This is a genomic window from Muricoccus harenae (assembly GCF_009848505.1).
GTDB classification, from domain to species: domain Bacteria; phylum Pseudomonadota; class Alphaproteobacteria; order Acetobacterales; family Acetobacteraceae; genus Roseomonas; species Roseomonas harenae.
In genome coordinates this window covers 1-57,305 of record NZ_WWDL01000009.1, presented here as the reverse complement: position 1 = coordinate 57,305, position 57,305 = coordinate 1, and the positions used below count along the sequence as shown (strand labels likewise).

The 57,305-nt window shown below is 69.4% G+C and carries 51 protein-coding genes and 2 pseudogenes (1 of these 53 running past the window's edge); 42 read left to right on the top strand and 11 right to left on the bottom strand.

The genetic code is table 11. From position 1 onward, the window contains the following. The 6 genes and pseudogenes from nuoL to GSE44_RS08720 all read left to right on the top strand — a co-directional run. Positions 1-1,541, top strand: the 3' portion of a protein-coding gene (nuoL, locus tag GSE44_RS08745; RefSeq protein WP_159348419.1) for an NADH-quinone oxidoreductase subunit L. Its footprint begins 376 nt before the window's first position; only the last 1,541 of its 1,917 coding nucleotides appear in the window; its start codon lies off the left edge, out of view; the stop codon is at positions 1,539-1,541. Further along, complete coding sequence (locus GSE44_RS08740; protein ID WP_159348418.1) at positions 1,538-3,049, top strand: NADH-quinone oxidoreductase subunit M; 1,512 nt, start codon at positions 1,538-1,540, stop codon at positions 3,047-3,049. Before nuoL ends, GSE44_RS08740 begins: the two co-directional genes overlap by 4 nt. A 16-nt stretch (positions 3,050-3,065) precedes the next feature. Next, positions 3,066-4,487: an NADH-quinone oxidoreductase subunit NuoN gene (nuoN, locus tag GSE44_RS08735; protein ID WP_159348496.1), complete on the top strand. Its 1,422-nt coding sequence runs from the start codon at positions 3,066-3,068 to the stop codon at positions 4,485-4,487. Continuing rightward, positions 4,484-5,209, top strand: coding sequence for a biotin--[acetyl-CoA-carboxylase] ligase (locus tag GSE44_RS08730; RefSeq protein ID WP_159348417.1), 726 nt, complete (start codon positions 4,484-4,486; stop codon positions 5,207-5,209). The genes nuoN and GSE44_RS08730 overlap by 4 nt, the downstream gene beginning before the upstream one ends. Before the next feature lie 20 nt (positions 5,210-5,229). Then, a pseudogene (locus GSE44_RS08725) lies at positions 5,230-6,004 on the top strand (type III pantothenate kinase); the annotation flags it as partial. A 43-nt stretch (positions 6,005-6,047) separates the two neighbouring features. Then, positions 6,048-7,700, top strand: coding sequence for a ribonuclease J (locus GSE44_RS08720; protein ID WP_159348416.1), 1,653 nt, complete (start codon positions 6,048-6,050; stop codon positions 7,698-7,700). A 6-nt stretch (positions 7,701-7,706) separates the two neighbouring features. Here the strand turns inward: GSE44_RS08720 and GSE44_RS08715 are convergent, their stop codons facing one another. Then, positions 7,707-7,970, bottom strand: a complete 264-nt coding sequence (locus tag GSE44_RS08715; RefSeq protein ID WP_159348415.1) for a hypothetical protein — start codon at positions 7,968-7,970, stop codon at positions 7,707-7,709. An 84-nt stretch (positions 7,971-8,054) separates the two neighbouring features. Between GSE44_RS08715 and GSE44_RS08710 the strand changes: the two genes are divergently transcribed. From GSE44_RS08710 to GSE44_RS08685, 6 genes are all read left to right on the top strand, one after another. After that, positions 8,055-8,315: a DUF1467 family protein gene (locus tag GSE44_RS08710; RefSeq protein ID WP_159348414.1), complete on the top strand. Its 261-nt coding sequence runs from the start codon at positions 8,055-8,057 to the stop codon at positions 8,313-8,315. A 358-nt stretch (positions 8,316-8,673) separates the two neighbouring features. Further along, positions 8,674-9,990, top strand: a complete 1,317-nt coding sequence (gene proS / locus GSE44_RS08705) for a proline--tRNA ligase (RefSeq protein ID WP_159348413.1) — start codon at positions 8,674-8,676, stop codon at positions 9,988-9,990. Further along, positions 9,990-11,243: a lipoprotein-releasing ABC transporter permease subunit gene (locus GSE44_RS08700; protein ID WP_159348412.1), complete on the top strand. Its 1,254-nt coding sequence runs from the start codon at positions 9,990-9,992 to the stop codon at positions 11,241-11,243. Before proS ends, GSE44_RS08700 begins: the two co-directional genes overlap by 1 nt. Continuing rightward, positions 11,236-11,931 (top strand): ABC transporter ATP-binding protein, encoded by a 696-nt coding sequence (locus GSE44_RS08695; protein ID WP_159348411.1) that lies wholly within the window; start codon positions 11,236-11,238, stop codon positions 11,929-11,931. Before GSE44_RS08700 ends, GSE44_RS08695 begins: the two co-directional genes overlap by 8 nt. 89 nt (positions 11,932-12,020) lie before the next feature. Then, complete coding sequence (gene dnaE, locus GSE44_RS08690) at positions 12,021-15,467, top strand: DNA polymerase III subunit alpha (protein WP_159348410.1); 3,447 nt, start codon at positions 12,021-12,023, stop codon at positions 15,465-15,467. Positions 15,468-15,555: 88 nt separating this feature from the next. After that, complete coding sequence (locus GSE44_RS08685; RefSeq protein WP_159348409.1) at positions 15,556-16,125, top strand: hypothetical protein; 570 nt, start codon at positions 15,556-15,558, stop codon at positions 16,123-16,125. A 38-nt stretch (positions 16,126-16,163) separates the two neighbouring features. Here the strand turns inward: GSE44_RS08685 and GSE44_RS08680 are convergent, their stop codons facing one another. Next, positions 16,164-16,991 carry an NADPH-dependent oxidoreductase gene (locus GSE44_RS08680; protein ID WP_159348408.1) on the bottom strand — a complete coding sequence of 276 codons (828 nt, stop codon included), beginning with the start codon at positions 16,989-16,991 and terminating at the stop codon, positions 16,164-16,166. 154 nt (positions 16,992-17,145) lie between these two features. On the opposite strand from GSE44_RS08680, the gene GSE44_RS08675 reads away from it, so the two are divergent. The 19 genes and pseudogenes from GSE44_RS08675 (at position 17,146) to GSE44_RS08585 (ending at position 36,856) form a co-directional block, all read left to right on the top strand. Beyond that, positions 17,146-17,697 (top strand): hypothetical protein, encoded by a 552-nt coding sequence (locus GSE44_RS08675; RefSeq protein ID WP_159348407.1) that lies wholly within the window; start codon positions 17,146-17,148, stop codon positions 17,695-17,697. 202 nt (positions 17,698-17,899) lie between these two features. Continuing rightward, positions 17,900-18,676: pseudogene (gene rpsB, locus GSE44_RS08670) on the top strand (30S ribosomal protein S2); the annotation flags it as partial. Positions 18,677-18,981: 305 nt separating this feature from the next. Continuing rightward, the gene (gene tsf, locus GSE44_RS08665; protein WP_159348405.1) at positions 18,982-19,896 is read left to right on the top strand and encodes a translation elongation factor Ts; all 915 of its coding nucleotides are present in this window, start codon (positions 18,982-18,984) and stop codon (positions 19,894-19,896) included. Between the two features lie 200 nt (positions 19,897-20,096). Further along, positions 20,097-20,816 carry a UMP kinase gene (pyrH, locus tag GSE44_RS08660; RefSeq protein ID WP_159348404.1) on the top strand — a complete coding sequence of 240 codons (720 nt, stop codon included), beginning with the start codon at positions 20,097-20,099 and terminating at the stop codon, positions 20,814-20,816. Positions 20,817-20,826: 10 nt separating this feature from the next. Next, positions 20,827-21,399, top strand: a complete 573-nt coding sequence (frr, locus tag GSE44_RS08655) for a ribosome recycling factor (RefSeq protein WP_159348403.1) — start codon at positions 20,827-20,829, stop codon at positions 21,397-21,399. Between the two features lie 13 nt (positions 21,400-21,412). Continuing rightward, the gene (uppS, locus tag GSE44_RS08650; protein WP_159348402.1) at positions 21,413-22,162 is read left to right on the top strand and encodes a polyprenyl diphosphate synthase; all 750 of its coding nucleotides are present in this window, start codon (positions 21,413-21,415) and stop codon (positions 22,160-22,162) included. 4 nt (positions 22,163-22,166) lie between these two features. Further along, complete coding sequence (locus tag GSE44_RS08645) at positions 22,167-23,036, top strand: phosphatidate cytidylyltransferase (RefSeq protein WP_235924647.1); 870 nt, start codon at positions 22,167-22,169, stop codon at positions 23,034-23,036. A gap of 15 nt (positions 23,037-23,051) precedes the next feature. Further along, positions 23,052-24,221: a 1-deoxy-D-xylulose-5-phosphate reductoisomerase gene (dxr, locus tag GSE44_RS08640; protein ID WP_159348400.1), complete on the top strand. Its 1,170-nt coding sequence runs from the start codon at positions 23,052-23,054 to the stop codon at positions 24,219-24,221. Positions 24,222-24,302: 81 nt separating this feature from the next. Continuing rightward, complete coding sequence (rseP, locus tag GSE44_RS08635; RefSeq protein WP_159348399.1) at positions 24,303-25,430, top strand: RIP metalloprotease RseP; 1,128 nt, start codon at positions 24,303-24,305, stop codon at positions 25,428-25,430. 123 nt (positions 25,431-25,553) lie between these two features. Then, positions 25,554-27,884, top strand: a complete 2,331-nt coding sequence (gene bamA, locus GSE44_RS08630; RefSeq protein WP_159348495.1) for an outer membrane protein assembly factor BamA — start codon at positions 25,554-25,556, stop codon at positions 27,882-27,884. Between the two features lie 26 nt (positions 27,885-27,910). Further along, positions 27,911-28,726 (top strand): OmpH/Skp family outer membrane protein, encoded by an 816-nt coding sequence (locus GSE44_RS08625; protein WP_235924646.1) that lies wholly within the window; start codon positions 27,911-27,913, stop codon positions 28,724-28,726. A 4-nt stretch (positions 28,727-28,730) separates the two neighbouring features. After that, positions 28,731-29,783 (top strand): UDP-3-O-(3-hydroxymyristoyl)glucosamine N-acyltransferase, encoded by a 1,053-nt coding sequence (gene lpxD, locus GSE44_RS08620; RefSeq protein WP_235924645.1) that lies wholly within the window; start codon positions 28,731-28,733, stop codon positions 29,781-29,783. Positions 29,784-29,785: 2 nt separating this feature from the next. After that, on the top strand, positions 29,786-30,286 hold the full coding sequence (gene fabZ / locus GSE44_RS08615; protein ID WP_159348396.1) for a 3-hydroxyacyl-ACP dehydratase FabZ: 501 nt from the start codon (positions 29,786-29,788) through the stop codon (positions 30,284-30,286). Positions 30,287-30,288: 2 nt separating this feature from the next. Next, positions 30,289-31,107 carry an acyl-ACP--UDP-N-acetylglucosamine O-acyltransferase gene (gene lpxA, locus GSE44_RS08610; protein WP_159348395.1) on the top strand — a complete coding sequence of 273 codons (819 nt, stop codon included), beginning with the start codon at positions 30,289-30,291 and terminating at the stop codon, positions 31,105-31,107. A gap of 17 nt (positions 31,108-31,124) precedes the next feature. Beyond that, positions 31,125-31,985, top strand: a complete 861-nt coding sequence (locus GSE44_RS08605; RefSeq protein WP_159348394.1) for an LpxI family protein — start codon at positions 31,125-31,127, stop codon at positions 31,983-31,985. Continuing rightward, entirely contained in the window at positions 31,982-32,383 is a 402-nt protein-coding gene (gloA, locus tag GSE44_RS08600; RefSeq protein ID WP_159348393.1) for a lactoylglutathione lyase, read from the top strand. The genes GSE44_RS08605 and gloA overlap by 4 nt, the downstream gene beginning before the upstream one ends. Position 32,384: 1 nt before the next feature. Next, on the top strand, positions 32,385-33,782 hold the full coding sequence (locus GSE44_RS08595; RefSeq protein WP_159348392.1) for a YcjX family protein: 1,398 nt from the start codon (positions 32,385-32,387) through the stop codon (positions 33,780-33,782). Then, complete coding sequence (locus GSE44_RS08590; RefSeq protein WP_159348391.1) at positions 33,718-34,701, top strand: DUF697 domain-containing protein; 984 nt, start codon at positions 33,718-33,720, stop codon at positions 34,699-34,701. Before GSE44_RS08595 ends, GSE44_RS08590 begins: the two co-directional genes overlap by 65 nt. A gap of 85 nt (positions 34,702-34,786) precedes the next feature. Beyond that, positions 34,787-36,856 (top strand): methyl-accepting chemotaxis protein, encoded by a 2,070-nt coding sequence (locus GSE44_RS08585; protein WP_159348390.1) that lies wholly within the window; start codon positions 34,787-34,789, stop codon positions 36,854-36,856. Between the two features lie 18 nt (positions 36,857-36,874). Here the strand turns inward: GSE44_RS08585 and gltX are convergent, their stop codons facing one another. Beyond that, a complete protein-coding gene (gltX, locus tag GSE44_RS08580; RefSeq protein WP_159348389.1) occupies positions 36,875-38,281 on the bottom strand; it encodes a glutamate--tRNA ligase in 1,407 nt (468 codons plus the stop codon). Positions 38,282-38,385: 104 nt separating this feature from the next. Between gltX and GSE44_RS08575 the strand changes: the two genes are divergently transcribed. Next, positions 38,386-39,909: a ComEC/Rec2 family competence protein gene (locus GSE44_RS08575; protein WP_159348388.1), complete on the top strand. Its 1,524-nt coding sequence runs from the start codon at positions 38,386-38,388 to the stop codon at positions 39,907-39,909. A gap of 75 nt (positions 39,910-39,984) precedes the next feature. Beyond that, positions 39,985-40,575, top strand: a complete 591-nt coding sequence (locus GSE44_RS08570) for a hypothetical protein (RefSeq protein ID WP_159348387.1) — start codon at positions 39,985-39,987, stop codon at positions 40,573-40,575. A 56-nt stretch (positions 40,576-40,631) separates the two neighbouring features. Here GSE44_RS08570 and lexA read toward each other — a convergent pair whose 3' ends face one another. The 8 genes from lexA to GSE44_RS08530 form a co-directional block, all read right to left on the bottom strand. Further along, positions 40,632-41,360: a transcriptional repressor LexA gene (lexA, locus tag GSE44_RS08565; protein ID WP_159348386.1), complete on the bottom strand. Its 729-nt coding sequence runs from the start codon at positions 41,358-41,360 to the stop codon at positions 40,632-40,634. Between the two features lie 106 nt (positions 41,361-41,466). Then, positions 41,467-42,672, bottom strand: coding sequence for a molybdopterin molybdotransferase MoeA (locus tag GSE44_RS08560; RefSeq protein ID WP_159348385.1), 1,206 nt, complete (start codon positions 42,670-42,672; stop codon positions 41,467-41,469). Next, positions 42,672-43,148, bottom strand: a complete 477-nt coding sequence (moaC, locus tag GSE44_RS08555) for a cyclic pyranopterin monophosphate synthase MoaC (protein WP_159348384.1) — start codon at positions 43,146-43,148, stop codon at positions 42,672-42,674. Before moaC ends, GSE44_RS08560 begins: the two co-directional genes overlap by 1 nt. After that, positions 43,145-43,972: an indole-3-glycerol phosphate synthase TrpC gene (trpC, locus tag GSE44_RS08550; protein ID WP_159348383.1), complete on the bottom strand. Its 828-nt coding sequence runs from the start codon at positions 43,970-43,972 to the stop codon at positions 43,145-43,147. The genes moaC and trpC overlap by 4 nt, the downstream gene beginning before the upstream one ends. Before the next feature lie 193 nt (positions 43,973-44,165). Further along, positions 44,166-45,173, bottom strand: coding sequence for an anthranilate phosphoribosyltransferase (trpD, locus tag GSE44_RS08545; protein ID WP_159348382.1), 1,008 nt, complete (start codon positions 45,171-45,173; stop codon positions 44,166-44,168). 2 nt (positions 45,174-45,175) lie between these two features. Then, positions 45,176-45,802 (bottom strand): anthranilate synthase component II, encoded by a 627-nt coding sequence (locus GSE44_RS08540; RefSeq protein ID WP_159348381.1) that lies wholly within the window; start codon positions 45,800-45,802, stop codon positions 45,176-45,178. Between the two features lie 72 nt (positions 45,803-45,874). Then, positions 45,875-47,395, bottom strand: a complete 1,521-nt coding sequence (gene trpE / locus GSE44_RS08535) for an anthranilate synthase component I (protein ID WP_159348380.1) — start codon at positions 47,393-47,395, stop codon at positions 45,875-45,877. Beyond that, positions 47,392-49,290, bottom strand: a complete 1,899-nt coding sequence (locus GSE44_RS08530; protein WP_159348379.1) for a peptidylprolyl isomerase — start codon at positions 49,288-49,290, stop codon at positions 47,392-47,394. The genes trpE and GSE44_RS08530 overlap by 4 nt, the downstream gene beginning before the upstream one ends. A 119-nt stretch (positions 49,291-49,409) precedes the next feature. Between GSE44_RS08530 and tpiA the strand changes: the two genes are divergently transcribed. The 9 genes from tpiA (at position 49,410) to GSE44_RS08485 (ending at position 57,053) form a co-directional block, all read left to right on the top strand. Continuing rightward, positions 49,410-50,171: a triose-phosphate isomerase gene (tpiA, locus tag GSE44_RS08525; protein ID WP_159348378.1), complete on the top strand. Its 762-nt coding sequence runs from the start codon at positions 49,410-49,412 to the stop codon at positions 50,169-50,171. Between the two features lie 158 nt (positions 50,172-50,329). Next, a complete protein-coding gene (gene secG / locus GSE44_RS08520) occupies positions 50,330-50,659 on the top strand; it encodes a preprotein translocase subunit SecG (protein ID WP_159348377.1) in 330 nt (109 codons plus the stop codon). 115 nt (positions 50,660-50,774) lie between these two features. Then, positions 50,775-52,406, top strand: coding sequence for a CTP synthase (locus GSE44_RS08515; protein ID WP_159348376.1), 1,632 nt, complete (start codon positions 50,775-50,777; stop codon positions 52,404-52,406). A gap of 10 nt (positions 52,407-52,416) precedes the next feature. Continuing rightward, positions 52,417-53,247: a 3-deoxy-8-phosphooctulonate synthase gene (gene kdsA / locus GSE44_RS08510; protein WP_159348375.1), complete on the top strand. Its 831-nt coding sequence runs from the start codon at positions 52,417-52,419 to the stop codon at positions 53,245-53,247. A gap of 184 nt (positions 53,248-53,431) precedes the next feature. Then, positions 53,432-54,034, top strand: a complete 603-nt coding sequence (gene wrbA, locus GSE44_RS08505; protein WP_159348374.1) for an NAD(P)H:quinone oxidoreductase — start codon at positions 53,432-53,434, stop codon at positions 54,032-54,034. A 131-nt stretch (positions 54,035-54,165) separates the two neighbouring features. Then, the gene (locus GSE44_RS08500; RefSeq protein WP_159348373.1) at positions 54,166-54,711 is read left to right on the top strand and encodes a hypothetical protein; all 546 of its coding nucleotides are present in this window, start codon (positions 54,166-54,168) and stop codon (positions 54,709-54,711) included. Between the two features lie 9 nt (positions 54,712-54,720). Beyond that, positions 54,721-55,185 carry a hypothetical protein gene (locus GSE44_RS08495; protein WP_235924644.1) on the top strand — a complete coding sequence of 155 codons (465 nt, stop codon included), beginning with the start codon at positions 54,721-54,723 and terminating at the stop codon, positions 55,183-55,185. A 97-nt stretch (positions 55,186-55,282) separates the two neighbouring features. Then, positions 55,283-56,566 (top strand): phosphopyruvate hydratase, encoded by a 1,284-nt coding sequence (eno, locus tag GSE44_RS08490; protein ID WP_159348371.1) that lies wholly within the window; start codon positions 55,283-55,285, stop codon positions 56,564-56,566. A gap of 67 nt (positions 56,567-56,633) precedes the next feature. Further along, entirely contained in the window at positions 56,634-57,053 is a 420-nt protein-coding gene (locus tag GSE44_RS08485) for an FtsB family cell division protein (protein ID WP_328799061.1), read from the top strand. Positions 57,054-57,305 lie beyond the last annotated feature (252 nt).

The following is a 57,305-nucleotide window of genomic DNA, read 5'->3' as shown; positions in this document are numbered from 1 at the left end:
TGCTTGTGACGGCGGACAACCTGGTCCAGCTGTTCTTCGGCTGGGAAGGCGTTGGCCTCGCGAGCTACCTGCTGATCGGCTACTGGTACGACCGCGAGAGCGCCAACCGGGCGGCGATGAAGGCCTTCATCGTGAACCGCGTCGGCGACGTGTTCTTCATGCTCGGCATGGCGCTCACCTTCTGGACCTTCGGCGCCCTGAATTTTGGCGACATCTTCCCCCGGGTGGAGGAGATGCGCGGGGCCACCTTCGCCGGCCTCCCGGCGCTTGAGGTGATCTCGGTGCTGCTGTTCCTCGGCGCCTGCGGCAAGTCGGCGCAGCTCGGCCTGCATACTTGGCTGCCGGACGCGATGGAGGGGCCGACGCCCGTCTCCGCGCTGATCCATGCCGCCACCATGGTGACGGCCGGCGTGTTCCTGCTGGCGCGCATGTCGCCCATCTTCGAATACGCCCCGGTAGCCCTGACCATCGTGACCATCGTCGGCGCCGCAACGGCCTTCTTCGCTGCGACGATCGGCTGCGTGCAGAACGACATCAAGCGCATCATCGCCTATTCGACCTGCTCGCAACTCGGCTACATGTTCTTCGCCATCGGGGTGGGCGCCTATCAGGCGGCGATCTTCCACCTCTTTACCCATGCCTTCTTCAAGGCGCTGCTCTTCCTCTCGGCGGGCTCCGTGATCCACGCCATGTCGGATGAGCAGGACATCCGGAAGATGGGCGGCATCTGGGCGAAGATCCCGGTCACCTATGCCGTGATGTGGATCGGCAGCCTGGCCCTGGCTGGTATCCCCTTCTTCGCCGGCTACTATTCCAAGGACATGATCCTGGAGAGCGCCTTCGCCGCCCATACGGGCGCCGGGATGTTCGCCTTCGTCATGGGTCTGATCGCCGCCTTCCTCACGGCCTTCTACTCCTGGCGCCTGCTGATCCTCACCTTCCACGGCAAGCCGCGGGCGGATCAACACACCATGGAGCATGTGCATGAGAGCCCGGCGGTGATGCTGATCCCGCTGCTGGTCCTGGCGCTTGGCGCGCTCTTCACCGGCGCGGCCTTCGCCGACCTGTTCGTCGGGCACCACCAGGCAGAGTTCTGGAACGGGTCCATCTTCACAGCCGAGCACAACCATGTGCTGCACAATGCGCATGAGGTGCCGGGCTGGGTGCCGCTGGCGCCGACCGTGATCGCCATTGCCGGCATCGCGCTCGCCTATCTCTTCTACATGTTTGCGCCGGGTCTCCCGGTGCGGCTGGCGGAGACCTTCCCGGGTGTTTACCGCTTCCTGCTGAACAAGTGGTATTTCGACGAGCTGTACAACGCGATCTTCGTCCGGCCCTTCCGCCGCTTGGCGCAGGTGTTCTGGCGGACCGGCGACGCGCGGATCATCGATGGCATGCCCAACGGTATCGCGGCGATTACCGTCGATGCCGCGCGCGGTGTGGCGCGGTTCCAGACCGGGCGGGTCGCGAACTACGCCTTCACCATGATCGCGGGTCTCGTGGTCTTCGTCTCCGTCATCTTCCTGGGCTTCACCCGATGAACGCGGCCGGCTTCCCGCTGCTCTCCCTCCTCACCTTCCTGCCGCTGGCGGGGGTACTGGCCATCCTGTGCGTCCGGGGGGATGAGGCGACCGTCGCCTCCAACGCCCGCTGGACTGCGCTCTGGACCAGCCTGATCGTCTTCGTGCTGTCGCTGGTGCTGTGGTTCCGCTTCGATCCACAGGTCGCCGATGCCCAGTTCGTCGAGCAGGTCGCCTGGCTGCCGGAGTTCGGCGTCAACTACCACATGGGCGTGGACGGCATTTCGATGCTGTTCGTCCTGCTCTCGACCCTGCTGACTCCGATTTGCATCCTCGCCTCCTGGGAGGCGGTGCAGACCCGCGTGCGGGAGTACATGATCGCCTTCCTCGTCCTCGAGACGATGATGGTCGGCATGTTCTGCGCGCTCGATCTCATCATCTTCTACGTCTTCTTCGAAGGCGTGCTGATTCCGATGTTCCTGATCATCGGGGTGTGGGGCGGGCAGCGGCGCGTCTATGCCGCCTTCAAGTTCTTCCTCTACACGCTGCTCGGCTCCGTGCTGATGCTTCTGGCGATCCTCGCGCTCTGGTACCGCGCCGGCAGCACGGACATCGCGACGCTGATGGAGAACCCGGTGCCGCCGGCCTGGCAGTACTGGATGTTCCTGGCTTTCTTCGCCTCCTTCGCCGTGAAGGTGCCGATGTGGCCGGTCCATACCTGGCTGCCGGATGCCCATGTCGAGGCGCCGACGGCCGGCTCGGTCATCCTGGCGGGCGTTCTGCTGAAGATGGGGGGCTACGGCTTCCTCCGCTTCTCAATCCCGCTCTTCCCGGAAGCCTCGCAGTTCTTCGCGCCGCTGATGTTCGCCCTCAGCGTCATCGCGGTGATCTACACCAGCCTCGTCGCCTTCGCGCAGGAGGACATGAAGAAGCTCATCGCCTATTCGTCGGTGGCCCATATGGGCGTCGTCACGATCGGGCTCTTCACCTTCAACCAGCAGGGTATTTCGGGCGCCATCTTCACGATGCTCGCGCATGGCGTGGTCTCCGGCGCGCTCTTCCTCTGCGTCGGCGTGCTGTATGACCGGGTGCATTCGCGTGAGATCGCCCGCTACGGCGGCGTGGCGAAGGTCATGCCCGCCTATGCGCTGGTCTTCATGCTCTTCACCATGGCGAGCGTGGCCCTCCCGGGAACGGCGAACTTCCCGGGCGAGTTCCTGGTGATCACGGGCGCTTGGCGCTCCAGCCCCTGGGTGGCCCTTGGTGCCGCCGCGGGCATGATCCTGGGCGCCGCCTATATGCTCTGGCTGTATCGCCGGGTGATCTTCTCCAAGATAACGAAGGGGGAGGTGCGGGGGCTGCTCGATCTCTCACCGCGGGAGATCGCGATCTTTGCACCGCTGATCCTGCTGACTCTGTGGATGGGGCTCTACCCCTCATCCTTCACCAATGTCTGGGAAGTCTCCGTCGCCGCCCTCGTGGAGCGGCACGAGGCAGCCCTGGCCGTGCCGCGCGTGGCGGGGCTGTGAGTCGATGAGCGAGACGATGAACTGGACCCTCGCCCTTCCTGAGATCCTGCTAGCTTGTGCCGGGCTGGTGCTGCTGATGGTCGGCGTCATCCCGAAGCGGGACATGACGTTTCCCGTCACCATGGGCACGCTGGGCGCGCTGCTGCTGGCGGCGGTGCTGACCATGGCGACGCCTGACGGCGCCGCCTTCGCCGGGCAGTTCGTTTCCGACAGCTTCGCGCGCTTCGCGAAGGTTCTGATCCTGCTCGGCGCCGCCACCGGGCTGATGCTGGCGCTGGACTGGAACGAAAAGCAGGGCATTGCCCGATTCGAATTCCCGGTCCTCGTGCTGTTCAGCACGATCGGCATGATGGCGATGGTCTCGGCCTCCGACCTCATAACCCTCTACATGGGGCTCGAGCTGCTCTCGCTGTCGCTCTACGTCCTCGGCTCCTTCGATCGGGACAACGCGCGTTCCGCCGAGGCCGGGCTGAAGTACTTCGTGCTCGGCGCCCTGGCCTCCGGCCTCTATCTCTATGGCGCCAGCCTTACCTATGGCTTCGCCGGCTCCACCAGCTTCGCGGCCATCGGCAGCGCGGTTTCGGGCCAGGAGGGTGTGTCCCTCGGCGTGGTGGTCGGGATGACCTTCGTGGTCGCCGCGCTGGCCTTCAAAATCTCGGCGGTGCCGTTCCACATGTGGACGCCCGACGTCTATGAGGGCGCGCCGACGCCCGTGACAGCCTTCTTCGCCTCGGCGCCCAAGGTAGCAGCCGTGTCGCTGCTGGTGCGGGTGCTGGCGGATCCCTTCGCCGATCTCGCCTCGCAGTGGCAGGGGGTGATCTGGCTCGCCTCGCTCGGCTCCATGCTCCTGGGTTCGCTGGCGGCCATCCGGCAGCAGAACATCAAGCGGCTGATGGCCTATTCCTCCATCGGCCATGTCGGCTACGCCCTGATGGGCCTCGCGGTCGCGACCGACACCGGGTTGCGCGGCGTGATGCTCTACATGGCCATCTACCTCGTGATGAATGCCGGCGTCTTCGCGGTGCTGGTCGCCATGCGGCGCCAGGGCCGTTCGCTGGAGCGGGTGGATGACCTGGCCGGGCTCGGGCGTACCGATCCGGCCATGGCGATCGCCATGGTGGTCTTCATGTTCTCCATGGCCGGCATTCCGCCGCTCGCGGGCTTCTTCTCGAAGCTCTACGTCTTCCTGGCTGCGGTGCAGGAAGGCTACTGGGTGCTGGCGACAGTGGGCGTGCTCACCAGCGTGATCGGCGCCTACTACTACCTGCGCATCATCAAGGTGATGTATTTCGACGCACCCGCGGGCACGCTTGATCCGCGCTCGGCCTCGGTGTCGCTGGTGCTGGCGGGGGCCGGGCTGTTCAATGTGCTCTTCTTCCTCTTCCCCGCTCCCATCGTGGCGGCGGCGGCGGCGGCGGTTGCGGCGCTGGCCGGGTGAACTCGGCGCCGGCGGGCTGGCGGCTGCTGGTCCATGATCAGCTTCCCAGTACTGCCGACCTGATCCGGCGATGTGCCGAGGATGGCCAGGCCGAGCGCCTCGCCATCCTCGCGCGCCGCCAGTCGGCAGGGCGCGGCACGCAGGGTCGGACCTGGGAATCACCGGAAGGCAATCTTTATCTTTCCGTTCTGCTTCGCCCGGATGTGGCCGCCCGCGAGGTGCCGCAATGGAGCCTCCTGGCTGCCGTCGCGCTGTATGAGGCGCTGGCGCCCTATGCCGGCCTCGGCCTCACGCTGAAATGGCCGAACGACCTGCTGCTGGGCGGGGCCAAATGCGCCGGCATCCTCACCGAGGCTGCGCTGGACGCGGGTGGGCGCCTGTCCTGGTTGTGCTTCGGATTCGGGGTGAACCTTGCCTACGCGCCACCTGTCCCGGGGCGGGCGACGGCCTCGCTGCCGCCGCCTGCCCTCACGCCGGAGGAGGCAGCCGCTGCCATCATGTCATCGCTCGACCGCTGGTGCGGAGTGTTGAACGCCGAAGGTTTCAGTGCGGTCCGCGAGGCTTGGCTGGCGCTCGGCCACGCTGTCGGCGCGGTGCTGACGGTGAACTCAGGGGGTGTCCTCCACCGGGGCGCATTCGACGGGCTGGACGAGACCGGGGCCCTGCGCCTTCGCACCGCGACCGGCCTGCGCATGGTCACGGCCGGGGTCGTGAGCCCCTGAGGGCCTGAGAAGGACGCGCCATGCTCCTGGCCATCAATGCCGGCAACACCAATGTCGTCTTCGCCGTGCATGACAGGTCGGGATGGCGCGGGCGCTGGCGGATCGCCACCAGCCTGGGCCGGACGAGCGACGAATATGCCGTCTGGCTGCTGGCCCTGCTGTCGCATGCGAGGCTGCAGCCGGCCGATATCAATCGCTGCGCGCTCGGCACAGTGGTGCCCGCCGCGCTCTACACACTCCGCCGCTTCGTGCGGGACTGGTTCGGCCGCGAGCCGCTGGTCGCCCGGACTGGCAGCGTGGGATGGGGCTTCGAGATGTTGGTCGACGGCCCGATGGAGGTCGGTGCCGACCGCCTCCCGAATGCGCTGGCCGCGCATGACCAGTATGCCGCCCCGCTGATTGTCGTCGACTTCGGTACCGCCACCACCTCCGACGTCGTGGGGGAGGGCGGGGCCCATGTCGGCGGCGTCATCGCTCCCGGCATCAACCTGTGGATCGAGGCTTGGCACCGGGCCCGCCGCCCGCCTCCCCAGGATTGGCATCGGCCGGCCCCAGGCGGTCACTGGCCGGGACACGGCGCCTGCCATGCAATCCGCGATCTTCTGGGGCTATGTCGGGATGGTGGAGGGGCTCTTGACCCGGATTCAGGCCAAGTTCGGCGGTCCCCGGAAGGTGATCGCGACCGGCGGCCTTGCCCCCTTGTTCGCGGAGGGGACCACCGTCATTCAACATACCGAACCCGATATCACTCCCAATGGTCGCCGCCTGTTGGCGACCCGCAACCCACCCCCCATCTTCCATAAGACAACGCTTCCAGACTCCTCAAGAACGAGAACGAATGACCTTCGAAACGACCGACGACCTCGCCTTCCTCCCGCTTGGGGGGACGGGGGAGATCGGCATGAACCTCAATGTCTACCGCCTGGACGGCGCGTTGCTGGCTGTGGACTGTGGCATCGGCTTCGGCGGCGCCGAGACGCCAGAGGCGGAGATCCTCGTCCCGGACCCGACCTGGTTGGCTGAGCGGCGCGACCGTCTGGTCGGGCTGGTCATCACCCATGCCCATGAGGACCATCTCGGCGCGGTGGCGGCCCTGTGGCCACAACTCCGTTGCCCTATTTATGCCAGCCCCTTCGCCAGCGCGGTGCTGCGCCGGAAGCTGGGTGAGGCTGGGCTGATGGGCGAGGTGACGTTGCACACCATGCCGCTTTCCGCTCGGGTGAAGATCGGTGACTTCGACCTGCAATTCCTGCGTGTGGCGCATTCGGTGCCCGAATCACAGGCTATGGCCATCCGCACGCGCCATGGCATCGTGCTGCATACCGGTGACTGGAAGCTGGATCCGTCCCCGCTCACGGGCCTGCCCACGGACGAAGCCGCCTTTGCCGCCCTGGGCGAGGAAGGCGTGCTGGCGATGGTCTGCGACAGCACCAATGCCTTGGTGGACGGTCATTCCGGCAGCGAGGCCGATGTGCGCGTGGCGCTGACTTCGCTCATCGGGGGCCTCAAGGGCCGGGTGGCTGTGGCCTGCTTCGCCACCAACATCGCGCGCATCGAATCCATCGCCTATGCCGCGAAGGCGGCGGGGCGGCGCGTGGCGCTGTTCGGCCGCTCCCTCCGCAACGCCGATGCCGCGGCGCGCGAGACTGGCTATTTCAAGGATGTGCCGCCTTTCCTTGATGAGGAGGAGGCCGGCTACCTGCCGGATGACGAGCTGCTGATCGTCTGCACCGGTAGCCAGGGCGAACCGCGCTCGGCGCTGGCGAAGATCGCGGCCGATACCCATCCGCAGATCTCCCTGGGGGAGGGCGACACCGTCATCTTCTCCTCCCGCATGATCCCGGGGAACGAGAAGGCGATCATGGCAGTGGAATCGGCGCTCTACCGCGCCGGCTGCCGGGTGGTGACGCCGGATTCCGAGCATCCGGTGCATGTCTCCGGCCACCCGGCCAAGGACGAGCTGCGCCGCCTCTATGATCTGGTGAAGCCGCGCCATGCCGTTCCCGTGCACGGCGAGTGGCGGCACCTGCAGGAGCATGCGGCATTGGCGCGCAGCTTCGGTGCCATTCCGCATCTGATCGAGGATGGTGACATGCTGCGCCTGGCACCCGGCGCCGTTGAGGTCTGCGAGACGGTGCAGAGCGGCAAGCTGGTCGTGGACGGGCCGCGACTGCTGCCGCTTGAGGGCGGGGTGCTGGGCGCGCGCCGACGGATGCTGTTCAACGGCGTCGTCGTCGGCTCGCTGGCCGTGGACGACAACGGCAAGGTCCGCGGCGTGCCGCAGATCTCCGCCCCGGGTCTGTTCGAGCCGGGGGAGGAGGCGCCGGCTCAGATCGCCGCCGACTTGGCCCGACTGGTGAACGACCTTCCGGCGCCCCTGCGGCGCGAGGACTCGGCCCTGCGTGAGGCGGCGCGGACCGCCCTTCGCAAGGCCATTGGGCGCCGCGTCCGCAAGCGCCCGCTGGTCGAGTTGCACCTGCTGCGGGTGTGAGCCCGCTCAGCGCAGGTTGAATTGGAGCATCACGCCCGGAGGCGGCGGCGCATAGGCGACGGGCGGGCCATAGTGCTGGTAATAGCGCCGCTCATGCCGGCGGGCCTCGCGCCAGCGTTCGCGGTGCCAGCGCTCCTCGCGCCTGGCCTCCCGGCGCTCATGCCGTTCCCAGCGGCGATGTTCCTCCCAGGGGGGACGAGCCTGAGCGGTGTCGGGCAGGATCGGCAGTGCCGTGATGGCGAGGCCGGCAAGTAGCAGGATGCGTCGCAAGGCGGTCTCCTTTCGGGACGTGCATGCGACGGAAACGCCCGGAAGCGCCGTGGGATTACGGCGATGTCAGGGCAGGGGGACCAAATGGGCTTGATTACGGGGACTGTCGTCTACTTCCTGGTGTGGTGGACGGTTCTCTTCGCCGTCCTGCCGCTGGGGGTCGATCCAGATCCGGAGGCCGAGCCGGCCGGAGGATGGCGCGGAGCGCCGCGGCGCGTCCGGATGCTCCGCATCGTGCTGCTGACGACGTTGGTCTCGGTATTGGTTTGGCTGCTCATCGAGTGGCTGGTACGGGCTGATTGGCTTTCCTTTCGGGAAGGATGGCTCGCAAAGCCCAATGATTAGGCATATGCGTGCGTTTTGTGCATTGAGGGCGTAAAACTGCAGCATATCCTGCTTGATCCGCCTAAATTTTCATCTCGGCACGGGGAAAAATTCTTTCGTGCCTGGGTGCGGTGCAGCATCATCGGGACATGGAAGAGGGCTTTTCCTCTTCCGCCGTGTGACTGGCGTTTCCTCCCTAAACTCGGGCCGCTCCTTCGGGACGGCCCTTTTTTTGCCCTGGCCGCTGCCGGGCTACGGGCTGCGGAACCTGGCGCAAGCGATGCTCACCGTTTGAGAGCGGAATCACGCCGCCGGGCGATACCGCCCTCGGGCGATCCGATCTAGGTTGCGCCCCGAACCCGACCCGGAGCCTGCCACCTTGCGCCTCTCCCGCGCCTTTCTGCCTACACTCAAGGAAACGCCCGCCGAGGCGCAGATCGTCTCGCACCGGCTCATGTTGCGCGCCGGACTGATCCGCCAGACCAGCGCCGGCATCTATGCCTGGCTGCCGCTGGGCCTTCGCGTGCTGCGCAAGATCTCGGAGATCGTGCGGCAGGAGCAGGACCTGGCCGGCGCCCAGGAAATCCTGATGCCGACCATCCAGCCCGCCGAGTTGTGGAAAGAAAGCGGCCGCTATGACGATTATGGAAAGGAGATGCTCCGCATCACCGACCGCCATGACCGGGAGATGCTCTACGGCCCGACCAACGAGGAAATGGTCACCGACATCTTCAAGACCTACGCCAAGTCCTACCGGGACCTGCCGCGCAATCTCTACCACATCCAGTGGAAGTTCCGGGACGAGATCCGCCCCCGCTTCGGCGTGATGCGCGGCCGCGAGTTCCTGATGAAGGACGCCTATTCCTTCGACCTCGGCGCTGCTGGTGCGCGGGAGTCTTACCGCCGCATGTTCCGCGCCTACCTGCGCACCTTCGCGCGGATGGGGCTGAAGGCCATTCCGATGCAGGCGGATACCGGGCCGATCGGCGGCGACCTGTCCCACGAGTTCATCATCCTGGCGGAGACGGGGGAGAGCGAGGTCTTCCTCCACAAGGACCTTCTGGACTTCGACGTGCTGGCGCAGGACCCGACCGGCACGGGCGACCCCTCGCCGGTGGTGGACTTCTGGACCAGCCGCTACGCCGCGACCGACGAGAAGCACGACCTGGACACCTGGAACGCCATTCCGGCCGAGCTCCAGGTTAATGCGCGCGGCATCGAGGTCGGGCACATCTTCTATTTCGGCACCAAGTACTCGAAGCCCATGGGGCTGACGGTGGCGGGGCCGGACGGCACCCCGGTGATCCCAGAGATGGGCTCCTATGGCATCGGCGTCTCTCGCCTTCTGGCCGCGATCATAGAGGCCGGACATGACGAGAATGGCATCATCTGGCCGGACGCGGTGGCGCCCTTCGCCTGCGCTATCCTGAACCTGAAACCGGGTGATGCGGCAGCGGATGCGCTTTGCGAGCAGCTCTACGCCGCCCTGCCGGGCGAGGTCGTCTATGACGACCGTGGCGAGCGGGCGGGCGCCAAGTTCGCGGATGCCGATCTCGTCGGCTATCCCTGGCAGGCCATCGTGGGGCCCCGCGGCGCCGCCAAGGGCATTGTGGAACTGAAGCGCCGTGCGACCGGCGAGCGACTGGAACTGCCGCTGGACGAGGCGCTCGCCAAGATCCGCGCGACGCTCGCCTGATGTTCTCGCCCTTCGAGCGCGCCGTCGCCTTCCGGTACCTGCGCGCCCGCAAGGGCGAGCGGTTCGTCTCGGTTATCGCCATCTTCTCGCTGGTGGGCATCGCCCTCGGCGTCGCGACGCTCATCATCGTCATGTCGGTGATGAACGGTTTTCGGCAGGAGCTGCTGGGCCGCATCCTTGGGCTGAACGGGCATCTGGGCGTCTATGCGCAGGACAATTCCGGCCTGCGCGATTTCGACGACATCGCGGGCCGCATCCGCCAGATTCCCGGCATTGTCTCGGCCACGCCGATCGTGGAGGGGCAGGTGCTCTTCACCAGCGAAGCGGGGGGCGCGACCGGCGGCCTGGCTCGCGGCATCCGGCCGGAGGACCTGCGCGCCCGGCCGCTGATCGCAGGCAACATCCGCGCCGGCGACCTTTCGCGCTTCGGCGGCGACGACACCATCGTCGTTGGCACGCGGCTCGCGCGGAAGCTCGGCCTCCGCATCGGCGACCGCATCACCCTCGTCTCGCCCCAGGGCCGCGCGACGGTTGTCGGCACCGTGCCGCGGCTGCGCGCCTATGAGGTGGTGGCGATGTTCGAGGCCGGGATGCAGGAATATGATTCCAGCTACGTCTTCCTGCCCTTCGGCGCCGCGCAGATCTATTTCCAGCACCGTGACAGCGCGACCCAGGTGGAGGTCTTCGTGGAGGACCCCTCCCGCGTGCGCAACGCCACCCGCGCGATCTTCGAGGCGCTGCGTGGCCGGCCTGTCCGCGTGCTGGACTGGCAGGATTCCAACTCCTCATTCTTCAATGCGGTGCAGGTGGAGCGGAACGTGATGTTCCTGATCCTGACGCTGATCATCATCGTCGCGGCCTTCAATATCGTCTCGTCGCTGATCATGCTGGTGAAGGACAAGGGGCGGGACATCGCGGTGCTGCGGACGGTGGGCGCCACGCGCGGGGCGATCCTGCGCATCTTCCTGCTGGCGGGCGCCTCGATCGGGGTTGCGGGCACGCTGATCGGCTTCGCGATGGGCCTCATTTTCTGCCTGAACATCGAGAACATCCGGCAGTTCCTGCAATCCCTGACCGGCACCGAGCTCTTCAACGCCGAGGTCTACTTCCTGACCAAGCTGCCCGCGGTGGTGGAACCGATGGAGGTGGCGCAGGTGGTCGGCATGGGCCTCGCCCTGTCGCTGCTGGCGACCATCTATCCGTCCTGGCGCGCGGCGCGGCTCGATCCGGTGGAGGGGCTGCGCAATGCCTGAGACCCCCCTCTTGACGGCTTCCCTGTCCCTGCGAGGCGTGGAGCGTCGCTACCGTACCGAGGCCGGCGAGCTGCCGGTGCTCCGTGGCGCTGAGCTGGACCTGCATGCCGGCGAAATCGTCGCCCTGGTGGCCCCTTCGGGCACCGGCAAGTCCACGCTGCTGCATGTGGCGGGACTGCTGGAGAAGCCTGATGGCGGACGGGTGCTGGTGGAAGGCCGGGATTCGAGCAGCCTGTCCGATGACGCCCGCACCGCCTTGCGGCGGGAGACCATCGGCTTCGTCTATCAGTTTCATCACCTGCTCCCGGAATTCACGGCGGAGGAGAACATCGTCCTCCCGCAGCTGGCGGCATCCCGTCCGCGCCGTGAAGCAGAGGCCCGCGCGCGTGACCTGCTGGCAGCCTTCGGGTTGAATGATCGCGGCCATCACCGCCCGACGCGGCTTTCGGGCGGCGAGCAGCAGCGCGTGGCCATCGCTCGCGCCCTGGCAAACGCCCCGAAGGTGCTGCTGGCCGACGAGCCCACCGGCAACCTGGATGTCGCCACCGCCGACCGCGTTTTCGCGGAGCTGCTGGAGGCGGTGCGGGGCAGGGGCCTCGCTGCCCTGATCGCCACGCATAATCCCGAGCTGGCGGCGCGGATGGACCGCACCGTCACCCTGCGCGACGGGCTGATCGTTCCCACCTAGCCTCCGCCGGGCCACAGGGCAGGACGTTCCGCTTCCCGGCATGGCGGAATCGCCTGCGCCGGGGAGGGGGAGCGCCTATATTCCCTCCCATGTCCGGCAGCTTCGTCCATCTCCATGTCCACTCCGCCTATTCGCTGGCGGAGGGCGCCGTCAAAGCGGACAAGCTCCCCGGCCTCGCCCGCAAGAACGGGATGCCGGCACTTGCCCTGACCGATACGGCGGTCATGTTCGGCGCGCTGGAGTTCAGCCAGTACGCGACCAAGGAAGGGGTGCAGCCGATCATCGGCTGCCAGCTCTGGCTTGCCCGCGCCAGGGAGCCGGAGCGGCCGGAGGCCGCGCGCCTGCCGCCTGATCCGGTGGTGGCGCTGGCGATGAGCAAGCCGGGGCTGGAGAACATCCAGCGCCTCTCCTCCCTCGGCTGGCTGGGAGAAGACCCCTCCGGCAAGCCGGCCATCAATCTCGACCAGCTCCGCGCCCATGCCGAGGGCGTCTTCCTGCTGACCGGTGGCACGCTCGGCCCGCTTGGCCGCCTGCTGGCGGAAGGACGCCGGCCCCAGGCCGAGGCGCTGCTCGCCGCGCTGCGCGAGGCCTATGGCGACAATCTGGCAGTCGAGCTGACCCGCCATGGCACCGAGCATGACCGTGCGGTGGAGCCGGGTTTCCTCTCCATCGCCGATGCGGCCGGCGTGCCGATCGTGGCCGCCAATGACGTGTATTTCGCCACCGCCGCCGCGCATGAGGCGCATGATGCGCTGCTCTGCATCGCCGAAGGTCGGACACTGGCGGAGCCGGACCGTCGCCGGCTGACGGCCGAGCATTGGTTCAAGCCGCCCGCCGCGATGCGGAAGCTTTTCCACGACCTGCCGGAAGCCTGCGACAACACCCTTGCCATCGCACGCCGCTGCGCCGTCATGGCCGAGACGAAGAAGCCCGAGCTGCCGATCTGCCCGAAGGTGCAGCCCGGCATGACCGAAGCCGAAACCGTGCGGGACATGGCCAAGCGTGGGCTTGAGAAGCGCCTCGACGCGCAGGAAACCCCCGAGGAGAAGCGGCCCGCCTATCGCGAGCGGCTGGAGTTCGAGCTCTCGGTCATCGAGAAGATGGGATTCTCGGGCTACTTCCTGATCGTGGCCGACTTCATCCAATGGGCGAAGGAGCAAGACATTCCCGTCGGACCGGGCCGTGGCTCGGGCGCGGGTTCCGTCGCCGCCTGGGCCCTGTTGATCACCGACCTCGACCCGCTGCGCTTCGGCCTGCTCTTCGAGCGCTTCCTGAATCCTGAGCGCGTCTCGATGCCGGACTTCGACATCGACTTTTGCCAGGACCGCCGCGACGAGGTGATCCAATACGTCCGCCGCGAATATGGCGAGGACCGCGTCGCGCAAATCATCACCTTCGGTCGGCTGCAGGCGAAGGCGGTGGTGCGCGACGTCGGCCGCGTGATGGGCATGCCCTTCGGTCAGGTGAACAAGATCGCCGAGCTGATCCCGTTCAACGCCGCCAAGCCGCCGACGCTGCAGGAGGCGCTGGATGGCGAACCGCGCCTGCGCGAGATGCGCGAGACGGACGAGAACGTGGACCGTCTGATGCAGACGGGCCTTCAGCTGGAAGGCCTGTATCGCAACGCCTCCACCCATGCCGCCGGCGTGGTGATCGGGCGCAAGCCGCTGATCGAGATTGTGCCGCTCTACCGCGACCCACGCAGCGATATGCTGGTGACGCAGTATTCGATGAAATACGTCGAGAGCGCGTCGCTGGTGAAGTTCGACTTCCTCGGCCTCAAGACGCTCACCGTGCTGCAGCGCGCGGTGGACATCCTCAAGGCCCAGGGGATCACCATCGACCTGACCGCCATCCCGCTGGATGACGAGCGGACCTACACCATGCTCGCCAAGGGCGATGCGGCCGGCGTGTTCCAGTTCGAAAGCCAGGGCATGCGGGACGTCCTCCGCATGATGCGTCCGGACCGTTTCGAGGACCTGATCGCCGCCGTCTCGCTCTATCGCCCGGGCCCGATGGCGAACATCCCGGCCTATTGCGCGCGCAAGCACGGCCAGGCCTGGGAGCCGGTGCATCCCGCCATGCGGAGCCTGGTGGAGGAGACCTACGGGATCCTCGTGTACCAGGAGCAGGTGATGAGCATCAGCCAGGAGCTGGCGGGCTATTCGCTGGGCGGCGCCGACCTGCTGCGCCGTGCCATGGGTAAGAAGATCCGCTCGGAGATGCAGGCGCAGCGCGCCATCTTCATCGAAGGCGCCACGGGACGCGGCATCCCGGAGGACAAGGCCGGCGAGATCTTCGACCTGATGGAGCGCTTCGCAGAATACGGCTTCAACAAGTCCCACGCCGCCGCCTATGCGCTGATTTCCTACCAGACAGCCTGGCTGAAGGCGAACCACCCGGTCGCCTTCCTCGCCGCCTCGATGACGCTCGACATGGCGAATACCGACAAGCTCGCCTCCCATCTGACGGAGGCGGCGCGGCTCGGCATCAAGGTGCTGCCGCCGGATGTGAATGCCAGCCGGGCGGAATTCGCGGTGGAGGAGCGCGAGGACGGCAAGCAGGCCATCCGCTTTGCCCTGGCGGCCGTGAAGCGCGTCGGCCTGGCGGCCATGCAGGACCTCGTGCGGGTGCGGAACGAGGGTGGCCGGTTCCGCTCGCTGTCCGACTTCGCCGACCGGGTCGACCCGAAGCAGCTGAACAAAATGCAGGTGGAGAACCTGGCCCGCGCCGGCGCCTTCGAATGCCTCGATCCCAACCGCGCGCGGGTGACGGATGGGGCCGAGCTGATCCTGCGCCGCGCCCAGGCCGCCGCCGAGGATCGCGGCAGCGCGCAGATCGGACTGTTCGGCGCGCCAGGCGCCTCCCCCGACACCCCGCCGCTGCGCCTGCGCGACATGCCGGACTGGCCCCAGCTCGATCGCCTTTCCCAGGAGGCGGAGGCGATCGGCTTCCACCTCTCGGCGCATCCGCTGGACGCCTACAAGGAGGTGCTGCGGAAGCTGAATGTCTGCCCGATCGCGAAGATGACGGAGCGCGCCCAGGGCGGCGCCGCGCGGCTCAAGCTGGCCGGCACCATCATCGGCACGAAGGAGCGCACCACCAAGACCGGCAGCCGCATGGCCTGGGTCCGCATTTCGGATGCCACAGGCAGCACTGAGGTGACCTGCTTCTCGGAAATTCTCGGCAAGTGCCGGGAGATGCTGACCGAGGGCAATGCGGTGATGTTCACCTCGGAGGTCCGCGCCGATGGCGAGGCGGTGCGGCTGACAGCGCTGGATTGCGAACCGCTGGAGCGCGCCGCCCAGTCGGTTGGTCAGGGGTTGCGAATCGAGATCGCCTCGATGGAGGCGCTGGACCCGCTCCGCGCATTGCTGGAGCGGGAAGGGAAGGGGAAGGGGGAGGTGGTGCTCGTTCCCCGCACCGGTCCGGGGCAGGAGGTGGAGCTGGCCCTGCCGGGACGCTGGAACGTCTCGCCAAGGCTTGCCCAGGCGCTGAAGGTCATCCGTGGCGTCGAGACCGTGGAGGCGGCGTAATCTTGCCTCCATCTTCTGTCAGGCCGTCCCCATCTGAATGATCCGGCCAAGGCCGGACCGACCTGACCGACGCAGTATGGAGCGACGAATGAGCCACGAGTTCCTGGACGACCGCCGCCGCGCGATGGAGGAGGCATTCTTCGCAAAGCAGGATGCGGAGCTGATCCGCCGCATGCAGAAAGGCGCGGCGCCGGATACCCAGAAGGAGTCGCTTTCCGCCGCTTCGGGCATCACCGACCCGGCGCTGCTGGAGAAGCTTGTCGGGCTGGGCTTGAACAGCAACAGCTTGGCCGCTCTTTCGCTCGTGCCGCTCGTCGCCGTTGCCTGGGCCGATGGATCGATCGACGAGAAGGAGCGCGCAGCGCTGCTCTCCGCCGCCGCCGATTCGGGGCTGGACCGTAGCGGGACGGCCTACCAGCTCCTGACCGGCTGGCTGGCCAACCGCCCCTCGCCGCAGCTGGTCGAGACCTGGGCGGACTACATCAAGGCCACCTCCGCCGGTCTCGGCGAGGATGCGAGGCGGGCGCTGAAGCTCAGCCTGCTGGGGCGCGCCCGGCGGGTAGCGGAGGCGGCCGGCGGCTTCCTCGGCCTCGCCTCCAAGGTCTCGCCCGCGGAGGAAGCCGTGCTGGCGAGGCTGGAGCAGGCCTTCGCACACTAGAACAACAGGCCCGGGGCGATCCCCCGGGCCTGCCCGGCTCAGCGCAGCCCGAAGCCCATGGCCTTCAGCGCCGCCGTCATGGTGTCGCGGCCGCTCAGCGAAGCGCCGCTCGCCACGCGCTTGAGCATCCGCCCGGACCAGGTGCTGCGCCCCATGCCGTTGCGTTCCGAGAAGTCCGCCAGCGCATCGTCATAGCCGGCGATCGAGCGAGGCTCATCCGCCGGCGCCTCGTAGCGCTCCCGGTGCAGTACCAGGGACTGCGGCAGGCGTGGCTTCACCGCCGCCGTCACAGCCGGATCGGGCCAGCCGATGCAGAGGCCGAAGGCAGCGAAGGCATTTGGCGGCAGGCCCAGTTCATCCGCGACCTCGCGCGGGTGGTTACGCAGCGCGCCAACATAGACTGTGCCCAGTCCGAACGATTCCGCCGCCACAAGCGCGTTTTGCGCGGCGATGGCCGCATCCACCAGCGCGACCATGTAGCTCTCCAGGTAGTCCAGCCCCTCCAGCGGCTGTCCGGCGGCCTTTCCCAGCCGCTCCAGCCGCGACAGGTCCGCGATCCAGCAGAGGAAGAGCGGCGCCTGGCGGATGAAGCCCTGGCTCCCCGCCAGCGTGGCGAGCCGGGACCTCCGCTCGGGATCCTGCACCGCCACCACGCTCCAGGCCTGCATGTTGGAAGAGGTGGGCGCGGATTGCGCGGCCGCCACCAGCGTCTCCAACGTGCCCGGCGGCAGCGGGCGGTCGAGATAGGCGCGAACCGCGCGGTGGCTCAGCAGGCTCTCCACCACGGCGTTGCTGGGGCCGAGCGGGGGCACCGCGGCCGGGCTGCCATAGCGTTCGGCGAGGGCGGAGGAGATTGCTGCGCTCATTAGGGCTCGGGATCCTGTCGTGGCTGGAGGGGCCGGAAGACTGCCATTGCAGCCCCTATACGCCCAGGCGCTGCCGCTGGACGGCGGGCGGCGCCGTCCCATGTAGTTCATGGGCGCCCTTCTGCGGGCGCGCCGAGATATCCGGGAGCAACCCATGAGCAAGGATTTCCTGGACGAGCGTCGCCGGGCACTGGAGGAGGCGTATTTCGCGCGGCACAACGATGAACTGATCCGCAAGCTGCATGCCTCCGACCCGGACCGCCCGGAGAAGGAGAAGCTGGCCGAAGCCTCCGGGCTGCGGGACGAGGTCCTGCTGGACCGCCTGGTCGCCCTGGGGTTCGGAAGCCGGACCGTTGCGGCCCTGTCCCTGGTCCCGCTTGTCATCGTGGCCTGGTCGGACGGCGTGGTGTGCGACAAGGAGAAGGAGGCCATCCTCCGCGCGGCCAGGGACGCCGGGCTGGATGCGGCGGGGCAGGACCTGCTCTCGCGCTGGCTTGCCTCCGCTCCGCCGCCAGGGCTGCTCGCGGCCTGGACCGATTACGTCCATGCCCTGGCGCCAGAGGTCCGGATCGCCTTGCGGCACAAGGTGATGGGCCGCGCCCGGCAGGTCGCCGAGGCGGCGGGTGGCTTCCTCGGGCTGCTCAGCGGCATCTCGCCACAGGAGGAAAAGGCGCTGGCGAAGCTGGACGCCGCCCTCGCCCATTAAGGCGGAGGGGCGGGGCAACCCTTGCCCAGCCCGGCCCTCCATGCCATATCGCCGCCCGTCGGACGCGGGCCCTGCCCGCGCCCGGCAAATCCGCACGCGGTGCGCCCTTCCGAGATAAGCGGCAGGGTCCGGTCCCCGGGATATCCGGGGTTCAGCGCCGCGGAGGCCCAACCGGATCAATCGGAAGGAAGGAACCGCCATCATGGCGATGCCCGACGTTACCCTGCGCGGCCTGCTCGAGGCCGGCGTCCACTTTGGCCACCACACCCGCCGGTGGAACCCGAAGATGGCGCCCTACATCTTTGGCGTGCGCAACCAGGTGCACATCCTGGACCTGCAGCAGACCGTCCCCCTGCTGGACCGTGCGCTGCGCACCGTCCGTGACGTGGTGGCCGGCGGCGGCCGCGTGCTCTTCGTGGGCACCAAGAAGGCGGCGGCCGACTACGTGGCCGAGGCCGCGACCCGCTGCGGCCAGTACTACGTGAACCACCGTTGGCTGGGCGGCATGCTCACCAACTGGAAGACCATCACGGGCTCCATCAAGCGCCTGAAGCAGATGGACGAGCAGCTCGCCGGCAACACCCAGGGTCTCACCAAGAAGGAGATCCTGATGCTCACCCGTGAGCGCGAGAAGCTTGACCGCGCGCTCGGCGGCATCCGCGAGATGGGCGGGCTGCCCGACCTGATCTTCGTGATCGACACGATCAAGGAGAAGCTGGCAATCGAGGAGGCCAACAAGCTCGGCATCCCCGTGATCGCCGTCTGCGATTCCAACGCCGATCCGTCGGGCGTCGCCTTCCCGATCCCGGGCAATGACGACGCGATCCGCGCCATCAACCTCTACTGCGACATGATGGCCGCCGCCGTGTTCGACGGCATCTCCGCCGAGCTGCAGGCCTCCGGCGTCGATGTCGGCGCCCAGGCCGACCTGCCGGTCGATGCGCTGCCGGAGGAGGATGTCCTGCCGGGTGCCGGCGCGATCCCCGAGACGCTCGGCGGCGCCGAGGTTGCGGACGGTCCGGTCCTGGCCGGCGCCCAGTCCAGCCCGACGGCTGGCGTGGATACCGAGAGCCTGGAGCAGATGGTTCAGAACAACCGCGACGACGGCAACAACGCCGGCTGATCGCTGCCGGCCGGCGGCGGGCCTGTCCGCCCCGGCCTCGCAATGACCTGAACGCGCCGGGGTGGCATTGCCGCCCCGGCGTGACGCATACACGCCGCGCCGCGTGACGGCGGGGGGCCGCCCCCGTCGATCCAGGCGCGCCATAGGACGGGAAGACGAAGATGGCCGAGATCACGGCAGCCATGGTCCGCGACCTGCGCGAGAAGACCGGCGCGGGCATGATGGACGTCAAGAAGGCGCTGGTTGAGAGCAACGGCGACGCGGAAGCCGCGATTGACTGGCTGCGCAAGAAGGGCCTGTCCTCCGCCGCCAAGAAGTCCGGCCGCGTGGCCGCCGAGGGGTTGATCGGCGTTGCCAGCAGCGGCACCAAGGCCGCCATGGTCGAGGTGAATGCCGAAACCGACTTCGTGGCCCGCAACGAGCAGTTCCAGGGCTTCGTCGAGACGGTCGCGAAGATTGCCCTCGAAGCCGGCGAGGATGTGGAGGCCCTGAAGGCAGCCGCCTATCCGGGTGCCGGCCACACGGTCGCTGAGGAGCTGACCCGCCTGATCGCCACCATCGGCGAGAACATGACGATCCGCCGCGCGAAGGTGCTGTCGGTCGGCTCGGGCGCCGTCGCCACCTATGTCCACAGCGCGGTGAAGCCGGGCCTGGGCAAGATCGGCGTGCTGGCCGCCCTCGAGGCTGCCGATGGCGGGGACGCCGTCCTCACGCTGGGCCGCCAGATCGGCATGCATGTCGCCGCCGCCCGCCCGGAGGCGCTGGACATCTCCGCCGTGGATACCTCCGCCCTGGAGCGTGAGCGCGCGGTGCTGACCGAGCAGGCCCAGGCCTCCGGCAAGCCGCCCGCGGTCATCGAGAAGATGGTCGAGGGCCGCATCCGCAAGTACTACGAGGAAGTGGTGCTGCTGGAGCAGGTCTGGGTGCACGACGGCGAGAGCCGCGTGAAGGCCGTGGTGCAGAAGGCCGGCGCCACGCTGGTCGGCTTCGCCCGCTTCCAGCTCGGCGAGGGCATCGAGAAGGAGACGTCCGACTTCGCCGCCGAGGTGGCTGCCGCCGCCGGCACCGGCGGTTGAGCCTCCGGCCGGGCGACCCGCTTGCCCGGCCACGCCTCATGGCTCCGTCTCCCGGCCCCCAGCCCATGGGGAGTCTCGGTATCCTCCGCCGGACGCAGCGCGCCCGTCGGCCACTGCCACAAGACCGCCCGCCGGGCCGGCGCCTTGCCGGAACGGTTGGGCGCGATTAACTTCGCCAGCCCCCGGGACCGCCAACGAGAATGACCAGCCTCCGCTACAAGCGTGTCCTGCTGAAGGTTTCGGGCGAGGCCCTGATGGGCAAGGGCTCCTATGGCCTTGACAGCGCCACGGTGAACGCCATCGCCGAAGATATTTCTTCGGTGACGCAGCTCGGCATCCAGGTTGGGCTGGTGATCGGCGGCGGCAACATCTTTCGGGGCGTCTCCGGCGCCGCCGCCGGTATGGACCGAGCCCAGGCTGACGGCATGGGCATGCTGGCCACCGTCATCAACGCCCTCGCCATGCAGAACGCGCTGGAAAAGGCGGGTGTGCCGACCCGCGTGCAATCCGCTATCCCCATGGCCAGCCTCTGCGAGCCCTTCATCCGCCGGCGCGCTGAGCGCCATATGGAGAAGGGGCGGGTTGTGATCTTCGCCGCCGGAACGGGAAATCCCTACTTCACCACCGATACTGCGGCCGCCCTCCGTGCCGCCGAGATGGGCTGCGACGCGTTGCTGAAGGGCACGCAGGTGGATGGCGTGTACACCGCCGACCCGCGCAAGGATCCGCTCGCCGAGCGCTATGAGCAGCTGACCTATCTCGACATGCTGGCGCGCGACCTCGCCGTGATGGATGCAGCCGCCATCTCGCTCGCCCGCGAGAACAAGCTTCCGATCATCGTCTTCAATATCCACGAGCCGGGTGCCTTCACCGCCGTCATGAAGGGCGAGGGGCGATTCACCACGGTTCACGAGAGCTGAGGGATCCGCCATGGCTGCGCCCGCCGACTTCACCGAGCTTCGCAAGGACCTGGTCCGCCGCATGGACGGCGCGCTCGAGACACTGCGCAAGGAGTTCTCCGGCCTCCGCACCGGCCGAGCGAGCCCCGCGCTGCTGGAGCCGATCCGCGTCGAGGCCTATGGCACCAACCAGCCGCTGGGCCAGGTGGCGAACATCTCCATTGCCGGCCCCGGCCTGCTCTCGGTGCAGGTCTGGGACAAGTCGGTCACCAAGGCGGTGGAGGTCGCGATCCGCGATGCCAACCTGGGACTGAACCCGCAGGCCGAGGGGCAGGTCATCCGCGTGCCGCTGCCGCCGCTGACGCAGGAGCGCCGCAACGACCTGGCGAAGCAGGCGGCGAAATACGCCGAGGCCACCAAGGTCTCGATCCGCGGCGTGCGTCGGGACGGGATGGAGCAGATCAAGGGCTGGGAAACCAAGTCCGAGATCTCAAAGGACGATGCCAAGCGCTGGTCGGACGATGTGCAGAAGCTGACGGACGAGTACGTCAAGAAGGTGGATGTCCAGCTCGCCGAGAAGGAAAAGGACATCAAGGCCGTCTGAGCCGCCCGAACCCATGAGCGCCGCGAGCCAGCCCATTCGGAACAGGGGAGAGACGACTCCCCCCGCCCCCACCCATGTCGGGATCATCATGGATGGCAATGGCCGCTGGGCCGCGGCCCGTGGTGTGCCGCGCGCGCTGGGCCACAAGGCCGGGGCGGAGGCGACGCGCCGCGCTATCGAGGCGGCCGGGGAGCTGGGCGTCTCCTGGCTCACCCTCTTCGCCTTCAGCAGCGAAAACTGGCGCCGCCCCGCCGACGAGGTGCGCGACCTGACCGGGCTGATGCGCCACTACCTCCGGCACGAGGTGGGGCAGCTGGTGGAGCAGGGCGTCCGGCTGCGGATCATCGGCGACCGATCGGCCTTCGGCCCGGGCATGCAGGCCGAGATCGAGCAGGCCGAGACGGTCACCGCCGGCAATGCGCGGCTGAACCTGAATGTGGCCCTGTCCTATGGTGGGCGGGCGGAGATCGCGAAGGCCGCTGGGGCGCTGGCCCGCCGCGCCGCCGCCGGCGAAATCGACCCGGCTTCGATCGACGAAGCGGCCCTGGCCGCCCATCTGGATACGGCCGGCATGCCGGACCCGGACCTGATCATCCGCACCTCGGGCGAATCGCGCATCTCGAACTTCCTGCTCTGGCAATGCGCCTATGCTGAACTGGTCTTCCAGCCAGTGCTCTGGCCCGATTACGGTGCGGAGCACCTGCGGGAGGCGGTGGCCGAGTTCCACCGGCGCGATCGCCGCTTCGGCGCCCGGACGGGCTGACCCGGTGAGCGAGGCGAGCCCCGCACCCCAGGCGACCGCGAAGCCGGGCAAGAACTGGCGGGACCTCCGGAAGCGGGCGCTCTCGGCCATCCTGCTGGCGCCCGCCGCGCTGCTCTGCGTCTGGCTCGGCGCCAATGCCTATACTGTGCTGCTGGCCCTGGGGGCCGCCATCCTCACCTGGGAATGGGTCCATCTCTGCGGCCTGAAGACGGCGAAGATGCCGGGGGCGGGGGTGCCGGTCGCGGTCTTCCTCGCTGGCACGCTGGCTGTACTCGAATTGCCGCTGGCCTCCTGGCTCGTGCTGCTCGCCGGCTTCCTGCTGACCTGGGCCTGGGCGGAGCGGCTGCGTGGCCGGGACCGCCCAGGGCAACCGGCGCTGCGCCTGGCGCTGGGCGTGCTCTATATCGGCGTTGCCGGGCTCTGCCTGATCGAGTTGCGGCATGAGAACGAGGCGGGGCGGGCGAACCTGCTCTTCCTGCTGCTGGTCGTCTGGGCCAGCGACATCGGGGCCTATCTGGCCGGCCGGGCCTTCGGCGGACCGCTGCTCTGGGCGCAGGTCTCGCCGGCCAAGACTTGGACGGGCGCGGCCGGCGGGCTGCTCCTGGCCATGGGCATCGGCAGCGTCGTCGCGGTACACCTCGCCCCGGGCAGCCCCTGGCGAGCCGCGGCGGCGGCGGCGGTGCTCGCGGTCGCGACCCAGGCGGGGGATCTTCTGGAATCGGCCATCAAGCGCCATTTCAAGGTCAAGGACACGTCCAGCCTGATTCCGGGGCATGGCGGGCTGCTGGACCGGTTGGACGGGTTGCTCGCGGCTGCGCCCGCCGCGATGATCCTGGCCCTGCTGATCGGCTACGGTGGCGCACTTTGGCGCTGATTCAAGGGCGCTGACATGACCCGGAGCATCACCATCCTCGGGGCCACCGGATCGGTCGGCCGAAGCACGGCCGCCTTGCTCGAGGCGGCGCCGGATGGCGCCTTCGCCGTCGAGGCGCTGGTCGCCGGACGTGACGCGGCGGCCCTGGCCACCATGGCCCGCCGCCTGCGGGCCCGCATCGCCGTGCTGGCAGACCCCGCCGGCCTGCCCGCCCTGCGCGAGGCGCTTGCCGGAAGCGGCATCGAGGCGGCTGCGGGGGGGGCGGCAGTGATCGAGGCCGCGTCCCGCCCGGCGGACTGGACCATGGCCGCCATTGTCGGCGCCGCCGGGCTGAAGCCGATCCTCGCGGCCCTGGCGCGCGGCGGCACCCTGGCCCTGGCGAACAAGGAGGCGCTGGTCTGCGCGGGCGAAATCGTGCTGCGTGCCGCCGAGGCGACGGGCGCGACCATCCTTCCGGTGGACTCCGAACACAACGCGATCTTTCAGGCGCTCGACGCCCGCGACCCCACCATGGTGGAGCGGATCATCCTGACCGCCTCAGGCGGCCCCTTCCGCACCGCCTCCGAGGCCGAGATGCGGGACGCGACCCCCGCCCAGGCGGTGCGCCACCCGGTCTGGTCCATGGGCGCCAAGATCAGCATCGACAGCGCCACCATGTTCAACAAGGGACTGGAACTGATCGAGGCCGCGCGGCTCTTCCCAGTGCCGGCCGAGCGGATCGAGGTGCTGGTCCATCCGCAATCCGCGGTGCACGGGCTGGTGCAATATGCCGACGGCTCGCTGCTCGCCCAGCTCGGGACGCCCGACATGCGCACGCCCATCGCCCATGCCCTGGCCTGGCCGGGTCGCATGCAGGCCGATGTTCCGCGGCTGGACCTGGCCGCCTTGTCCCGGCTCGAATTCTCCGCACCCGACGCGATCCGCTTCCCGGCCTTGCGCCTGGCGCGGGAGGCCTTGCTTGCCGGGGGTGGGGCCCCCACCATCCTGAATGCGGCGAATGAGGTGGCGGTGGAACGCTTCCTGTCCGGGTGTCTCGGCTTCCTCGAGATCGCCCGGGTGGTGGAGGAGACCATGTCCCAGCTCGGCGCTCCGCCGGTGGCGGCGCTGGACTCGGTGCTGGCGCTCGATGCCGAGTCCCGCGCGGCAGCCGCACGGATCGCCGGACGGCTTCGCGAAGCCGTCTGAACAAAGACGAATTAGGTCGGCCCACGCACCGGCGACGCCTGAACCCGGCCCCTTCCGAGCCGCCCAACCAGAGAGACCAAGGTGGATTTCCTTCCCGACCCCTTCCGCACCATCCTGGCCTTCGTGGTCGTGCTGGGCGTGCTCGTCTTCTTCCACGAGCTCGGCCACTACGCCGCGGCCCGCTGGCGCGGCATTCATGTGGAGAAGTTCGCCATCGGATTTGGCCGCCCGCTTGCCGCCTGGACCGACAAGCGCGGTACGGACTGGCAGGTTGGCTGGCTGCCCCTCGGCGGCTATGTGAAGCTCTATGGCCAGGAAGGCGCGGGCGATGTGACCGACTCGGCCGATGTGGCGCCAGAGCATGACCCCCGCGGCCCGCGGTTCCACGACAAGCCGGTTGGCGATCGCGCCATCGTGGTGGCGGCGGGGCCGATCGCGAACTTCGTCCTGGCCGCGGTGCTCTTCTCCGCGCTGTTCATCGCGGTGGGGCGGCCGGTGGGCACCACCACCGTCGCGTCCGTGGTCGCGGGTGGCGCGGCCCAGACGGCGGGGCTGCAGCCGGGCGACCGGATCCTGGCGCTGGACGATGACCCCGTCAGCCGCTTCGAGCAGGTGCAGGCTCATATTCAGCCGCGCGCCGGGCAGCCCGTCCGCATCCGGCTGCAGCGGGAGGGGCAGGAGCTGACCGTCACCGCCGTCCCGACACCGCGCCCTGGCGCGGCCGAGGGCACGCAGCCGGTCGGCATGCTGGGAATCGGTGGCGGTGTGCCCTCCTATGAGCGCACGGACCCGCTGACGGCCATCTGGGGCGGTATTTCCTACACGGCCGAGGTCACGGTGCAGACCCTGGCCGGCATCTGGCAGATGATCTCCGGCCAGCGCGGCTCCGAGGAGATCGGCGGGCCGCTGCGGATTGCCCAGCTCTCGGGGCAGGTGGCGAGCCTGGGCCTCTCCAGCCTCGTCTCCTTCATGGCGATCCTCTCGGTGAACCTGGCCCTAATCAACCTCTTCCCGATTCCCGTGCTGGATGGCGGGCATCTGGTGTTCTACGCGCTGGAGGCCATCCGTGGGCGGCCGCTGCCCCCGCGGGCGGTGGAGTACGGCTTCCGCGCCGGACTGGCCGTGCTGGCGACGTTGTTCATTTTCGCGACATGGAATGACCTTGCGAGCTTCGGGCTCTTCCGCTGGGTGGGCGGTCTGTTCGGCTGAACGGCGAGTTTTTTCCGGACGCTGGGGCGCAAACCTTCGCGGGGGTGGCAAGCTGCGGCCCTTGCCGCTAGGTTGCGGCCCCGCGAACCGGAACCGCCGGCACAGGAAACCGCCTTGCACGTCATGCCTTTCTCCCGGGCCCTTCTGCTGGCCGCCACCTGCCTGGTTCCCGTCGTCGCGGCGACCGGTGCAGAGGCGCAGCAACGCCGCCCCGCCCCGCAGCGTCCGGCGGCTGCCCGCCCGGCCTCCGGCATTGTCCAGGGCATCGACATCCAGGGCAATCAGCGCATCGAGGCGGAGACGATCCGCTCCTACATGCTGCTGCAGCCGGGCGACGCCTTCGAGGAGGACCGACTGGATCGCTCCCTCCGCACACTCTTCGCCACCGGCCTGTTCCGCGACGTGCGCGTCGGCCGGCAGGGCGACCGAATCCTGGTGCAGGTCGAGGAGAACCCGATCGTCAACCGGGTCGCCTTCGAAGGGAACAGCAAGCTCAACGACGACGTGCTGCGCAACGAGGTGCAGCTCCGGGCACGCTCGGTCTACACGCCGCAGGCGGCGCAGGCGGATCGCAACCGGCTGATCGAGATCTATGCGCGGCGCGGCCGGCTCTCCGCGACCGTCGAGCCGAAGATCATCCAGCTCGACCAGAACCGCGTCGACATCGTTTACGAGATCGCCGAAGGCAATGTGGCCCTGGTGAGCCGCATCAACTTCGTCGGCAACCGCTCCTATTCCGATAGCCGGCTGAAGGAGATCGTGTCCACGCGCGAGGCAGCCTGGTACCGGCCCTTCAGCAGCAGCGACACCTACGAGCCCGAGCGCCTGAACTTCGACCGCGAGCTGCTGCGCCGCTTCTACCTGCGCCAGGGCTATGCCGATGTGAACATCACCGGCGGCACTGCGGAGCTCTCGCCCGACCGCTCCGGCTTCTTCGTGACCTATACAGTCGACGAGGGCCGCCGCTACCGGATCGGAAAGGTCGAGACGACCTCCTCGCTGCGCAATGTCACGGCGGCGCAGCTGCAGAACCGCGTCGATGTCTCGGCCGGCGACTGGTACGACGGTGACGCGGTGGAGCGCACCGCCGAAACCCTGTCGGACCGCGCCAATCAGCTCGGCGCGCCCTTTGTCGAGGTGACGCCGCGCATCGTCCGCAACACGGAAGCCGGCACGGTCGACATCACCTTCGAGGTGAAGGAGGGCAACCGCCTCTATGTCGAGCGCATCGACATCACGGGCAATGTCCGCACCCAGGACCGCGTGATCCGCCGCGAGTTCCGCCTGGCCGAGGGCGACGCCTTCAACGCCGCTCAGGTCCGCCGCTCGCGCCAGCGCATCCGCGACCTCGGCTACTTCAGCGACGCCACCATCTCCAGCAACCCGGGCTCCGCCCCGGATCGTGTGGTGCTGGGTGCCAACGTCACCGAGCGGGCGACGGGCGAAGTGTCGCTCGGTGGCGGCTACTCGACGGACGCCGGCGCCCTGGCGGATGTGGGTCTGCGTGAGCGCAACCTGCTCGGCACGGGTATTGACGCGCGCATCAACGGCGTGCTCGCGGAGCGCCGCAGCCAGCTCGACCTGTCGGTCACGGATCCGTCCTTCCTCGACCGCAACCTCGCGCTCGGGGCGGACGTGTTCTACATCACGCGAGACCTGCTGGATTACTCGGGCTACCGCGAGCGCCGTTATGGCTTCTCGCTGCGGGCGGGCTACGAGTTCAACGAGTACCTGCGGCAGTCCTGGGCCTATACCCTGTCGAACCGCAACATCTTCGACGTCGATCCGAATGCGTCGCTCTACATCCGCGAGCAGCTCGGCACGACGCTGCTGTCGCAGATCGGCCAGACGCTCACCTATGACCGCCGCGACAGCCGCCTCGATCCGCATAGCGGCTACCTGATCCGCCTTGGCACCGACGTGGCCGGCCTGGGCGGCGACGTGAACTATGTCCGCGCGCGGGTCGACGGTGCCTATTACATCCCGTTCGAGCGTCTCCTTGGCGACCCAAACTATGTGCTCGCGATCACCGGCTCCGTCGGCATCCTGGAATCCTTCGGCGGCAAGAGGGAGCGGATCGTGGACCGCTTCTTCCTCGGCGGCGAGAACCTGCGCGGCTTTGAGACGGCGGGCGCCGGCCCGCGAGACCTGGCGACGCAGGACAGCCTCGGCGGCCGCTTCCTCTACACCCAGACCACCGAGTTCCGCTTCCCGCTACCGCTTCCGGAGGAGGTCGGCATCACCGGCCGCGCCTTCGTGGATATCGGCGGGCTGAGCGGCTCCTCTTCGGGCGCGGGCGTGGTGGATGACTCCTCGCCGCGCGTCGGCGCGGGCGTTGGCGTGTCCTGGCGCAGCCCGTTCGGGCTGATCAACCTCGACTTCGCCCAGGCCGTGGTGAAGAAGTCCTACGACGAGACGCAGTTCTTCCGCTTCGGCTTCGGCACGCGGTTCTGAGAACGAAGAAGACTGGAGTTCCCATGATGTCCGCGCGCCCTGCGCTCGCCGCCTTCGCTGCCCTCCTCATCCCGGTGCTGTCGCCTGCAGGCGGCGCGCTGGCGCAATCCGATCCCGGCTACTTCATCCCGCCGCAGGGGCGTCCGGCCCAGGCGCAGCCGCGCCCGGCGCAGGCCCAGCCGACGCGGCCACAAGCCCAGCAGCAGCGCCCGCAACAGCGCCCGCAGCCCAACCCTGCGCCGCTACCCCCCGGTCAGCCGCCGCCGGCCGCGGTGATCGGCATCGTGGACGTGCCCGAGATTCAGCGGAATTCGACCGCCTTCAACAGCGTGCGCGAAGAAATTGAGAAGCGCCGCCAGAAGCTGAACGAGGACCTGCAACGTGAGCAGACCCGCTGGCGCGAGGAGCAGCAGGCCCTGGCGAACCAGCGCACGACGCTGAATCCCGACCAGCTCCGCCAGAAGGAGCGGGAGTTGCAGGAGCGGATTACCGACAGCCAGCGCGTCTTCCGCGACCGTTCCCGCGCGATCGAGCAGGTAGCCCAGGCCGCGCTGCAGGAGATCGAGCAGGCGATGGCCGTGGTGGTGCGCCAGGTGGCGGCTAGCCGCAACGTGAACCTCGTCCTGCCGCGCCCGCTGGTGATCTTCAATGACGCGCCCTTCGACCTGACGGACGAGATCAGTCAGCAGGTGAACCGCGTGCTGCGCAGCGTGAACCTGCCGCCGGATGGCCAGGCTCCGGCGCAGCCGGCGGCCCAGTCCGGTCAGCAGGGCGGCCAAGCCCCCGCGCAGCGCCCCGCCCAGGCGCCTGCCCAGCCTCCCGCCCAGCAGCAACGCCGGTAGTCTCGTGGCAGCGGATTCCCGCTTCCACCCGACCGCCGGTCCCCTGCCGCTTGCGCGCCTCGCAGAGGCCGCCGGGATTGCCGTGCCGGCAGGAACCGGGGAGCGTCTCTTCTCCAGTGTGGGGACGCTCCAGTCGGCGGGGCCGGACGACGTGTCCTTTCTGGACCATCGGCGCTGGCTGCCGTCGCTGAGGGAGAGCCGGGCAGGCGCCGTCGTGCTGGCCGCGGAGAACTTGCACGCGGTGCCCGAGGGCATGATCGCCCTGGTGTCGCCCTCGCCCTTGCAGGCCTTCTCGCGCATCGCGGCCGCGCTCCACCCGCCGCAGGCGACGACTGGCAGGCGTCACCCCACCGCCGTCGTCGCAGGGACAGCCGAGATCGGGGAAGGGTGCGAGATCGGCCCCTATGCGGTGATCGAGGATGGGGCGGTGATCGGCCCGCGCAGCCTTATCGGGCCGCATGCCCATATTGGCCCCAACTGCGTGTTCGGCGCCGATTGCCGCATCCTTTCCCACGTTACCGTGACCCATTGCCTGGCGGGCGACCGCGTGACGCTGAATCCTGGTGCCCGGATCGGGAGCGAGGGCTTCGGCTTCACCACCGCACAGGGCGAGCATGTCACTGTGCCCCAGCTTGGCCGGGTGATCCTGGGCGATGGGGTCGAGGTGGGCGCGAATGCCTGCATCGACCGCGGCTCGGGCAACGACACGGTCGTCGGGCCGGGAACGCGGCTGGATAATCTCACCATGCTGGGGCACAACGTCCGGACGGGGCGCGGCTGCATCATCGTGGCGCAGGCCGGGATCTCCGGCTCCACTGCGATCGGCGATTTCGTGGTCGTGGCGGCCCAGGCGGGGCTCGCCGGGCACCTCACGGTCGGCGACCAGGCGAGGATCGGCGCCCAGGCCGGCGTCATGTCCGATGTGCCTGCCGGGCTGGATGTGCTGGGAACCCCCGCCATTCCGATCCGGGATGCACTTCGGTCCTTCTCGGCCCTGCGCAAGCTGGGCCAATCGAAGTCGGCCACGCGGACGGCGGAAGCAAAGACGAGCGATTGATCATGTCGGACAGCGACGCAGCGGCGCCGGAGAGCGCAACAGGGGAGGGGGTCGGCGAAACGCGCTCCACCCTGGATATAGCCCAGATCATGGAGGCGATCCCCCACCGGTTCCCCTTCCTGCTGGTGGACCGGGTGGTAGAGATGATCCCCGGCGTCAGCGCCGTGGGCATCAAGAACGTCTCCATCAACGAGCACGTGTTCCAGGGCCATTTTCCGCGCCATCCCGTCTTCCCGGGCGTGATGATCATCGAATGCATGGCCCAGACGGCCGGCGTGCTGGTGGTGGAGACGCTGGGGCCGGCGGCGCGGGGCAAGCTGGTCTATTTCATGTCGGTCGAGGGCGCGAAGTTCCGCAAGCCCGTGGTACCGGGCGACCAGATGCGGGTGCATGTCACCAAGGAACGCCAGCGCGGCAATGTCTGGAAGTTTTCGGCCCAGGCCAAGGTGGATGGCGCCGTCGTGGCCGAGGCCACCTATGCAGCCATGATTCTGGACAGCTAGTCGTGGGCAATATCCATCCTACGGCGATCATTGCCGAGGGCGCGCGCATCGCCGCCAGCGCCACGATCGGCCCATATGCCACGGTTGGCGCACAGGTTGTGCTGGATGAGGGCGTGCAGATCGGTGCCCATGCGGTGCTGGACGGCATCACCCATCTGGCCGAGGGCGTGCAGATCCTTCCCTTCGCCTCGGTGGGCCTGCCGCCGCAGGACCTGAAGTACAAGGGCGAGCCTACCCGCGTGGAGATCGGCCCCCGCACCGTGGTGCGTGAGCATGCGACAGTGCATCGCGGCAGCATCACGGGCGAGGGAGTGACGCGCCTCGGCGCCGACTGCCTGATCATGTGCGTTGCCCATGTGGGGCATGACTGCGTACTGGCGGATCGGGTGATCCTCGCCAACAACGTCATGCTCGGTGGCCATGTGCATATCGGCGACACGGTCTTTGTCGGCGGCGGCACGGCCATCCACCAGTCGGTGCGGATCGGGCGCCATGCGGTGATCGGCGGCATGAGCGGCGTGGAGCGGGACGTGATCCCCTTCGGCTCCTGCATGGGCAACCGAGCCCGGCTGATCGGGCTGAACCTGATCGGCCTCAAGCGCCGCGGCTTCGGGCGGGAGGCGATCAACGCGCTTCGGGCCGCCTATCGTGGCCTGTTCCTCGGCCGCGGCACTTTCGAGGCCCGCATGGCGCTGGTGGCGCAGGACCAGGGGGCGCAGGCTCAGGTTGCCGAGATCCTGTCCTTCATCGGAGAGCCCAGCCGGCGCGGCCTGATGCGGGCTGGCCGGCAGGTGGACGAGTCCGAGGCCGAGGCAGCCTGAGCCAGGATCCTGACAGGGTGAACGAAGCTCCCATCGCCATCGTCGCCGGTGGCGGCGCCATGCCGTTGCGCGTGGCCGCCGCCTGCCGTGCCATGGGGCGACCCTACGTAGCGGTGCTACTGGAGGACTTCGCCCGCCCCGCCGAATGGCCGGGGGTGCGGCAGATCACCATCCGCATGGGCGCAGTTGGCCAGGCGCTGGACTGGCTGAAGGCGCAGGGCGCGCGGCAGATCGTGCTGGTGGGCGATGTGCGCCGTCCCTCCATCCTGTCGCTGCGGCCGGATGCCGGGGCGGCGAAGCATCTCGCCCGAATCGGCATGCGCGCCTTCAGCGGCGATGACAGCCTGCTTTCCGCCGTGCGTGAGGTGCTGCGCGAGGAGGGCTTCGAGCCGGTCGGCCCGACGCGCTTCCTGAAGGAGGCTCAGTCCCCACCCGGGCTGCTGACCCGCGCCGCGCCGGATGGCGGCGCCATGGCGGATATCGTCCGCGGCGTCGCCGTGGTTCGCGCGCTCGGCTCGGTAGATGTGGGGCAGGGGGCGGTGGTGCAGCAGGGCCTCGTCCTCGGCGTCGAGGCGATCGAGGGCACGGATGCCCTGCTGGCCCGCGCGCGCGAATTGCGGCGCGAAGGGCCGGGCGGTGTGCTGGTGAAGCTGGTGAAGCCCGGCCAGGACCGGGAGGTGGACATGCCCGCCCTTGGCCCGCGCACGGTGGCGGGCGCCATCGCCGCCGGGCTTTCCGGGATCGCCTTCGAGGCCGATGGCGCGTTGCTGGTGGATCGCGACCGGATGGTCGAGCAGGCGAATTCTGCCGGACTCTTCCTTCTCGCCATCCGCCCGGATGACCATGTGCGGGCCGCGACAACAGGAGCCGCGAGATGAGCGATACCCCGAAGGGCAAGTTCCTCCACACCATGATCCGGGTCGGCGACCTGGACCGCAGCGTGGAATTCTACACGCGCATGTTCGGCATGCGGGAGCTTCGCCGACGCGACGTGCCCGAGGGCAAGTACACCCTCTCCTTCGTCGGCTATGGCGGCAACGAGGCCGGTGAGGGCGAGATTGAGCTCACCTACAATTATGGTGTGGACAAGTACGACCTCGGCGGCGCCTTCGGGCATCTCGCCATCGGCGTGCCGGATGTCGCAGGCGCCTGCGAGGCCATTCGCTCAGCGGGCGGCAAGGTGGTGCGCGAGGCCGGGCCGGTGCAGCACGGCACGACCATCATCGCCTTCGTCGAGGATCCGGACGGCTACAAGATCGAGCTGATCCAGCGCTGAGGTGATCCTCGATCCCATCCGCCTGATCACCGATGCCGCCACCCGCACCGGGGAGGCGGCGCTGGCGCTGGCGGGAAAAGAGCGCGTACGGCTGGCCGTCACCGGCCTGTCGCGCGCGGGCAAGACCGTGTTCCTGACCTCGCTCGTGGCCAATCTGGTCGCGGCGGGGGCAGGGCGGCGGACCCTGCCGGCGCTGGAGGCCACCGCCGGCCGCCTCCGCCGTGCCCGTGCCATTCCGCCTGGCGTGGAGGCGACGCCGCGCTTCGATGCCGAGGCGCATCTCGCTTCCCTGGCGGCCGACCCGCCCGAATGGCCGGCGCGCACGGATGACCTCTCGACCCTCTCGCTGTCGCTGACGCTGCGGCGCCATGGCGTCTACGGGCAGCTCCTGCCCGACCGCGAGGTGACGCTGGATCTGCTGGACTATCCGGGCGAGTGGCTGCTGGACCTGCCGATGTTCGCCCAGGATTTTTCCACCTGGTCGGATGAGACGCTGGCGCGGATCGGCACCGGCATCCGCGCCGCTCCGGCGGCCGAGTTCCTGGCCTTTGCCCATTCGCTGCCCGCTACCGCCCCCGCCGAGGATTCCCTAGCCCGGCGCGGCCACGCCCTCTACCGCCAGTTTCTGCTGACCGCGCGGGACGAGCTGGGGCTGCGCTTTCTCCAGCCCGGCCGCTTCCTCAACCCTGGCCCGGGCGGCGAGGCGCCACTGCTGTGGTTCTTCCCTTCCCCGGCGGCAGCACGGAACTCGCCCCTGGGGGAACTGCTGGCCCGGCGGCACGAGGCCTATCTGCGCGACCAGCGGGACCGTTTCCTCGACCCTGTCTTTCGCCGCTTCGACCGGCAGGTGGTGCTGGTGGACGTGCTCGGCGCCCTTCATGCCGGGCGCGAGGCCTTCGAGGACACGGCCGAGGCGCTGGCCGCCATTTCCGCCACCCTTCGCTATGGGCGCGGCTGGCTGGACTTGCTGACCGGCACGGGCATTTCCCGTGTCGCCTTCGCCGCCACCAAGGCCGACCATGTCCCGGAGGTGAGCCGCGACAGCCTCGCCTCCCTCCTCTCCGATTTGGTGGACGCCCCCCGCCGCCGTGCGGAAATTGCGGGCTCCGCGGTCTCCGTCCATGCGGTTGCGGCCATCCGCTGCACCCAGGAAGCCACGGCGATGCACCAGGGCCGCCCGGCACCCGCCGTGCGCGGAATCCTGCTGGAAGGCGGGCGCTGGGCCACCGTCGATCCCGGGCTGGTCCCGGCCCGGCGCCCGCCGGACAGCTTCTGGAACGCCGCCTATTTCCAGATGCCCGTCTTCCGCCCCCCGGGGCTGGATCCCGACGGCCGTGGCGGCGTGCCGCATCTGGGGCTGGATACGCTGCTCTCCGGCCTGTTGGGCGACGCGCTGTAATCCGCGGCCCGCCGGGCCATATGCGGGGCCTGCGCATAGGAGGCCGACCCTGAGCGAGACCGCCCCCCGCCCGCCCCGCATCCTGCTTGAGGAAGAGGCCGGTGCCTCGCGGCTTGATCACGCATGGGACGCGGCGATCCAGCCAGCGGCGATTGCCCCACCGGGCCTGTCCACCCTGTCGCTGCTCGCGATCGGGCTGACCTCGCTGATCCTCGGCTTCGCGGCCCTGTCGGCCGGCAATTACGTGGCGGAGCAGTTCGCCCGTGCCACTTGGCTCGGCTGGCTGACCCTGGTGGTTGCCCTGGGGGGCTTCGGCGCGATCGGCTGGGCCATCCTGCGGGAGTTCCGGGCGCTCTTCCGGCTGCGGGAGGTGGATGCGGCCCGCGCCGCCTTCGCGCGCGGCGATCTGGCCGGGGCGAAGCGCCATGTCCTGGCCTGGGCAGCGCCCATTCCCCTGGCCGAGCCCGCCCTGCCGGCACTGCGCGAGGCGCCGGACCTGCATGCCCTGCGGGCACTTCTTGAATCCGGTCCGCTGGCGGCGCTGGACAGCGAGTCGCGTGCCCTGGGGCGGCTCGCCGCGGTGCAGGGCTTCGCGGCGACGGCTATCAGCCCCAATCCCGCTCTCGATGCGCTGGTGGTGGGCTGGCGCGGGCTGCGGCTGGTGCGGCAGGTTGCCGCGCTGCACGGGATGCGGCCGGGGATCGCCGCCACCGCCTCCCTGCTGCGGCGCGCCGCCTTCGACGCCGCCACTGTCGCGGCCACCGAAGTCGCGACCGACACCGCCGTCCGGGCCATCGTGACGAATCCCCTGATCGGCCATGTGGTCGGCGAGGCAGCCACGGGCGCGGTGGCCGCGCGCCGCCTGATCACCCTGGCCCGGGCCACGGCATCGGCCTGCCGGATCGTCCCGCGCGACTGAATTCCCGCCGGATTGATGGAAAAGCGACGTTCACCGGAGGGTAAGGGCCAGCGACGACACTGCGCGCGCATCAGAGGACACCGCCATGCGCGTTCGCACGCTCCTGCTCGCCGGCTTCACCGTGGTCGCCCTTCCCGGTCTGGCCGGGATTGGCTGGAACTCCTGGCAGGCCTGGAGCAACTGGACGCGGGCGCAACGGGCAACCCTTTCGACGCGGGCGCTGAACGAGACGGTGCGCGGCCTCACCGCCTTCGCCATCGAGAGCGGTATCCTCAGTGCCGCGGCGCGCACAGGCACCGGCGACGCAGCGGCCCTGCAGGCGACGAGCAAGGCGACGGACACGCTGCTGGACGCCGCGAGGCGGAACGTGCTGGCCGAAGGCTTTGACGCCGGCCCGATTGATGAGGCCGCGCGAAAGACCGCCACGATGCGGCGCCGGGTGGCTGAGTTCGTCGCCCGGAACGGGCGGGAGGGCGATCCGAAGCTGGTTTCCGATCTCATGGCGGCCCGGCAGGAGGTGACGGACACGCGGGAGACGGTGGTGCAGAGCGCGGAGCAGCGCATCCGGCACGCGGCACCCGATGTCGCCCTCCTGGCGGAGATTTCCCGGCAGGTGATGGCGGCGCGCACCGACATGGGCGTCCGGAGCCTGCTGATCAACGCGTGGCTGGCCGGCCGGCCGGTAACGCCGGCCGATGTCGCCGAGGGCCTCCAGGTGAACGGCCGGATAGCGATGGCCCTGGACAATGCGCGCCGCATGGTCGCCGCGCAGGACGATCCGGCGCTGCTGCAGGCGCTCGAGAAGGTGGAGGCCGATATCGGCCGCAATGCCGAGCCGCGCTACCGCAGCTATGTCGAGGCGGCGCTGTCGAGCCTCGGCCGGCCTAGCGCGGCGCCGGCCTGGCCAAGCAGCGGCCCCGATTACGCCCGCTGGACCCCCCCGACCCTGGCGCTCATCCCTCCGCTGCGCGACGCCGCGCTCGAGGCCGCGGTGGCGCGGGGCGATGCGATTGCCGCCACGGCGCGATGGTGCTTCCTGGCCAGCCTCGCCCTGGCTGCGGTCGCCGTGCTGTTCGCGGTGGGCGGAATCGTCCTGCTTCTTCGCCGGTTGGTCGCGCCGGTGCGGGACCTGACAGGCGATGTCGGCCGGATCGCCGCGGGCGAGCTGGAAATCGCCGTCCCGCATCGCGGCCGGGCGGACGAGGTGGGCGAAATGGCGGCCGCCATCGAGATCCTGCGCAGCAACTCCGTCGAACAGCGCCGACAGGAGGCCGAGGCGGATGCCGAGCGCGCGGCACGGGAGAAGCGAGCCCTTCACATGGAGGGGCTGGTGCACAGCTTCGAGGGCAGGGTCGGCGAGATGGTTAGCATGCTTTCCGCAGCCTCGACCGAGCTGGAGGCCACGGCCCGCTCGATGAACGTGACCGCGGCCAGCACCAACGAGCAGGCTGGCACGGTGGTGGGCGCTGCGGCGGAGGCGAGCGGCGGCGTGCAGACGGCGGCGGCGGCGGCCGAGCAACTCGGGGCCTCCATCGCCGAGATCAGCCGTCAGGTCTCCCAGGCCACCACCGTCGCCGGCCGGGCAGTGGAGGATGCACGGCGGACCGATGCGACAGTGCAGACCCTGGCCGAGGGCGCGGCGCGGATCGGCGACGTCGTGCGCCTGATCAGCGATATTGCCGGACAGACGAATCTGCTGGCGCTGAACGCGACGATCGAGGCCGCGCGGGCGGGCGATGCCGGGCGCGGCTTCGCGGTTGTCGCGAGCGAAGTGAAGGCGCTGGCAGCGCAGACGGCCAAGGCGACCGAGGAGATCGGCGCGCAGATCGCCCAGATCCAGGCCGCGACCGATCAGGCCGTGGTGGCGATCGGTGGGATCACCCACACCATTGAGGAGGTGAGCGGCATCGCCGTCGCGATCGCCGCCGCGGTGGAGGAGCAGAGCGCCGCGACCGGGGAGATCGCCCGCACCGTCCAGGAGACGGCGCGTGCAACGGAGGCGGTGACGGTGAATATCGGCCGCGTCAGCGAGGGCTCCACCGAAACCGGCGCGGCGGCGGGGCAGGTGCTTTCTGCGGCCTCCGAACTGGCGCAGCAGGCCGAGCGGCTGAGCGGAACGGTCAGCAACTTCGTCAACGAGGTGCGGGCCGCCTGAGGCGGCCGGCAGGGCGCCTCAGCCGCCGATGAGCGAAACACCTTCGGCCGCATCGCCAATCCGGGCGAGGCTTTCCTCCCTGCCCAGGGCGGTGAGCACGGCATCGATCGGCGGAGATTGCAGGCTGCCGGTCAGCGCCGCGCGCAGCGGCTGCGCCACTTGGCCGAGCTTCACGCCCTGCGCCTCCGCGAAGGCGCGTAGGGCGGCGTCCAGCTCTGCGCGATCCCAGGTGACGTCGCCCAGTGCCTTCGCCAGGTCGGAGAGACGGGACCGGACATCCGGGTGGTCCAGCGCCACGGCGGCCTTCGGCTCATACTTCAGCGGCCGCACGGCGAGGGCGAAGCGGGCGCCGTCCGCCATCTCAAGAAGGGTGCGGGCCCGCGGCTGGAGATCGGGGATCAGCGCGGCGACGCGCGCCGCCTGGACGTCGTCCACCGTGCCGAGGCGCTCCAGCACCATCGGCAGCAGCGCTGCTGAATCGGCCGCACGAATGTACTGGCCGTTCAAGTGCATGAGCTTCGCATAATCCATCCGGGACGCGGCGCGGCCGACATCCTTCAGGTCGAAGAGCTCGATCGCCCGCTCGCGCGGCACGAACTCCTCGTCGCCATGGCCCCAGCCGAGCCGCAGCAGGTAGTTGCATACAGCGTCCGGCAGCAGCCCCATTTCGCGGAACTCCAGCGCGCCGACCGCGCCGTGCCGCTTGGACAGCTTGGCGCCATCCGCCCCGTGGATCAGCGGCACGTGGGCGAATTCCGGCCGCTCCCAGCCCATGGCGTCATAGACCATGCACTGGCGGAAGGTGTTGGTGAGGTGGTCATCGCCGCGGATGACATGGGTAATGGCCATGTCGTGGTCGTCCACCACCACCGCATGGAGATAGGTGGGCGTGCCGTCCGAGCGGAGGATGATCATGTCGTCCAGCTCGCTGTTCTGGACGCGCACCTCGCCCTGCACGAGGTCCCGCACCACGGTCTCGCCCTCGCGCGGTGCCTTTACGCGGATGACGGGCGCAATGCCTGCCGGAGCCTCCGAGGGATCGCGGTCGCGCCAAGCGCCGTTGTAGCGGGGCGGGCGGCCCTCGGCCTGGGCGCGCTCGCGCATCGCGACCAGTTCCTCCGCCGTGTCATAGGCAAGATAGGCGGCGCCCTTTGCCAGCAGCTCCTTGGCCACCTCGGCATGGCGGCCCTCGCGGCTGGTCTGCATCACCGGCGGCTCGTCGGGCGAGAGGCCGAGCCAGGCGAGGCTGTCGATGATCTGCTGCACGGCTTCCGGCGTGCTGCGGGCGCGGTCCGTGTCCTCAATGCGCAGCAGGTACTGGCCGCCATTATGGCGCGCATAGAGGAAGTTGAAGAGCGCCGTCCGGGCCCCGCCGATATGCAGGTAGCCGGTGGGCGAGGGGGCGAAGCGCGTGCGGACGGTCATGGCGGCGGAACCCGTTTGGAATGTCGGCTGCTCTATCATCGCAGGACGAGGCTGTTGACCCCCTCACGCAAACGCGAGGGACCGGTCTAGCATCGCACCAACCCATGTCCGCCCATGCCCTCTTCGCCCCAGCCGCCGCGCCACCCCTGCCGCTCGCCGAACGCGCGGCCGGTTGGGTGGCGGCGGAATGGGATCGCTGGCCGCTCTGGCTGCCGGTCGCCATGGGGGGCGGGGTGCTGGGCTATTTCGCCTTGCGGGTGGAACCGGTTGTCGCCTGGCTGGCGCTTCCCTGGCCCCTGCTGGCCGCGGCGTTTCTCCTCCGCTCGCGCCGGCCGCTGCCAGCGGCGGCGCTGGCGCTGCTCGGCGCCGCGGCGTTAGGCTTCGTCGCGGCCCTGTTCCATGCCGGCTCCGCGCCCCCCATGCCAGAGCTGCCGCGCAGGGCGACCATCATCGCCGGCCGGGTTGCCGCGGTTGACCTGCTCCCAGAAGGGCGGCGGGTGACCCTCGACGCTCCGCGCCTCGGCGACGGCGCGGCGCTGGAGCGGCAAATCCGCATCCGGCTCCGCAAGGATGACCAGGCACGCCCGGTGCCGGGCGACAGCATCGCGATGCGCGCCCTGATCCGCCCGCCCATGCCGCCCGCCTATCCCGGCGCGTTTGACTTTCAGCGCACGGCCTATTTCGCGGGGCTGGCCGGATCGGGCTTCGCGCTGAACCCGGCCGAAATCACCGGCCGGGGCGAGGTGCCGGTCTTTGCCGGACTGCGCGCGGCCATCGAGGCGCGCGTCACCGACGCCCTGCCCGGCGGCACGGGGGCGGTGGCGGCGGCGCTTCTGACTGGCTCGCAATCCGCCATCCCCCCGGCAGAACTCGCGGCACTGGGCGATTCGGGGCTGGCGCATCTCCTTTCCCCATCAGGACTGCATGTGGCGATCGTCATCGGCATCGCGTTCGTGCTGCTGCGCCTCGGCATCGCCGCGATCCCCTGGCTGGCGCTGCGGATCGACTCAAAGGGTGCCGCCGCGGTGGCGGGGCTCGTGCTAGGCGGGGCCTATACGCTGCTGACCGGGGCGGGCGTGCCAATGGTTCGCTCCTTCGCCATGGCGGCGGTTGTCACGCTTGCGGTGCTGGCCGGGCGACGCGCGCTTTCGCCCCGCGCCCTGGCGTTGGCGGCTGGCCTGGTGTTGCTGGCCGATCCGGTGGCGCTCACCGGCCCTTCCTTCCAAATGTCCTTCGCCGCTGTGCTGGCACTGATCGCGGCGGCGGAGGCAATGCGCGGTCCCGGCCGGGCGCTGAGGGCGCGCGGCTGGTCGGGGCGCATGGCTCTGGTGGCCCTCGGCCTTGCCATGACCTCCCTTGTCGCGGGCGCTGCCACGACGCCGTTCGGCTTGCACCACTTCGGGCGGCTTCAGCTGTACGGCGTGGTGGCGAACGGGCTTGCCGTTCCGCTCACCTCCTTCGTCGTGATGCCGGCGGGCATGCTGGCGCTGTTCCTCATGCCGCTGGGGCTGGAGGGACCGGCCCTCGCCATCATGGGCTGGGGCGTGGATGCCACGCTGTGGACCGGCCGCTTGGTCGCGGGCTGGCCGGGCTCGGCGCTCGCGGCACCGCCCACCCCCGCACGGTGACTGGCGCTTTTTGCGCTGGGCCTGCGCTGGCTTTGCCTGTGGCGCCTGCCGTGGCGATGGGCGGGTGTGCCGCTGATGGCGGGCGGCCTGCTCTCGGGCCTGGCGGTGGCACCGCCCGACATCCTCGTCTCGGCGGATAGACGTATGCTGGCCGTCGCCACCCAGGCCGGCGTCCTCACCGAGCGGAGTTCCGGCGGCAGCCGCCTGACGCGGGAGTCCTGGCTGCGAAACTGGGGCGAGCAGGAGGCGACCATGATTCCGAAGGAGGGTGCAGCGGCAGAGGGCGCCGTTCTCTGCACGGCGCTGTCCTGTGAGATCCGCCCGCATCCGGACGGGCCATCGGCCATCCTGCTGCGCCAGCCACCGCGCGACACAGCCCGGCCGAGGCGCGGGCCGGCACTGCCGCCCCCGTCCGTCCTCGCCGAGACAGGCTGCGGGAAGGCTGCGGTCATGCTCTCGCTCGAGCCTATCCGGGGGTGGTGTCGCGAAACCCCCCGGGTCGACCGGTTCAGCGTCTGGCGAGATGGCGCCCATGCGGTGTGGCTGGCGCGGGACGGGGCGCTGATTCGGTCCGATCGCCAAGCCCGAGGGGAACGGCCCTGGGTGCCGCCTGTGCCAACCCCGCGGGTGCAACCCCAGGCAGAGCCATTTGCCGAAACGGAATGAAAGAAGGCCCGGGGAAGGATTTTCCCCGGGCCTTCATCATTCTACCTTGGAAAAGCTTAGTGGTAGCGGCGGACGAGGCCGACCAGGCGGCCCTGAACCTTCACCCGATCGGGGCCGAAGATGCGGGTCTCGTAGCGCGGGTTCGCGGCCTCCAGGGCGATGGAATTGCCACGGCGGCGCAGGCGCTTCAGCGTCACCTCGTTCTCATCCACCAGCGCCACGACGATCGCGCCGTTATCGGCGGTGTCACCGCGGCGGATGATGACCGTGTCACCATCCAGGATGCCGGCGCCTTCCATTGAATCGCCGGCGACCTCGAGTGCGTAATGCTCGCCACCGCCCAGCAGCGCGGCCGGAACCTCGACGCTCTCGCCACCATCGCGCAGCGCCTCGATCGGCAGGCCGGCGGCGATGCGGCCATAAAGCGGCAGGTGGACGGCGGCGGCGTCATTGGCGGTGCGGACGGCACCCGGCAGGTTCTGCGCGAAATTGCCGCGGATGACGTTGGGGGCGAAGGAGGGGGCCGGGGCAGGGGCAGCCGCTGCGGGCTGGGCGCCACGGGGCGCGAGACTGTCCGGCATGCGCAGCACTTCCAGCGCGCGTGCCCGGTGGGCCCGTCGCTTCAGAAAGCCCCGTTCCTCCAGCGCCGTGATCAGGCGGTGGATCCCAGACTTCGACTTGAGGTTCAGCGCCTCCTTCATCTCCTCGAAGGAGGGGGAGAATCCGGTATTGCGCAGATGCTTGTCGATGAAGGTGAGCAGCTCGTGCTGCTTCCGGGTCAGCATGGTGCGGAGGTCTCCCTGGGGGCGGGGGGCAGTCTTCTGCACGAACAAACGGGCAACCGACGCCGAAGTTCTATGAAAGTTCTCCCGCGTCGGTCAATGCCGTGCTTCACACTCCGAGAGAAGAAAGCTCCACAACCTCCACCGCCGACCCGGCCGGCGCCGCCGGGGCATGCGGCACGCGAACCACCAGCCCATCCGCCCGCGCCAGGGTGGCCAGCATGGAGCTGTCCTGCACAGGAAAGGGGCTGGCGACGAGATGGCCGGACGAATCACGGGAGAGTTCGGCGCGCACATAGTCCTGCCGCCGGTCATTGGCCGCCATGTCCCGGCCTAGCAGGGCGGAGCGGGTCTCGACCGGGCCGGCAGGCAGCCCGGATAGTCGCCGCAGGGCGGGGATCAGGAACACCACCGCGCAGACCAGCGCGGAAACCGGATTGCCCGGAAGGCCGAGCATGGGCGTGCCGCGCAGGTCGCCCCAGATCAGCGGCTTCCCCGGCCGCATCGCGATCTTCCAGAAATCGAGGGAGAAGCCCTGGGGACCAAGCGCCGACTGCACCAGGTCATGCTCGCCGACGCTCGCGCCGCCGGTGGTGACCAGCAGGTCGCAGCGCGCGGCGGCTTCGGCAGCGGCGGCAATGGCGTCCCGGTCATCGGGGGCGATGGGCAGCACCAGCGGATCGCCGCCCGAAGCCCGGACGAGAGCGGCCAGGGCATGAGCGTTGGAGGAGACGATGCCGCCCGCAGGGATCGGCTCGCCGGGCAGGGTGATCTCGTCGCCAGTCGCCAGGATGCCGATTCGCGGGCGGCGATGGACATGCAGCCAGGGATGGTTAGCCGCAGCGGCCAGACCGATGTCGCGCGCAGTCAGCTGGCGGGAGGCGGGGAGGAGTTCGGCGCCGGCGGTGAAGTCGAGGCCGGCGCGGCGGATCCAGCGGCCGGCGCGCGGCGCCTCATTGACGAGGACTTCCGTGCCTTCGGCGGTGGCATCTTCCTGCAGCAGGATGGCATCGGCACCGGGGGGCACCGTGGCGCCGGTGAAAATCCGCACCGCCTCACCCGGCCCGACGGAGCCTGCGAAGGGATGACCTGCCGGTGATGTGCCCACCACGCGCAGCCGGGCACCTAGCGATGCATCCACGGCCCGCAGGGCATAGCCATCCATTGCGGAGACATCGGTGGGGGGCTGCGTCAGCCGCGCCACCACCGGGCGGGCCAGCACGCGGCCCCAGGCCTCGGGCAATGCAACTGTCTCGGCCGGGCTGGGCGAGACACCCGCGAGGATGCGCTCCAGCGCCTCGGCCACCGCGATCATCAGGGCGCCTCGTAGAGGCCCGACTTGCCGCCGGACTTGCGCGTCAGCCGAACCGCCTCGATGCGCATGCCGCGATCCACGGCCTTGACCATGTCGTAGATGGTCAGCGCGGCCACCGTCACCGCCGTCATCGCCTCCATCTCTACTCCCGTGCGGCCGGTGGTGCGGACCGTGGCGGCAATCTCCACCGCATCCGGGGCCGCCAGTTCCAGGTCGATCGAGACGGAGGACAGGGGAAGAGGGTGGCAGAGCGGGATCAGCTCCGCCGTGCGTTTGGCCGCCATGATGCCGGCCAGGCGTGCGACGCCCAGCACGTCGCCCTTGCCGGCGCGTCCCTCGGCGATCAGGGCCAGGGTTTCGGGCTGCATGGTGATGCGGCCCTTCGCGGTCGCCTCCCGCACCGTCTCGGCCTTGGCCGAGACATCGACCATCGCCGCCCGGCCGGCGGCGTCGAAATGGGTGAGGGGGCCGCTCAAGCCGCCTCCACCAGAAGGCGGGCGGCGGCGCCCGGATCGGGCTGGCGAAGCAGGTGTTCGCCCACCAGCAGGCAACGTGCGCCGGCCGCGGCCATGCGGCGGACATCGCCGGGCGTGCGGATGCCGCTTTCGGCCACCGGGATGCGCTCGGCCGGGATCAGCGGCGCCAACCGCTCCGTCACGGAGATATCTGTCTTCAGCGAGCGCAGGTCGCGGTTGTTGATGCCGATCAGGCGCGTATCCAGGCCCAGGGCGCGATGCAACTCGGCCTCGTCATGCACCTCAACCAGCACGCCCATGTCGAGGCTCCGCGCGACGTCCTCCAGCTCCTCGGCCTGGTCGTCGCTGAGGGCCGCCATGATGATGAGGATGGCATCCGCCCCCATGGCCCGGGCCTCGAAGACCTGCCACGGGTCGATCATGAAGTCCTTGCGCAGCACGGGGAGGTTCGTCGCTTCCCGCGCCAGGCGCAGATGCTCGGACGTACCCTGGAAATAGGGCTGGTCGGTCAGCACCGAGAGGCAGGTGGCGCCGGCGGCCTCATAGGCGCGGGCAATGCCGGCCGGATCGAAGGGCTCGCGGATCAGCCCGCCGGAGGGGGAGGCACGCTTCACCTCGGCGATCAGCCCGACCCGCATCTCGGCGACGGCATCGCAGAGGGCGCCGGTGAAGGGGCGCGGCCGCCCAGCATCCCGGGCGCGCTTCTCCATCTCGGAGAGCGAGGCCTCCTGCTGGCGGGCCCGCACCTCGGCGCGCTTGTCCTCAAGGATTTGGCGGAGCGTGTCCGAAATGGGTGCGTCCGTTACCTGTGTGGTCTGGTCCATGATGGGGGTTCCTGGCGCCGTTACGCGGGCGCCGTCAAGCGGGGGAGGCTGGGGCGCCCGAGGCTGCGAATTCCGTGGCCCTGCCAGGGAAGCGCCGAAGGCCGCTATCTGGGGCGTGCGCCCCGCAAAGTAAGGGCGAAGTCCGAGGGGCGTGCCCGCCCCCCGGTGCGGTCCATGGGCAGAGCTCCTGGCTTCACGCCTGCGCCGCCGCCTTCAGTCGCTCCAACGCCATCATCGCCGCGCCCGAGGCGATCGACTCCGATGCCAGCGCGACACCCGCCCGCAGGTCGGTCACTTTGCCCGCCACGATGAGGGCCGCGGCCGCGTTCAGCAGCACGCAGTCCCGGTAGCCGCCCTCCTCGCCACGCAGCAGGGCCAGCAGGGCCTCGGCATTCTCCGCCGGCTCGCCACCGCGCAGGCTCTCCGCCGGGTGGCGCGGCAGGCCTGCGTCCTCGGGCGTTACCTCGAAGGCGCGAATGACGCCGTCCTTCAGCTCGACCACGTCCGAGGGACCGGTGACGGTCAACTCGTCCAGCCCCTGTCCATGGACCAGCCAGGCATGGCGGGTGCCCGTGCGGCCGAGGGTTTCGGCCATTGGCCGCAGCCATTGCGTGGCGAAGGCGCCGGTCATCTGACGGCGGACGCGCGCCGGATTCGACAGGGGACCGAGCAGGTTGAAGATAGTGCGAGTCGCCAGCTCCATCCTCGGCCCTGCGGCATGGCGCAGCGCCGCATGGTGGCGCGGGGCCATCAGGAAGCAGATTCCCGCGGCGCGGAGCACATCGGGTATCCGTGCGAAGGGCACGTCGGTGTTCACGCCGAGGGCGCTCAGCACGTCCGAGGCGCCGGCGCGGGAGGAGAGGGCGCGGTTGCCGTGCTTGGCCACCGGCACGCCGGCGCCGGCCACCACCAGCGCGGCGGCGCTGGAGATGTTCAGCGTGCCGGCCATGTCCCCGCCGGTTCCGACGATGTCGATCGCCTCGTCGGGAAGTTCCACGGCGATCATCCGGGCGCGCATGGCGCGCACGGCGCCGGTCAGCTCCGCCACCGTCTCCCCACGGACGCGCATGGCCATCAACATGCCCGCGATCTGCGCGGGCGTGGCCTCGCCAGCCATGACGGTATCGAAGGCGGCTTCCGCCTCGCTCTCAGCGAGGTGCTCCCCGGCGGCGAGCCGGGCCAGAACAGGTTTCAGCGACATGGTCAGGCAGCCCGGACCAGGGTCTGGCCGTGGATCTCGGGGCGCGGCGGCAGGTTGATCCCGGCCATCCGCATGACATTGGCCAGCATGTCATGGCCATGGGTGGAGGCGATGCTCTCCGGGTGGAACTGCACGCCCCAGACCGGCAGGTCCCGGTGGGCGAGGCCCATGACGAGTCCGTCCGCCGTCTCAGCGGTCACGGAAAGCTGCTCCGGCAGGTCGTCCCGCCGCACGACGAGGGAGTGGTAGCGCGTGGCGCGGAAGGGGGTCGGAAGGCCGGCGAAGACGTCGGTCGCGCCGTGATGGATGTCATGCACCTTGCCGTGCACGGGCTGCGGGGCGCGCACCACGGTGCCGCCGAAGGCCTGGCCGATCGCCTGGTGGCCCAGGCACACGCCGAAGAGCGGCACGCCCTTCTTCGAGGCGGCGCCGATCAGGTCCAGGCAGATCCCCGCCTCATTGGGCGTGCAGGGGCCGGGGGAGAGCACGATGGCGCGCGGGTTCATCTCCAGGGCCTGCTCGACCGACAGTGCATCGTTGCGCCAGACAGCGACCTCCGCGCCCAGTTCCCCGAGGAAATGGACGAGGTTGAAGGTGAAGCTGTCGTAGTTGTCGATGAGAAGGATCATGGCCCCGTCACTTCGGCCCAGCCCCACTTCCGGGTCAAGCCGGGCCGCCGCATGGCTGGGCCCGAACCGGCCTCAACCCGGCTCGCGCCGGGGGGCAGCGGCTGCGAAGCGGATCGCCTCCTCCGCCGCGCGGAACAGGGCGCGGGCCTTCTGGCGGGTTTCCTCGTATTCCGCCTCGGGGTCGCTGTCGGCCACTACCCCGGCCCCGGCCTGGACGGACATGACGCCATCCTTCACCAGCGCCATGCGGAGCCCGATGCAGGTATCCATGCCGCCATCGGCGCCGAAATAGCCGAAGCAGCCGGCATAGACGCCGCGGCGGGAGGGCTCCGTCTCCTCGATGATCTCCATGGCGCGGACCTTGGGTGCGCCGGAGAGAGTACCGGCGGGGAAGCCCGCGACCAGCGCATCGAGCGCCGAGAGGCCGGGACGCAGCTTGCCCTGCACCTCGCTGCCGATATGCATGACTTGGCTGTAGCGCTCGATGCCGAACTGGGCGGTGACGCGGACGGTGCCGATCTCCGACACCCGCCCCACATCGTTGCGGCCGAGGTCGAGCAGCATCAGGTGCTCGGCCCGCTCCTTCGGGTCGGAGAGCAGCTCCTTCTCCAGGGCCAGATCTTCCTCCGGCGTCAGGCCGCGGCGGCGGGTGCCGGCAAGGGGGCGGACGGTGACGGTGCCGTCTCGCAGCCGGACCAGAATCTCCGGGCTTGCGCCGACGGCCGCGAAGCCGCCGAAATCGAAATGGAAGAGGAAAGGCGCGGGATTCAGCCGCCGCAGCGCACGGTAGAGGGCGAAGGGCGGCAGGGCGAAACCCTGCTGAAAGCGCTGGCTGAGCACGACCTGGAAGACGTCGCCGGCGGAGATATACGCCTTGCCGCGCTCCACCGCCGCGATGAAGCTTTCCTTGGTGAAGTCGGAGGTTGGCGTTCCGGGGGCGGGCAGGGCCGCCGGGGGGGCAGGGCGCGGCACCGGGCGGTCCAGCGCGCCCTCGGCCTCGTCCAACCGCGCCTGGGCGGCTGCGTAGGCCTCGCGCGCGCTTTCGCCGCGATCGGCGTAGACCGGTGCGCAAAGGGTCAGGATGTCGCGCACATGGTCGAAGACGGCGATCAGCGTGGGGCGGCCCAGCAGCGCCTCCGGCACGCCGAGCACATCCGGCGTGGTGGCGGGCAAGCGCTCCATGTGCCGCACCATGTCGTAGCCGAGATAGCCGAACAGCCCCGCGGCGCAGGGCGGCAGACCCTGCGGCAGCTCGAAGCGGCAGGACTGGATCAGGGTGCGCAGGCTCTCGAGCGGGGGCGCGGCCTCGGGCACGAAGGCATGCGGGGCGGAGAGGGCGTGGCGGTTGATCTCGGCGCGGCCCTCGCGGCAGCGCCAGATCAGGTCCGGCGCAAGGCCGATCATGGAGTAGCGGCCGCGGCTCTGCCCGCCCTCGACGCTTTCCAGCAGGAAGGTGTTGGGGCGCCCCTCGGCCAGCTTGAGGAAGGCGCCCACCGGCGTGTCGAGATCCGCGACGCGCTCGCGGAACACCACCTGGCCGCGCCCGGCACCATGGGCGGCGGCGAAGGCAGCGTAGCTGTCGGGGACGGTCATCGCGCGGCCACCTGATCCATCATCGACTGATTGATGGTGACGTCGGCGCGCGCCCGCAACGCGGCGGCGAACTGGGCCTCCAGGTCGTCCTGCATGCTCTGCTCCACCTCGGTCTTCACCCGGGCGAGGCCGGCGGCGTCGGCAGCCACATCGGCGGGAATGATCTCGGCGAGACGAGCGACCGCGAAGCCGTCCGAGGTCTGGGCCATCGTCACCTCGCCGACCTTGGCGGCGAAGAGGCCAGGCAGAAGCTCGCGCGGGATGCCACCGGGGGTGGCCTGCTGCGGATCGCGGAGGGAGGGGCCCATGCGGACCGGCTCCGCCCCTGCCTCGCGGGCAGCCTCGGCGAAGTCCTTCCCGCCCTGGGCGGCCGCGAGCAGGGCGGCGGCCCGCTCCTCTTGCACGCGGCGGCGGGCATCGAGCATCCAGGCGCGGCGCACCTCATTCTCCACGCTGGCGAAGGGGCGCAGCGTGGCGGGAATGGCGTTCGGCACGTCCAGCGCCAGGAAGCCTCCACCGGCCTCGGCCACGCGAGGGCCGCCGCCGGCCGGGTTGGCGAAGATCGCCTCCAGCACAGCGGCGCGGGCGGCGGGGCCGCCGGGCAGCTCCACCCGCTGGCCGTCCTGGCCATTGCCATTGCGATCGATGGTCACGCGGAGCGGGGTGAGGCCGAAGCGCTGCGCGACCTCCTCAACCGTGGCGCCGCCGGCCAGCGCGTCCTCCAGCTTGTTCGCCTCCTCAAAGGAAAGGTCGGCGGCCTTTTCCTGGGCGAGGGCTTGGCGCGTCTCGGCGCGCAACTCCTCGATCGGCTTCTCGGCGGCCGTTTGGATGGCGGTGACCTTCATCACATGCCAGCCGAAGGGGCTCTGGATCGGGTCGGTCACGCCGCCCTGGGGTAGGGCGAAAACGGCGTTGGCGATGGTCTCCACCGGCATTTCGCCGCGGGAGATCTGGCCCATCTCCAGGGCCGTGCCGCCGGCGGCCTCGGCCTGGGTGCGGATCGTGGCAAGGTCGGCGCCGCCGGCCCAGGCGGCGCGAATTGCCTCGGCGGTCTCCTTCGAATTGACCAGTGCCTGCTCGATGGTGCGGCGCTCCGGCGTGCCGCTGCGCTCCCGCTGCGCCTCCAGCCCGGCATCGATCTCGGCATCGGTGACGGTGACGCGCGGCAGCAGCGTCTCGGCCGAGAGCATGGCGAGCGCAACCTCGCGGTATTCCGGGGCGGAGAACTGGGCGGGGTTGTTCTCATGGAAGCGGGTGAGCTGCGCCTCGGTGGGGTCGGGCACCTCGGGGGCGCTCAGCAGGGAGAATTCCGCGACCTCGGCGACGCGGCGCTCGCCGGCATAGGCGAGCAGCTGGCGGGTGAGCGTCTCCGGCGCACGGGCCCCGGCGCGAACGGCGCCTACCACCTGCTGGCGCTCCAGATCGGCCACCACGACGCGGGTGAAATCGGCCTCCGTCAGGTCGTTCTGGCGCAGGAACTGGTTGAGGATCAGCGGGTTGAAGCGACCATCCGCACCCTGGAAGGATGGAATGGCGAAGGTGTAGGCGCGTACCGCTTCCGTGGAGACGGCGACGCCCAGGCGGCGCGCCTCCTGGCTCTGGGCGCGGGCGGCGATGAGGCTGTCGACCGCCTGCCGGGCCACGGCGTTGCGGAACTGGTCGTTCGGCTCGAAGCGCGGGCCGAGCTGGCGCTGCAGGCGCTGTGTCTCCCGCCGGGCGGCGTTCTGCGCCTCTGTCAGTTCGATCGGCTCCCCGCCGACACGGGCCACGGCATTGTCCCGGCCGAAGTTCCGGATCACGTCCTCGATCCCCCAGATCGCGAAGGACAGCACCAGGAGGACGAACAGGCCCTTGGCGAACCAGGTGCCGGCGAGGCGGCGGAACGCGGTGATCATATATCTGTGGCCCTGACGGGAAGGCGGGGAGGGCAGCCCGTAGCGCACCCCGGGCCCGTTGCCAAACATCCGGCCGCCCGATACGCGGCTGATGACGCGCCGCCACCCCAGGAGAGCCCATGACCCCCGGAGTCCGCCCCCTCATCGCCGGCAACTGGAAGATGAACGGCACGCTACGCGAGGCCGCCGCCCTGGCCGAGGGCGTGCGTGCCGGGCTGGACACGGTGCCGAATGCCGACCTGCTGATCTGCCCGCCCTTCCTGCACCTGCATGTCGCGGCGGCCTCCATGGGCTGGAAGCCGGTGGCGCTGGGCGGGCAGGATTGCTCGGCCGAGGAGAACGGGGCCCATACCGGGGACGTATCCGCCGCCATGCTGGCCGATGCCGGCTGCGGCTATGTGATCCTCGGCCATTCGGAGCGCCGGGCGGATCATGGCGAGACGGATGCGCTGGTCCAGACCAAGGCGCGCGCGGCCATCGCGGCCGGGCTGATCCCTATCGTCTGCGTTGGCGAGACTGAAGCGCAGCGCGACGCCGGGGAGGCCGAATCGGTGGTCGCGGCGCAGATCGCCGGCTCGCTGCCGCCGGATTTCGCCGGGGCCAAGGGGGTGGTGGCCTATGAGCCCGTTTGGGCCATCGGCACTGGCCGGACGCCGACCGAGGCCGACATCGGCGCCATGCACGGCCGGATGCGGGCCGAGGTGGCATCCCGCTTCCCTGGGGCCGGCGCGACCACTCGCCTCCTCTACGGCGGCTCCGTGAAGCCTTCCAACGCCGCCGCCATCCTGGCCCTGCCCCATGTGGACGGGGCGCTGGTGGGGGGCGCGAGCCTGAAGGCGGCGGACTTCCTGGCGATCGGCTCCGCCGTTCCGGCAGGCTGAGGCAGTCAGCTCCGGGGCGGGTTCCTGCAAGGAAGGTCGCCCCTGCATGGCGGGCCGGCGCATCCGGCCGGGCCCGTGCCCGCAATCCGTGCGAGAGGATGCCGGCCGGAACGGTTGGGGTAGCGGGCGGGCTGCGAGGGCGCTAGAAGCCGGGAATCATGACCACCGTTCTCCTCGTCCTGCACTTCTTCGTCGCCGCCGCCCTGATCGGAGTGGTGCTGCTGCAGCGCAGCGAGGGCGGCGGTCTGGGCATCGGCTCCTCGCAGGGAATGGGCAACTTCATGTCCGGGCGGGGCACGGCCAACCTGCTCACCCGCGCGACGGGTGTGTTGGCGACCCTGTTCATGGTGTTGGCGCTCGCCCTCGGGCTGCTGAACCAGGGAACGGGGCGGCAGCGCTCCCTCTTCGATTCGCCGCCTCCGGCCGCCGCGCCCGCCGCCCCGGCCGCGCCCGCGCTGCCGCCGGTGCCGAGCGTTCCGACCAACTAACCCGCTGTTCCTGCAGCGGCGCCCTTCAACCAGGCGACGCGCATGGCTTCATTGCGTCGGCGGGGCCCCATGGCCCCTGGCCGCGGCGCGTCCTCGTTCGCTATAAGGGTCTCCCATGACGCGGTACGTATTCATCACCGGCGGCGTGGTCTCTTCCCTTGGAAAAGGCATTGCCGCCGCATCCCTTGCGGCGCTCCTGCAGGCGCGCGGCCATAAGGTCCGGCTCAGGAAGCTCGACCCCTATCTCAATGTCGATCCGGGCACGATGAGCCCGTACCAGCATGGCGAGGTCTTCGTGACCGATGACGGGGCCGAGACTGACCTCGACCTCGGGCATTACGAGCGCTTCACCGGGGTGCATGCCAACCAGTCCGATGCCTGGACCACGGGGCGCATCTATTCCGACGTGATCGCCAAGGAGCGGCGCGGCGAATATCTGGGGGGCACCGTCCAGGTGATCCCGCACATCACGGATGCCATCAAGGAAGGCATCACCGCCGGGGTCGAGGAATACGACTTCGTCATCGTCGAGGTCGGCGGGACGGTGGGCGACATCGAGAGCCTCCCCTTCCTCGAGGCCATGCGGCAGCTGGCGAATGAGCTGGGGCCCCGCCGCAGCATCTTCGTGCACCTGACCCTGGTGCCCTGGATCGCCTCGGCCGGCGAGCTGAAGACGAAGCCGACCCAGCACAGCGTGAAGGAGCTGCTTGGCCTCGGCATCCAGCCGCAGGTCCTGCTCTGCCGCAGTGACCGGCCGATTCCGGAGAACGAGCGGCGCAAGATCGCCAGTTTCTGCAACGTGCGGCCGGAGAGCGTCATTCCCGCGCTCGACGCCTCCTCCATCTATGCCGTGCCGCTGCAATATCATGCGGAAGGCCTGGACCGTGAGGTGCTGCGGCACTTCGACATGTCCGTCTATGGCGAGCCCGACCTCTCGCGGTGGCACAAGATCCTGCAATCGCTGCAGCAGCCGGAGGGCGAGGTGACCATCGCCGTCGTCGGCAAGTACATGTCACTGCTCGATGCCTACAAGTCGCTGGGCGAGGCGCTGACCCATGGCGGCATCGCGCATAACGTGAAGGTCAGGCTGGACTGGGTGGACAGCTCCATCTTCGAGAGCGACGGCGCCATCAAGCGGCTGGAGGGGGTGCATGGCATCCTCGTGCCCGGTGGCTTCGGCGAGCGCGGGAGCGAGGGCAAGATCCGCGCGGTGCAATTCGCGCGCGAGCGCAACGTGCCCTTCCTCGGCATCTGCTTCGGCATGCAGATGGCGGTGGTGGAGGCGGCGCGGAACCAGGCGGGGTTGCCCGGTGCGTCCTCGACCGAGTTCGGTCCCTGCGAAGATCCGGTCGTCGGCCTGCTGACGGAGTGGAAGCGCGGCAACCAGGTGGAGAAGCGCGAGGAGGGCGGCGACCTGGGCGGCACGATGCGGCTCGGTTCCTATCCCTCGCTGCTCGCCGAGGACTCGCTGGTGCGCTCGATCTATGGCGGCAAGGCCGAGATCAGCGAGCGGCACCGCCACCGCTACGAGGTGAACGTGAACTACCGCGAGAAGCTGGAGGAGACCGGGTTGCGCTTCTCCGGCATGTCGCCGGATGGCGTGCTGCCGGAGATCGTGGAGCGGCCGGACCATCCCTGGTTCCTGGGCGTGCAGTACCATCCGGAACTGAAGTCCAAGCCCTTCGAGCCGCATCCGATCTTCGCCGGCTTCATCGGCGCCGCCGTGCGCCAGGCCCGTTTGGTTTGAGGAAGTTGGCATGACCCGCGTTTCCATCGGTGGGCTGGAGGTCGGCAACGACCTGCCGCTCGCCTTCATCTGCGGGCCCTGCCAGATCGAATCCCGCGCCCATGCGCTGGAATGCGCGGACGCCATCGCCGCCATGGCGAAGGAGGCCGGCGTCGGGATGGTCTTCAAGTCCAGCTACGACAAGGCGAACCGCACCAGCGCCAATGCCGCGCGCGGCGTGGGCATGGATGAGGGGCTGTCAATCCTGGCGGAGGTGCGGGAGCGCACCGGCCTTCCCGTGCTGACCGACGTGCATGACGCCGGGCAATGCGCACCCGTGGGCGAAGTGGTGGACTGCCTGCAGATCCCTGCCTTCCTCTGCCGTCAGACGGATCTGCTGCTTGCCGCCGGGCGCACGGGCAAGGCCATCAACGTCAAGAAGGGGCAGTTCCTGGCCCCGTGGGACATGGTGAACGTGGCGGCCAAGATCGCCTCCACCGGGAATGAGAAGGTGCTGCTCTGCGACCGCGGCACCTCCTTCGGCTACAACACCCTCGTCTCGGACCTGCGCGGCCTGCCGATCATGGCGCGCACCGGCTATCCGGTGGTGTTCGACGCGACGCATTCGGTGCAGCAGCCCGGCGGGCTGGGCGGCAGCAGCGGCGGGCAGCGTGAATTCGCGCCGGTGCTGGCGCGCGCGGCCGTGGCGGTCGGCGTGGCAATGGTGTTCATCGAATGCCACCCCGATCCAGACAAGGCCCCGAGCGACGGGCCGAACATGATCCCGATTCGCGAGATGCCGGCGCTGATCGCGCGGCTGAAGGACTTCGACGCGCTGGCGAAGGCCGTGCCCGCCGCCTGATCCGCCGGAAGGGGCCGGGAAGCGCTGCGGCGCCCGGGCAAATCGCTGCTTGACGCGATTGTCACCGGTGCCACGTGAATGACGGTCATTTGGTCCAAGCGTTGTCCGTCTGCCTGTCGGCACTCGTATCAGGGGTGCTGCGTGCCGCCATTCCGGCGGGCGGCAGATTCAAGGATGAACGGCGATGGCAAAGGTCCTGGTCCTTTACTATTCGAGCTACGGTCATATCAAGACGATGGCTGGTGCGGTCGCCGAGGGCGCGCGCTCAGTTGCTGGAACGACGGTGGATATCAGGCGCGTGCCGGAGTTGGTGCCGGAGGAGGTCGCGCGGAGGTCCGGCTACAAGATGGATCAGGCGGCTCCGATCGCCGTCGTGAGCGAGCTCGCGGATTATGATGCCATCATCATCGGCACGCCGACCCGCTACGGGAACATGGCGTCGCAGATGAAGAACTTCCTGGATCAGACGGGCGGGCTCTGGGCACGCAATGCGCTGGTGGGAAAGGTGGGTTCGGTCTTCACCTCCACTGCCAGCCCGCATGGCGGGCAGGAGAGCACAATTTTGGCGACCAACAACGTGCTCTACCATTTCGGCATGGTGATCGTCGGGCTGCCCTATTCCTATGCGGCGCTGGCGGATGTCACCAAGGTGCAGGGCGGCACGCCCTATGGCGCCAGCACCATCGCGGGCGGCGACGGCAGCCTGAAGCCGACTGAGGACGATCTCGGCGGGGCGCGCTTCCAGGGCGCGCATGTGGCGCAGATCGCGGCGAAGCTGGCGGCCTGATCGAGCGGCGGCTGGCGGCGGGGCAGGGGTCTCGCTGCCGGCTTTTCCGGCGCAAATCTCGGCAGGCCGGAGGCACCGTGCTATCGGCCGCCGATGCTCGGTTTGCGAGAGAATCCCGTTCACCGCGTCTGGTGGCTCGATCCGCACTTCTGGAACCGCGCTTCCGTGCTGCTGGCAGCGCTGGCGACATCGCGTTGCACCTGGCGGCGCATGCATGGAAACGGCCGGATTTCGAGGGCTGGTGGGCCGGTTTCGACCAGCGCGCCTATCTCACTGCCGCGCATGCCTGGGCCGCGGGCGACCTGACACCCGGGCTGCACCACTATCTTGCGGGCTATCAGCTGCTTGCCGCGCCCTTTGTGGGACTGCTGCCGGCGCAGCCTTTCGTCATCGCCGATCTCGCCTGCGCGCTTCTCTCGCTGTTCCTGCTCGTCGCCACCGCGCGCCGCCTCGCGCCCGACGAGCCCTGGGTGCCCGCCATGGGCGCCTTGGCCTTCCTGATCGTCACCATGTCCTCACGCGCCGCCGTGAGCATCTGGGCCGTGCCCTGGTCTACCACGCCGGCGGTGCCGCTCATCCTCGCCCTCTGGGACCTTCATCCCACCTCGCTCTGGCGGTACCTCAATCACCATTATTTCAAATGGGTGCATCTGATCCTCGCCTTCTACGCGCTGTGATGGCTTCGGTTGGTCTTGCGCGGCGTGGACCGGCGGCGCGCACTCGCCGGGCTGGCGGCCGCCGTGCTGCTGCTGCCCTGGTGCGCGTTGCTCGAGCCGATGGAGGCGACGGCGGTGGAGGTGTCGCGGGCGGCAAGCGGTGAGGCGGTGGTGGCTCTCCCCTTCGGCCTCGCGCTTCCGGGGCAGGGCGCGCTTCTGACGGCAGCGGGGCTGTGGGACGGCATTCCGGCGGCCGCGGGGCGGGTCGTTGCCACCGGGCCGGCCTGGCCCCGGGGCACGCTGGACATCGGGGCCTATCCGATGCCGGGCGGGGTGCTGGTCCTTCCGCTCCGGCCTCTCCCGGATGAGCCGGTGACCCTCTCTCTCGGCCTGGCCATTCCTCTCCGCGCGGAGGAGCGCGCCCAATCCGTGCGATTGGTCCTGCGGCCGGGCATCCCATGGTGGCCGGCGGAGGCCGCCGGGCCCGCCCCCTGACGGCGTCGTGCAGGGCGCATGACCTTGCCGGACGTCCGCCAGCGCCCTATCCGCATCCGGTCCCGGGATCACGGGGCAAGGCCGGGAGACAGCACATATGAGCGCCATCGCCGACATCATCGCGCGCGAGGTTCTGGACAGTCGCGGCAACCCGACGGTGGAGGTGGAGGTGGTGCTGGACAGCGGCGCCATCGGCCGCGCCATCGTCCCCTCCGGCGCCTCGACCGGGGCGCATGAGGCGGTGGAGCTGCGGGACGGCGACAAGTCCCGCTACGGTGGCAAGGGCGTCCGCAAGGCGGTCGCGAATGTCGAGGGCGAGATCTTCGACGCGCTCTCCGGCATGGATGCCACCGAGCAGGTGAAGATCGACGAGACGATGATTGAGCTCGACGGCACCCCGAACAAGGGCCGGCTCGGCGCGAATGCCATCCTCGCCGTATCGCTGGCCAATGCGAAGGCCGCCGCCGAGCATTACGGCCTGCCGCTCTATCGCTATGTGGGCGGCACCTTCGCCCGCACCCTGCCGGTGCCGATGATGAATATCATCAACGGCGGCCAGCATGCCGATAACCCCATCGACATCCAGGAGTTCATGGTGATGCCGGTGGCCGCCGGTACCATGGCGGATGCGGTGCGGATCGGCTCCGAGATCTTCCAGTCGCTGAAGCGCGCGCTTCACGATGCCGGCCATGCGACGAATGTCGGCGACGAGGGCGGCTTCGCCCCGAATCTCAAGAGCGCGGACGAGGCACTGGGCTTCATCGCCAAGGCCTGCGAAGCCGCCGGGCATCGCGTGGGCGAGGATGTGGTCTTCGCACTCGACTGCGCCGCGACCGAGTTCTTCAAGAACGGCACCTACGACATGGAGGGCGAGGGCAAGAAGCTCGATGCTGCCGGGATGGTGGGCTACCTGGCCGATCTCTGCGCGCGCTATCCCATCGTTTCCATCGAGGATGGCTGCTCGGAGGATGACTGGGAGGGCTGGAAGCTCCTCACGGACCGCCTCGGCAAGACGGTGAATCTCGTAGGCGACGACCTGTTCGTCACCAACCCCGAGCGCCTGCGCCAGGGCATTGAGAAGGGTGTCGGCAACGCGATCCTGGTGAAGGTTAACCAGATCGGTACGCTGACCGAGACTCTCGATGCGGTCGAGACGGCGCATCGCGCCGGGTACAAGGCGGTGATGTCGCATCGCTCCGGCGAATCGGAGGATGCGACGATCGCCGACCTCGCGGTGGCGACGAATTGCGGGCAGATCAAGACGGGCTCGCTGTCACGCTCCGATCGGCTCGCGAAGTACAACCAGCTGATCCGAATCGAGCAGGGCCTGGGCCCGGCGGCGCGCTATGCGGGCCGCACGGTAATGCCGCGCGGGCGCTGAACGGGGTTGGCGCGCGCCGCCAGCGCGGCGCGCGTGCAACGTCCGCAGCTATTTCCGCTGCGCTGCAGTGAAACGCCTTGCGCCGCAGCGCGGCGGCGATTTTACTCCTGGCCAGGGGATCATTCCGATCGGCCTAAGTCCTTCGGGGGAGGGGCAGTTGGCTTTTTTCAGGGGGGTGAAGCGCAGGGCGCAAGCCTTGGTGCTTCCAGTTATCTTTTTTGCGTTGTGCGGATACTTCGCGCATCACGCGATGCATGGGACGCGCGGGTTGCTGGCGCGTGACGCCCGTAATGCCGAGATCGCCGCCGCCCGCATCGTGCTGGCGGAGGCCGAGGGAGAGCGGGATGCGATGGAGCGCAAGGTCGCGGGCCTTCGCGCCGAGCACCTGGACCGGGACATGCTGGAGGAGCGCGCTCGCGCCCTGCTGAATGTCGTGGCCAAGGACGAGGTCATCATTCCCTACGCACCGAACCGCCGCCTGTTCTGAGGGCGGTCGGCGTGCACCAATTGGAACGGCGCGGCGGACTTCCGCCGCGCCGTTCCGCGTTTGAAGGCTCCGGGTGCGGCCCATCAGAGGGTGGGTCATTCTCCTAGGGTCTGTGACCGGACTCTGCGATGCGTAGGTTGATCATCGTGGCGGCGAGGTGGGCGAAGCCCATCCAGCTGCGGCGGGTCTTGTCGCGCCGGAGAGCAATGCGAGCCCAATCTTTGAGGCTGGAGAAGAGGTTCTCGACCTGGT

Excerpts from the sequence above, each read along its gene's own strand:
- GSE44_RS08740 (WP_159348418.1), top strand. The coding sequence starts at position 1,538 with ATGAACGCGGCCGGCTTCCCGCTGCTCTCCCTCCTCACCTTCCTGCCG.
- nuoN (WP_159348496.1), top strand. The coding sequence starts at position 3,066 with ATGAACTGGACCCTCGCCCTTCCTGAGATCCTGCTAGCTTGTGCCGGG.
- GSE44_RS08720 (WP_159348416.1), top strand. The coding sequence starts at position 6,048 with ATGACCTTCGAAACGACCGACGACCTCGCCTTCCTCCCGCTTGGGGGG.
- GSE44_RS08710 (WP_159348414.1), top strand. The coding sequence starts at position 8,055 with ATGGGCTTGATTACGGGGACTGTCGTCTACTTCCTGGTGTGGTGGACG.
- GSE44_RS08700 (WP_159348412.1), top strand. The coding sequence starts at position 9,990 with ATGTTCTCGCCCTTCGAGCGCGCCGTCGCCTTCCGGTACCTGCGCGCC.
- GSE44_RS08695 (WP_159348411.1), top strand. The coding sequence starts at position 11,236 with ATGCCTGAGACCCCCCTCTTGACGGCTTCCCTGTCCCTGCGAGGCGTG.
- dnaE (WP_159348410.1), top strand. The coding sequence starts at position 12,021 with ATGTCCGGCAGCTTCGTCCATCTCCATGTCCACTCCGCCTATTCGCTG.
- GSE44_RS08685 (WP_159348409.1), top strand. The coding sequence starts at position 15,556 with ATGAGCCACGAGTTCCTGGACGACCGCCGCCGCGCGATGGAGGAGGCA.
- GSE44_RS08680 (WP_159348408.1), bottom strand. The coding sequence starts at position 16,991 with ATGAGCGCAGCAATCTCCTCCGCCCTCGCCGAACGCTATGGCAGCCCG.
- GSE44_RS08675 (WP_159348407.1), top strand. The coding sequence starts at position 17,146 with ATGAGCAAGGATTTCCTGGACGAGCGTCGCCGGGCACTGGAGGAGGCG.
- tsf (WP_159348405.1), top strand. The coding sequence starts at position 18,982 with ATGGCCGAGATCACGGCAGCCATGGTCCGCGACCTGCGCGAGAAGACC.
- pyrH (WP_159348404.1), top strand. The coding sequence starts at position 20,097 with ATGACCAGCCTCCGCTACAAGCGTGTCCTGCTGAAGGTTTCGGGCGAG.
- frr (WP_159348403.1), top strand. The coding sequence starts at position 20,827 with ATGGCTGCGCCCGCCGACTTCACCGAGCTTCGCAAGGACCTGGTCCGC.
- uppS (WP_159348402.1), top strand. The coding sequence starts at position 21,413 with ATGAGCGCCGCGAGCCAGCCCATTCGGAACAGGGGAGAGACGACTCCC.
- dxr (WP_159348400.1), top strand. The coding sequence starts at position 23,052 with ATGACCCGGAGCATCACCATCCTCGGGGCCACCGGATCGGTCGGCCGA.
- bamA (WP_159348495.1), top strand. The coding sequence starts at position 25,554 with ATGCCTTTCTCCCGGGCCCTTCTGCTGGCCGCCACCTGCCTGGTTCCC.
- GSE44_RS08625 (WP_235924646.1), top strand. The coding sequence starts at position 27,911 with ATGTCCGCGCGCCCTGCGCTCGCCGCCTTCGCTGCCCTCCTCATCCCG.
- fabZ (WP_159348396.1), top strand. The coding sequence starts at position 29,786 with ATGTCGGACAGCGACGCAGCGGCGCCGGAGAGCGCAACAGGGGAGGGG.
- gloA (WP_159348393.1), top strand. The coding sequence starts at position 31,982 with ATGAGCGATACCCCGAAGGGCAAGTTCCTCCACACCATGATCCGGGTC.
- GSE44_RS08585 (WP_159348390.1), top strand. The coding sequence starts at position 34,787 with ATGCGCGTTCGCACGCTCCTGCTCGCCGGCTTCACCGTGGTCGCCCTT.
- gltX (WP_159348389.1), bottom strand. The coding sequence starts at position 38,281 with ATGACCGTCCGCACGCGCTTCGCCCCCTCGCCCACCGGCTACCTGCAT.
- GSE44_RS08575 (WP_159348388.1), top strand. The coding sequence starts at position 38,386 with ATGTCCGCCCATGCCCTCTTCGCCCCAGCCGCCGCGCCACCCCTGCCG.
- GSE44_RS08570 (WP_159348387.1), top strand. The coding sequence starts at position 39,985 with ATGGCGGGCGGCCTGCTCTCGGGCCTGGCGGTGGCACCGCCCGACATC.
- lexA (WP_159348386.1), bottom strand. The coding sequence starts at position 41,360 with ATGCTGACCCGGAAGCAGCACGAGCTGCTCACCTTCATCGACAAGCAT.
- GSE44_RS08560 (WP_159348385.1), bottom strand. The coding sequence starts at position 42,672 with ATGATCGCGGTGGCCGAGGCGCTGGAGCGCATCCTCGCGGGTGTCTCG.
- trpC (WP_159348383.1), bottom strand. The coding sequence starts at position 43,972 with ATGGACCAGACCACACAGGTAACGGACGCACCCATTTCGGACACGCTC.
- trpD (WP_159348382.1), bottom strand. The coding sequence starts at position 45,173 with ATGTCGCTGAAACCTGTTCTGGCCCGGCTCGCCGCCGGGGAGCACCTC.
- GSE44_RS08540 (WP_159348381.1), bottom strand. The coding sequence starts at position 45,802 with ATGATCCTTCTCATCGACAACTACGACAGCTTCACCTTCAACCTCGTC.
- trpE (WP_159348380.1), bottom strand. The coding sequence starts at position 47,395 with ATGACCGTCCCCGACAGCTACGCTGCCTTCGCCGCCGCCCATGGTGCC.
- GSE44_RS08530 (WP_159348379.1), bottom strand. The coding sequence starts at position 49,290 with ATGATCACCGCGTTCCGCCGCCTCGCCGGCACCTGGTTCGCCAAGGGC.
- tpiA (WP_159348378.1), top strand. The coding sequence starts at position 49,410 with ATGACCCCCGGAGTCCGCCCCCTCATCGCCGGCAACTGGAAGATGAAC.
- secG (WP_159348377.1), top strand. The coding sequence starts at position 50,330 with ATGACCACCGTTCTCCTCGTCCTGCACTTCTTCGTCGCCGCCGCCCTG.
- GSE44_RS08515 (WP_159348376.1), top strand. The coding sequence starts at position 50,775 with ATGACGCGGTACGTATTCATCACCGGCGGCGTGGTCTCTTCCCTTGGA.
- kdsA (WP_159348375.1), top strand. The coding sequence starts at position 52,417 with ATGACCCGCGTTTCCATCGGTGGGCTGGAGGTCGGCAACGACCTGCCG.
- wrbA (WP_159348374.1), top strand. The coding sequence starts at position 53,432 with ATGGCAAAGGTCCTGGTCCTTTACTATTCGAGCTACGGTCATATCAAG.
- eno (WP_159348371.1), top strand. The coding sequence starts at position 55,283 with ATGAGCGCCATCGCCGACATCATCGCGCGCGAGGTTCTGGACAGTCGC.